This window comes from Acinetobacter sp. PW68 (assembly GCF_020982655.1).
GTDB classification, from domain to species: Bacteria; Pseudomonadota; Gammaproteobacteria; order Pseudomonadales; family Moraxellaceae; genus Acinetobacter; species Acinetobacter towneri_A.
The window spans coordinates 1556026-1613696 of the sequence record NZ_JAHZSX010000001.1 but is presented as its reverse complement, the minus strand read 5'-3'; the positions used below and the strand labels follow the sequence as shown (position 1 = coordinate 1613696).

The 57671-nt window shown below is 40.0% G+C and carries 46 protein-coding genes and 1 pseudogene (2 of these 47 only partly in view); 29 read left to right on the top strand and 18 right to left on the bottom strand.

What is annotated here, in order from left to right; translation table 11 throughout:
* The 4 genes from K1T76_RS07770 to K1T76_RS07755 all read right to left on the bottom strand — a co-directional run.
* On the bottom strand, positions 1–435 hold the 5' end (the start) of the coding sequence (locus K1T76_RS07770; protein ID WP_019838264.1) for a bestrophin family protein. Its footprint begins 477 nt before the window's first position; 435 of the gene's 912 nt are visible here — the first part of the coding sequence; it begins with the start codon at positions 433–435; its stop codon lies off the left edge, out of view.
* Between the two features lie 198 nt (positions 436–633).
* A complete protein-coding gene (locus tag K1T76_RS07765; protein ID WP_026438247.1) occupies positions 634–984 on the bottom strand; it encodes a hypothetical protein in 351 nt (116 codons plus the stop codon).
* Positions 985–1426: 442 nt separating this feature from the next.
* On the bottom strand, positions 1427–1861 hold the full coding sequence (locus K1T76_RS07760) for a hypothetical protein (RefSeq protein ID WP_230245078.1): 435 nt from the start codon (positions 1859–1861) through the stop codon (positions 1427–1429).
* 49 nt (positions 1862–1910) lie between these two features.
* Entirely contained in the window at positions 1911–2945 is a 1035-nt protein-coding gene (locus K1T76_RS07755) for an IS1595 family transposase (RefSeq protein WP_230245077.1), read from the bottom strand.
* Positions 2946–3028: 83 nt separating this feature from the next.
* On the opposite strand from K1T76_RS07755, the gene K1T76_RS07750 reads away from it, so the two are divergent.
* The 8 genes from K1T76_RS07750 to K1T76_RS07720 all read left to right on the top strand — a co-directional run bounded on the left by K1T76_RS07750 (position 3029) and on the right by K1T76_RS07720 (position 10816).
* Positions 3029–3406, top strand: coding sequence for a helix-turn-helix domain-containing protein (locus K1T76_RS07750; RefSeq protein WP_230245076.1), 378 nt, complete (start codon positions 3029–3031; stop codon positions 3404–3406).
* Positions 3407–3415: 9 nt separating this feature from the next.
* Positions 3416–3547 carry a hypothetical protein gene (locus tag K1T76_RS14950; protein ID WP_268259895.1) on the top strand — a complete coding sequence of 44 codons (132 nt, stop codon included), beginning with the start codon at positions 3416–3418 and terminating at the stop codon, positions 3545–3547.
* Position 3548: 1 nt separating this feature from the next.
* Positions 3549–5843, top strand: a complete 2295-nt coding sequence (locus tag K1T76_RS07745; RefSeq protein ID WP_230245075.1) for a hypothetical protein — start codon at positions 3549–3551, stop codon at positions 5841–5843.
* Positions 5844–6711: 868 nt separating this feature from the next.
* A complete protein-coding gene (locus tag K1T76_RS07740) occupies positions 6712–7482 on the top strand; it encodes a 3-hydroxyacyl-CoA dehydrogenase (protein ID WP_019838260.1) in 771 nt (256 codons plus the stop codon).
* Between the two features lie 324 nt (positions 7483–7806).
* Positions 7807–8535: a HesA/MoeB/ThiF family protein gene (locus K1T76_RS07735; protein WP_051092519.1), complete on the top strand. Its 729-nt coding sequence runs from the start codon at positions 7807–7809 to the stop codon at positions 8533–8535.
* A gap of 58 nt (positions 8536–8593) precedes the next feature.
* Positions 8594–9892, top strand: coding sequence for an ABC1 kinase family protein (locus K1T76_RS07730; protein WP_026438246.1), 1299 nt, complete (start codon positions 8594–8596; stop codon positions 9890–9892).
* A 149-nt stretch (positions 9893–10041) separates the two neighbouring features.
* A complete protein-coding gene (folB, locus tag K1T76_RS07725) occupies positions 10042–10422 on the top strand; it encodes a dihydroneopterin aldolase (RefSeq protein ID WP_019838257.1) in 381 nt (126 codons plus the stop codon).
* Positions 10379–10816 (top strand): 2-amino-4-hydroxy-6-hydroxymethyldihydropteridine diphosphokinase, encoded by a 438-nt coding sequence (locus K1T76_RS07720; RefSeq protein WP_026438245.1) that lies wholly within the window; start codon positions 10379–10381, stop codon positions 10814–10816. The genes folB and K1T76_RS07720 overlap by 44 nt, the downstream gene beginning before the upstream one ends.
* Positions 10817–11131: 315 nt before the next feature.
* Here the strand turns inward: K1T76_RS07720 and coq7 are convergent, their stop codons facing one another.
* Both coq7 and K1T76_RS07710 read right to left on the bottom strand, forming a co-directional pair.
* The gene (gene coq7, locus K1T76_RS07715) at positions 11132–11767 is read right to left on the bottom strand and encodes a 2-polyprenyl-3-methyl-6-methoxy-1,4-benzoquinone monooxygenase (protein WP_004973212.1); all 636 of its coding nucleotides are present in this window, start codon (positions 11765–11767) and stop codon (positions 11132–11134) included.
* Positions 11768–11771: 4 nt separating this feature from the next.
* Complete coding sequence (locus K1T76_RS07710) at positions 11772–13091, bottom strand: MFS transporter (protein WP_019838255.1); 1320 nt, start codon at positions 13089–13091, stop codon at positions 11772–11774.
* Between the two features lie 176 nt (positions 13092–13267).
* On the opposite strand from K1T76_RS07710, the gene K1T76_RS07705 reads away from it, so the two are divergent.
* The 5 genes and pseudogenes from K1T76_RS07705 (at position 13268) to K1T76_RS07685 (ending at position 24476) form a co-directional block, all read left to right on the top strand.
* Positions 13268–16066, top strand: coding sequence for an autotransporter assembly complex protein TamA (locus K1T76_RS07705; protein WP_019838254.1), 2799 nt, complete (start codon positions 13268–13270; stop codon positions 16064–16066).
* 21 nt (positions 16067–16087) lie between these two features.
* Positions 16088–20599 (top strand): translocation/assembly module TamB domain-containing protein, encoded by a 4512-nt coding sequence (locus tag K1T76_RS07700; RefSeq protein WP_019838253.1) that lies wholly within the window; start codon positions 16088–16090, stop codon positions 20597–20599.
* Between the two features lie 114 nt (positions 20600–20713).
* Complete coding sequence (locus K1T76_RS07695; RefSeq protein ID WP_019838252.1) at positions 20714–21073, top strand: hypothetical protein; 360 nt, start codon at positions 20714–20716, stop codon at positions 21071–21073.
* Positions 21074–21271: 198 nt separating this feature from the next.
* Positions 21272–21541, top strand: a pseudogene (locus K1T76_RS07690) (hypothetical protein).
* Between the two features lie 295 nt (positions 21542–21836).
* On the top strand, positions 21837–24476 hold the full coding sequence (locus tag K1T76_RS07685) for a bifunctional aconitate hydratase 2/2-methylisocitrate dehydratase (RefSeq protein WP_019838250.1): 2640 nt from the start codon (positions 21837–21839) through the stop codon (positions 24474–24476).
* Between the two features lie 407 nt (positions 24477–24883).
* Here the strand turns inward: K1T76_RS07685 and K1T76_RS07680 are convergent, their stop codons facing one another.
* On the bottom strand, positions 24884–26041 hold the full coding sequence (locus K1T76_RS07680; protein ID WP_019838249.1) for a TFIIB-type zinc ribbon-containing protein: 1158 nt from the start codon (positions 26039–26041) through the stop codon (positions 24884–24886).
* A gap of 371 nt (positions 26042–26412) precedes the next feature.
* On the opposite strand from K1T76_RS07680, the gene pepN reads away from it, so the two are divergent.
* The 3 genes from pepN (at position 26413) to K1T76_RS07665 (ending at position 31737) form a co-directional block, all read left to right on the top strand.
* Positions 26413–29022, top strand: a complete 2610-nt coding sequence (gene pepN / locus K1T76_RS07675) for an aminopeptidase N (protein ID WP_230245074.1) — start codon at positions 26413–26415, stop codon at positions 29020–29022.
* A 657-nt stretch (positions 29023–29679) separates the two neighbouring features.
* On the top strand, positions 29680–31032 hold the full coding sequence (gorA, locus tag K1T76_RS07670; protein WP_019837225.1) for a glutathione-disulfide reductase: 1353 nt from the start codon (positions 29680–29682) through the stop codon (positions 31030–31032).
* 486 nt (positions 31033–31518) lie between these two features.
* The gene (locus K1T76_RS07665; RefSeq protein WP_004973244.1) at positions 31519–31737 is read left to right on the top strand and encodes a hypothetical protein; all 219 of its coding nucleotides are present in this window, start codon (positions 31519–31521) and stop codon (positions 31735–31737) included.
* Positions 31738–31889: 152 nt separating this feature from the next.
* Here the strand turns inward: K1T76_RS07665 and K1T76_RS07660 are convergent, their stop codons facing one another.
* Both K1T76_RS07660 and K1T76_RS07655 read right to left on the bottom strand, forming a co-directional pair.
* Complete coding sequence (locus K1T76_RS07660) at positions 31890–32336, bottom strand: universal stress protein (protein ID WP_019837227.1); 447 nt, start codon at positions 32334–32336, stop codon at positions 31890–31892.
* A gap of 50 nt (positions 32337–32386) precedes the next feature.
* Positions 32387–32836 carry a universal stress protein gene (locus tag K1T76_RS07655; RefSeq protein ID WP_019837228.1) on the bottom strand — a complete coding sequence of 150 codons (450 nt, stop codon included), beginning with the start codon at positions 32834–32836 and terminating at the stop codon, positions 32387–32389.
* Between the two features lie 307 nt (positions 32837–33143).
* On the opposite strand from K1T76_RS07655, the gene K1T76_RS07650 reads away from it, so the two are divergent.
* On the top strand, positions 33144–34097 hold the full coding sequence (locus K1T76_RS07650) for an alpha/beta hydrolase (protein WP_019837229.1): 954 nt from the start codon (positions 33144–33146) through the stop codon (positions 34095–34097).
* Between the two features lie 71 nt (positions 34098–34168).
* On the opposite strand, the gene K1T76_RS07645 is transcribed toward K1T76_RS07650, so the two are convergent.
* The 4 genes from K1T76_RS07645 to K1T76_RS07630 all read right to left on the bottom strand — a co-directional run bounded on the left by K1T76_RS07645 (position 34169) and on the right by K1T76_RS07630 (position 38145).
* Positions 34169–35338: a benzoate/H(+) symporter BenE family transporter gene (locus K1T76_RS07645; RefSeq protein ID WP_019837230.1), complete on the bottom strand. Its 1170-nt coding sequence runs from the start codon at positions 35336–35338 to the stop codon at positions 34169–34171.
* A gap of 81 nt (positions 35339–35419) precedes the next feature.
* On the bottom strand, positions 35420–36082 hold the full coding sequence (leuE, locus tag K1T76_RS07640) for a leucine efflux protein LeuE (RefSeq protein ID WP_019837231.1): 663 nt from the start codon (positions 36080–36082) through the stop codon (positions 35420–35422).
* 96 nt (positions 36083–36178) lie between these two features.
* Positions 36179–37165: a transaldolase gene (gene tal, locus K1T76_RS07635; RefSeq protein WP_019837232.1), complete on the bottom strand. Its 987-nt coding sequence runs from the start codon at positions 37163–37165 to the stop codon at positions 36179–36181.
* 89 nt (positions 37166–37254) lie between these two features.
* Positions 37255–38145, bottom strand: coding sequence for a LysR family transcriptional regulator (locus tag K1T76_RS07630; RefSeq protein WP_230245073.1), 891 nt, complete (start codon positions 38143–38145; stop codon positions 37255–37257).
* Between the two features lie 107 nt (positions 38146–38252).
* Here K1T76_RS07630 and aceI point away from each other — a divergent pair, with 107 nt between their 5' ends.
* Complete coding sequence (gene aceI / locus K1T76_RS07625) at positions 38253–38681, top strand: chlorhexidine efflux PACE transporter AceI (RefSeq protein WP_230245072.1); 429 nt, start codon at positions 38253–38255, stop codon at positions 38679–38681.
* 101 nt (positions 38682–38782) lie between these two features.
* Here aceI and K1T76_RS07620 read toward each other — a convergent pair whose 3' ends face one another.
* The gene (locus K1T76_RS07620; protein WP_104852102.1) at positions 38783–40294 is read right to left on the bottom strand and encodes an acetyl-CoA C-acetyltransferase; all 1512 of its coding nucleotides are present in this window, start codon (positions 40292–40294) and stop codon (positions 38783–38785) included.
* Between the two features lie 239 nt (positions 40295–40533).
* Here K1T76_RS07620 and K1T76_RS07615 point away from each other — a divergent pair, with 239 nt between their 5' ends.
* From K1T76_RS07615 to dnaX, 4 genes are all read left to right on the top strand, one after another.
* Positions 40534–41925, top strand: coding sequence for a 3-oxoacyl-ACP reductase (locus K1T76_RS07615; protein ID WP_230245071.1), 1392 nt, complete (start codon positions 40534–40536; stop codon positions 41923–41925).
* A 140-nt stretch (positions 41926–42065) separates the two neighbouring features.
* The gene (locus K1T76_RS07610) at positions 42066–42920 is read left to right on the top strand and encodes a MaoC family dehydratase (RefSeq protein ID WP_230245070.1); all 855 of its coding nucleotides are present in this window, start codon (positions 42066–42068) and stop codon (positions 42918–42920) included.
* Positions 42921–42998: 78 nt separating this feature from the next.
* Positions 42999–44294 (top strand): serine hydrolase domain-containing protein, encoded by a 1296-nt coding sequence (locus K1T76_RS07605; protein WP_442780674.1) that lies wholly within the window; start codon positions 42999–43001, stop codon positions 44292–44294.
* Positions 44295–44359: 65 nt separating this feature from the next.
* Positions 44360–46615, top strand: coding sequence for a DNA polymerase III subunit gamma/tau (gene dnaX / locus K1T76_RS07600; protein WP_230245068.1), 2256 nt, complete (start codon positions 44360–44362; stop codon positions 46613–46615).
* 120 nt (positions 46616–46735) lie between these two features.
* On the opposite strand, the gene K1T76_RS07595 is transcribed toward dnaX, so the two are convergent.
* The gene (locus K1T76_RS07595; RefSeq protein WP_230245067.1) at positions 46736–47896 is read right to left on the bottom strand and encodes an iron-containing alcohol dehydrogenase; all 1161 of its coding nucleotides are present in this window, start codon (positions 47894–47896) and stop codon (positions 46736–46738) included.
* Between the two features lie 119 nt (positions 47897–48015).
* Here K1T76_RS07595 and K1T76_RS07590 point away from each other — a divergent pair, with 119 nt between their 5' ends.
* From K1T76_RS07590 to K1T76_RS07565, 6 genes are all read left to right on the top strand, one after another.
* Positions 48016–48525 (top strand): low molecular weight protein-tyrosine-phosphatase, encoded by a 510-nt coding sequence (locus K1T76_RS07590; RefSeq protein ID WP_230245066.1) that lies wholly within the window; start codon positions 48016–48018, stop codon positions 48523–48525.
* Between the two features lie 3 nt (positions 48526–48528).
* Positions 48529–49569, top strand: a complete 1041-nt coding sequence (murB, locus tag K1T76_RS07585; protein WP_230245065.1) for a UDP-N-acetylmuramate dehydrogenase — start codon at positions 48529–48531, stop codon at positions 49567–49569.
* 6 nt (positions 49570–49575) lie between these two features.
* Positions 49576–50703 carry a YdcF family protein gene (locus tag K1T76_RS07580; RefSeq protein WP_230245064.1) on the top strand — a complete coding sequence of 376 codons (1128 nt, stop codon included), beginning with the start codon at positions 49576–49578 and terminating at the stop codon, positions 50701–50703.
* Positions 50703–51746: an alpha/beta hydrolase gene (locus K1T76_RS07575; RefSeq protein ID WP_230245063.1), complete on the top strand. Its 1044-nt coding sequence runs from the start codon at positions 50703–50705 to the stop codon at positions 51744–51746. The genes K1T76_RS07580 and K1T76_RS07575 overlap by 1 nt, the downstream gene beginning before the upstream one ends.
* A 283-nt stretch (positions 51747–52029) precedes the next feature.
* Complete coding sequence (locus K1T76_RS07570) at positions 52030–52734, top strand: LuxR C-terminal-related transcriptional regulator (protein ID WP_230245062.1); 705 nt, start codon at positions 52030–52032, stop codon at positions 52732–52734.
* Positions 52731–54647, top strand: a complete 1917-nt coding sequence (locus K1T76_RS07565; protein ID WP_230245061.1) for a sensor histidine kinase — start codon at positions 52731–52733, stop codon at positions 54645–54647. Before K1T76_RS07570 ends, K1T76_RS07565 begins: the two co-directional genes overlap by 4 nt.
* 28 nt (positions 54648–54675) lie before the next feature.
* Here the strand turns inward: K1T76_RS07565 and K1T76_RS07560 are convergent, their stop codons facing one another.
* The 3 genes from K1T76_RS07560 to K1T76_RS07550 form a co-directional block, all read right to left on the bottom strand.
* Complete coding sequence (locus K1T76_RS07560) at positions 54676–55842, bottom strand: ribosomal protein uL16 3-hydroxylase (protein WP_230245060.1); 1167 nt, start codon at positions 55840–55842, stop codon at positions 54676–54678.
* Positions 55843–55963: 121 nt separating this feature from the next.
* The gene (locus K1T76_RS07555; RefSeq protein WP_230245637.1) at positions 55964–56557 is read right to left on the bottom strand and encodes a Maf family protein; all 594 of its coding nucleotides are present in this window, start codon (positions 56555–56557) and stop codon (positions 55964–55966) included.
* Between the two features lie 7 nt (positions 56558–56564).
* Complete coding sequence (locus K1T76_RS07550; RefSeq protein ID WP_230245059.1) at positions 56565–56948, bottom strand: DUF2237 family protein; 384 nt, start codon at positions 56946–56948, stop codon at positions 56565–56567.
* Positions 56949–57087: 139 nt separating this feature from the next.
* On the opposite strand from K1T76_RS07550, the gene K1T76_RS07545 reads away from it, so the two are divergent.
* Positions 57088–57671: the 5' portion of a phosphoglycerate kinase gene (locus K1T76_RS07545; RefSeq protein ID WP_230245058.1), read on the top strand. It continues 604 nt past the right edge of the window; 584 of the gene's 1188 nt are visible here — the first part of the coding sequence; the start codon lies at positions 57088–57090; the stop codon falls past the right edge of the window.

Here is a 57671-nt window from a genome sequence, read left to right as displayed (position 1 = left end):
TGCAGGTGTCAGATTGACTTTGTTTTGGTAAAAATCAATGGGTTGGTTTTGATTGCGTAAACGGTTGCGCAATAAATTACTAAACAGCATCACCCGATACATCAAGACTCGACGCTGCTGATCTGGCAATACGTATGAGTCACGTGAAATATGCCGTGATGTTGCGATTAACGTCCCCCATAATTTTCGACCTTCCCACCAACGCTCATAACTGGCGTTATTTCTAAAACTGAGGAATATAGACAAAATAATCCCGAAAATAGTAAAGCCAATAGCAGGTACGCTAGGCACTTGAAAAAAGTGGTGGGAAGATAAATACACCAAAATAGTAGAAAGGATGACCACAATTGCAAGTGCCGGTAATACCGTGGGCAAAATTGTCCCATACCATGCAAACAGGAGAGTAAGGCTGTTGTTTTTATTGCGAATAATCATCTTGATCCATCCTTAAAGCTTCCTTAGTGTTTCATAGACAAACAACACTTATCAAGTTGGTAACCAGCTTTTGATTTAAAAAGTAGCAAGCAACTTAAATTCTTTTTTTATTCGATAATATAATAGGCAATAAAAAAGTGATGCCATCAAGACATCACTTTTCAATACTTTCAGCAATAAGTGCTTAAAAATATAAGTTTACATCGGGTAATCTTGCAAACAGTCAGGAATTTCAACGTGTGCCAAACTGTCTGTTTCTAAAGCTAAACATAGCGCAACAATTTTAGCGGTATCGCCCAGGTGTTCATCTTTAAGTGCTAAACCCGCTTGCAAAGATTGTAAATCTTCTTGACAAATATCTAGGGCTTGCGCTGTTTCAAGTGCATCTTCTCGTTTGAAAAATGCGGACATGACTTTACGCAACTGCTCTTCTGAGGTATCTAGAATACTTTGATTGAGTAATTCGTCTAATTGCTCAGAAGCTTGGTTGAGAGAGTGAGAGAAATTTTGAACCAGAGTGTGTTCAAGTACATCCATCATCTTAAGCATGGGTAAACCTCCAAAGATGCTCGTACATTAAATATTACAGGGGGAGTATGACAGCCGAAATGCATAAAATTTATGCTTTAAACAGGTTGAAAAGTAAACTATATTTCATTCTTTGGCAATGCTGCGCCGATGAACGTTCAGTTCACTGCCAAGATTGAAAGCCCAGACAGGAGTTTTCTTTTAACATTAAGTTGTTTGCAAAACACCTAAAAGAGTGCGTTGATAGTGGGTGATAAGTCACGCAATTATGAGTTTTTAGTTATGAGCTTTCGATATTGTCGATATGTACCATGATTGGCCTGATCTATTTTTTTAATGTACGATGAAAAGCACGAGGATCATGGAAATTTATTTGATCGCTAATTTCGTCATTATGTAGCACCTGCACAAAACAAAAGTTAAAAATAGGCAGAATTAACCGCCTTTTCTTATGTTTGCTAGGCTAATTCGCCCACCGCCACACAATTTGGCTATTGTTATCCTTAGATTTTACCACAATCCCATCTTTTTGTAGCTTGTATAACACCGATTTAACCGCTTTAATGTGTTTATCTTGGGGCAACCCGTCCATGTTATCCAGTTTCATTACTTTTTCGGTCAATTCAAGCGTGGTAAATACTTTAGTTGGCTCATTTTTAAAAATGGTGAGCAAGTACGACTTCGGTTTACCTACGAACACCCTTAATTTAGGGCGGTAGCTAAAGTTTTCGGTGTCAAAGGCAGTCATATCATCTTGGTTTGACTGTAGAATATCAAGCGATTTAGACAAGGTTTCGATATTATCATCAAGCAAGTGCAGGTGAGCCATCACTTGTTTTCTTTCGCTCTCTAACCGCTTTATTTTAGCGATAATGGCACTTTGGGCGTGAGTCGGCATAAATATCCCTACCTATGAATTAAAATCGCTGTAATCGCATTATAGGCACTTATGCGACAAGCCATTCAGCGTTGCGGTGATTACCTTGCCAGTAACCTTTAAAATCATTTGACGGTGGCGTTTTAAGGCACTTACCTAGCACATCATGAAATATCAACCCATTGCTCATTCTGCGAGTGTCCTCACGGTAAGCTATCTCATTGGCATAGTCGCCCAAATAGATATTGTCGATTTTATGCACTTGACCGTGATACATTCGCTTAAAACGGCTAAAGTAGCTTTCGGCTAGATTATTAGTGATGCCGTCATCGCTACGGTATTCTTGACTATGATTGACACGCTTTAAATCAAATTCTACCAGTAGATTGTCATACGATGGGTGTTCGTCTGTATGGATAACGCTGTTTGGCTCAATATACAGCTTGGCAAGGTTGGAAACAGTTTTGTTGTTTTCGCTCAATGCCACAAAGGTATAGGTTGATTTAGCCCCTGCCAGTTGTGGATTGGCTTTAATTTCATCTGCGGTATAGCGGTTACGCATGACAATGACACAGCGTTTATCGGGATTTTCATTCACCTTTAAACGTCTATCAACTCTATCGGCTTTTTTATTTTCCTCACGCACACTAGAATGAACGTAACTACCGTCCATGTGAATTTCGCCATTAAGCGGAAACAACTCACGTTGGGCTTGGATAGATTCACGGATTTTATGGGCTAGGACAAAGGCGGTTTTGTATTGAACGTCCAAATCACGAGATAACTGTAATGCTGATATACCTTTAACGGCATTGACGTAAATGGCACAGGCAAACAGTATGGTACGGATTGGTAGTTTATGATGAGCAAAGATAGTGCTTGATGTCACACTAAAGCGGTGACGGCAAGACTTACATTGCCATTGTTTGCGTGTGGCGATGTAATAGGCTTTATGCTGTTTGCTACATTTAGGGCATACCACATTTTCCATACTACCCCAACGCAATTCGCACAGCATCGCATGAGCCTTGTCATCACTTAACCGTGCTATGGCAAGTGGTGACAGACTGCGAGCATCTGCGGTGAGTAAAAAGTGTTGGGGCATGGTGTAAATTACCTTGTAAGCTAATAAGTATTAGACTACAATATACACGAATGAGAATATATATTCAATAGGAAATTACACAAATGCGTATATTTGAACGATTACGCCTTATATGCGAAGAAAAAGGCTTAAATATCAAAGCGTTTGCCGAAACCACAGGTATGCCCTATCGTACCGCCCAAAGTTATTTAAGTGGGGATAGAGAGCCAAACGCTGACGGTATGAAAACAATATGTACACATTTGCGTGTAAATATTAATTGGCTTTTAACTGGTGAGGGTGAGCATTTTATCCACGATTACAACCACATAGATGATGACGAGCAAGCCCTATTATCAGTTTATCGTGCCAGTAACGAGGTAGGCAAACGTATTATTTTACGGTCAGTCGATTCATTTAAAGACGTTCCCGAACTTAATGATGAAAATTTAAGCCCTAATAACCTCTTGACACAAATCTAAGGAATTTTCATGCTACACAGCACAGCACAGCACAGCACAGCACAGCACAGCACAGCACAGCACAGCACAGCACAGCACAGCACAGCACAGCACAGCCTAACGCTATCTCTATCAACCCTGCAAGCATTTTTCGGGGGTTGATATGAAATATACGAATGAATTACAAGGACAAGAACAATTTTATAAAGACTACTTACCACGAGTTGATAAGTCTTTAACATCGGAACAAGTATTTAGTGATAATACAGATGGTGTGTTATTTGGTAATCTTTTAGAATTTAAATTGACTGTAAATGACACGAATGCCACTTTATTTCAAGCGATTAAGTATCTTTCTGCTATGCGTGTCAAAGGTAAATCAATACCTGCAAATATCGTTCTTGTTTCCTTGAATACGGATAAAGTTTTTATATATCAATCTAAAGATTATTTAGAAGAAATTGAAAAAATTTATCAATTAGGGGCATCTAAAGAAAATACTGGCTTTAAATTAAAATCTACCGCCATAGAATTAGATTTATCTCAAGAAATCGACCAAGAAAAACTTGTTAAAACGTTAAAGTCTAAAAATTTCACCAAAATAAATATTGATGAGAATTGCATTGTTGGTTGGGGTCAGCGATTTTACAAAGAGAATCCAACAGCTAGAAAAGCTGATTTCATAGGCGACCAAAGTGGTAAAGTCAATATTCTTGGTGAAATCCGCAAGCCAAATAAATTAAAGGACTATATTGAGCCTTATAAGGGTGAAGATAATGTTAAATTTCGCTACTTAATGGATAAACTCAATGATGATTTACAAAAGAAAAATTTAGGGGCTTTTTACACGCCTGAACTTTATGCTAAAAAATCACTCGAATTAGTCCGAAAAGCCATAGATAGAGTGCCTGCGGGTAACGACTACGTTATCATTGATAGATGTGCAGGAACAGGTAATTTAGAGCAATACTTAACTGATGAAGAATTAAGCCATGTCATAGTTTCAACACTCGAATATTATGAATACAAGGTTTTAATGGAAATATTGGGTGATAAGGTACGTCATGTTATTCCACCTACTGAAAAAGAAGATACATTTAATATGGGTCTTGTGCGTGGGGCTGATGCCCTATCTAAAGAATATGTCGAAAATCCCCTAATTAAACAATATGTCGATAATCCAAACTGTACGATTATTTTATTTGAAAATCCGCCTTACGCTGAAACAACCAGTATTGAGCATCAAAAAAAGAAACAGGGTGCAAAATCTAGCGAATGGAAAAAAAGCTACGTTGTTCAAGAAATGAAAAAAGACACTCAAATCAAAGGAACAGCGAGTAATGATTTAGGAAATGCTTTTATTTGGTCTGCTTTTCAGTATTATTTACGCCAGCCAACAGACAGCTACATAGTTTATTCACCTGTCAAATACTGGAAAGCCCAACACATAATAAACAAGCAATTTATAGATGGCTTTGCTTTTAATCGCCGACATTTTCACACCACTATTGATGCCTGTATTATGGTGGCATTATGGGGAAACTCTGATTGTGAAAAGGATTATTTTGAAGTCAAGGCTTTTGATATTGATGTTAAAAAAGGGATAATGGCTGCTGATGGGATATTACCCATTAGAAGAATTTACACTACTTACAGCAATCATTTTTTCGATAAACGAAAATTTGAAGATGATGAAGTTGATGGTATATATATTTCATTAGACGGAAGTGAACGAGAACCACCAAAGCAACCAAGAATAACACCACTTTTTAATGAAAATATTATTGGATATATGGCTGTCTATAGTTCGGGTTTCGATAATCCTGACCTACACGCATCCTTATTAATAGCAGGACGGTATGATGGAAATGGATTTTTTCTAAGAAGTGATAATTTTTTAGAAAAACTACCTATGTTTGCAGCAAGCCGTTATATTACATATAACCGAAAGTGGACTGAAAGAGCAAGAGTAATGAAATCTGCTGATGGGGCTGATAGCTATACTAAAGACCTTAAAGATGGCAAGCTATCAAGCTATCTTTTAAAGGTGCTTTTATTTACCACTTTAGAAATGCAAAATCACTTACGGTCTTTTACTGGTAGTGATGGTAGAATGTATAGGAATCAATTATGCCTTGATAATACTAATGGGGAAACATTAGCAACTTTAGCTTTAAAAAAGCTAAAGTTGAATGCTACCGAAAAAGAATTATTAGAGGTCTGGAAAACCATTCTTAATGAAGCTAAAAAAACTAAAAACTATCAAAATACAATCAATTATGGTGTATATCAAATATCGACAGAACTAAATACATTTCAAAAAGACCAAATAACTGATAAAAATATTTACGACTACCCATTATTAAATGGTAGTTTGAAAACTTTAAAAGAATTGGTTAAACGGTATTATAACAACGAAATAGTGCCTAAATTGTTTGAATATGAATTTTTAAAGTAATTAACTTTCACCAAAAATACGGCTATATAGCCGTATTTTTTGAACAAATGTTTTGTGCGGGTGCTACATAATGACGGCTAATTTCTTGAAGTGATTGTTGAGTTTGCTCAATAATTCAATTGCCATAGCTCTACGGAATTCATTTTTTATTGCTGATAGCTAGTGCCTTCCTGCTTTAAATGTGCGTTGGTACTTCGCTTCAGATATATTAAATTATTGGGTTAATTCGTTCAGTTCTCACCATTCAACTGGCGCTAAGCAAATTTATGGTTTACTGATTTCATGGCTCAGCGCATGGGGATTTTTTTAATGCATTAAAATTAAAAGACGTTTGTCTAAATGATTAAGACTTCATATTCATCAACCACGTTTAATTCACCTAGAAAATACCCAGTACCAAATTAAAAATTTTTAAAATATCCTCCAATTTAGTTTTTAAATGCTCAGCTGGGTGCATCCATTTTGACAAGAGTTGATAACTGTCAGGACGAATTTCGTGGCTGTCCATGCAAAAAATTCATCATTCATGGCATTCGCTAGTGCAATCCACAATTGCCGTATTGAAGATTAGACACTAGAGATTTATTGGCGTTTAACAGCTCTATAGGAGTTCCGCCGTCATTAAAAATCGTATGTATAGCCCTTGTTGCTGTACAGCGTGAAAGCCTTATGGACTAAAGCAATTACAATTGTAGCTTTGCTGTACGCGAGCTGAGTTGCATTGTTGGGATGGTGCGGTATTCCATTTACAAGTTGAGTGTTCAGATCCATCATAGTAGATGCAGAGTTTGGAAATTGTATTCTAGCTTGTGCGTGATTAATTTAATTCTTAAGTTGTATTAAACTGAAAATTTATAAGGAAAATATAATGAAAATTCAAGGAAAAGTCTGTGTCGTCACAGGTGGTGCATCGGGTTTAGGTGCTGCGACCGCACGATATTTGGTTACGCAAGGTGCAAAAGTCATTTTGGTTGATATGAATCAGGAGCTTGGGCAGCAACTTCAACAGAAATTGGGCGAAAATGCAGATTTTGTGGCTGTAGATGTAACTGATGAAAACCAAGTACAGCAGCTCTTTAACCATATCGAGCATAAATACGGACAGTTAAATGGTTTGGTGAATTGTGCAGGCATTGCACCATCTGCCAAAGTCTTGGGACGTGATGGTTTGCATGATTTGGCGATGTTCCAAAAAGTGCTGAATATTAATGTCACGGGCAGTTTTAATATGATCCGTTTTGCAGCACAACTTATGGCGAAATATGACTTAGTCGACGATGAAGAAGAACGTGGCGTGATTGTAAATACTGCTTCTGTTGCTGCGTTTGATGGGCAAATTGGACAAAGCGCGTATTGTGCATCAAAAGGTGCAATTGTGGGAATGACATTGCCTTTAGCACGTGAACTGGCACGTGAAGCTATTCGGGTCATGACGATTGCACCTGGTATTATGGAAACCCCGATGCTGAAAGCATTGCCACAGCAAGTACAAGATGCTTTAGGGCAAATGGTGCCATTTCCACCACGTTTGGCAAAACCCGAAGAATTTGCACATTTGGTAGGCCATATTTTTGAAAATAGTTATTTAAATGGTGAGGTGATTCGTTTAGATGGCGCAATTCGTATGCACCCGAAGTAAGCAGTGACAATGCTGAACGGCTTTGTTGCTCAAAGATTTCATAACTATGTGATTTTAAAAGTTTTGATTGTTTTTCGACCCAAAATAAACTTATTTAAATCAGATGCTTACATATTTATGCAACATACCCTTTATCACGTAGGTTTGCGATGCACTTTTGAGCAAGTCGCTGCACATTGCGTATCTGTTTAAATACACAACAATTCAACCACCAGCATGACGGTTTGCTTTGAATAACCGTTATACTTAACGTTTTGGTTAGCAGCATAGGGCATTTTCTTGGAAAGCATATTCGATACTCAGTTAGAATTGAGTGATGCAGAAATGCATTTGTATAGCCGACAAATTTTATTGGATGGCTGGGATATTGAAGCACAAGAAAAATTAAAACTTGCCAACGTACTCATTGTGGGTTGTGGCGGGATTGGCTGTTTAAGTGCAGAATTACTAGCACGTGCAGGCGTGGGTAAAATCACACTAATTGATGCCGATGTGATTGAAACCAGTAATTTACAACGACAAATTGCTTATACCTCGGCAGATTTAGGCTTTTATAAAGCTGAAATTCTTGCAAAAAGACTAATGCAAATTAACCCTTATATCGAAATTGTTAGTTTAACCACGCTGTTAGATGCGAAAAATGCGGGTACTTTAATTGCCCAACAAGATCTGGTTTTAGATGGTTGCGATAATTTCAGCACCCGCTTTCTAGTTAATCAATATTGCCGACAATTGAATGTGCCTTTACTCAGTGCTTCTGCCATTGGTTTTCATGGGCAAATGTTTATGGTTGAAGGAGGCTCAGCGTGTTATGAGTGTCTGTTCCCGAAAGAACAGCATGCCAATGAAAGTTTGCGCTGCGCAGACAGTGGCGTATTGGCAACCACTCCCAACGTCATGGCTAGTTTACAAGCCCATCATGCTTTGTTGTACTTGGGTTTAGGCAACACCGCGCTGAAACAAAAGTTATTGCTATGGGATGGTTTAAGCATGAAACAACGCTTATTGTCTTTTGATCAAGATCACAACTGTCCAGTTTGTCAGGCAAGATAGCCTTTTTACTTGGCAATTTTTTGTTAAACTCACACTACTTTAATATGACTCAGACATGATGAAAAATAATATCTGGTTAGATGGTTTACGTTCAGTTGCTCGCATGGGTGAAACAGCCGTAGTGGCAGCCAAAGCAGGCATTAAATATGCCACTGAAAAGCCAAGTAATGCCAAACTCATGCGCGAAACATTTGAATCTTTAGGTTCAACTTACATTAAACTTGGGCAGTTTATTGCCAGCACGCCGTCATTGTTCCCACGTGAATATGTCGAAGAATTTCAAGGTTGTTTAGATCAAACCCCAACTTTGCCGTTTAGTTATGTGCAGCAGGTATTGGCATCTGAATTTGCAGGGCGTAATTTAGATGAAATATTTGCATCAATAGATGAAAAGCCTTTAGCATCAGCATCGATTGCACAGGTACATGCTGCAAAATTGGTGAGTGGCGAAGATGTGGTGATTAAAGTGCAAAAACCAGGTGTAGAAACCATTCTCTATACCGATTTAAATGTTTTGCACTGGGCGACCAAACTGCTCGAAAAAGCTGTGCCTAAAGTCAAATTTGCGTCATTGGCCGATATTGTCGAAGAAATCAAAACCCGTATGGTGCGTGAAGTCGACTTTATTGAAGAAGCACGTAACTTAGATGATTTTATTAATTATCTGAATGTGACCCAAAACAAAAAAGCCACTGCACCTAAGGTCTATCATCAATATTCCACCCGTCGCGTATTGACCATGCAGCGTTTGTATGGCGTACCTTTGACCGATTTTGATGTGGTGAAACAAGTATCTAACGACCCATCGCAAGTATTGATTACTGCCATGAATACATGGTTCGGTAGTTTGATGATGTGTAACAGTTTCCATGCCGATTTACACGCAGGCAACCTGATGTTGCTTGAAGATGGACGTGTCGGCTTTATTGATTTTGGTATTGTCGGACAGCTAAATCCTGAAGTGTGGACTGCTTGTATGGCCTTTATGGATGCCTTGCAAAATACCAACTACACGCTTATGGCGGAAAATATGCTCAAAATGGGCATGACTGACACACAAATTGATACTCAGGTTTTGGCAGCAGATTTAGAGCGTTTATTTAGTGGCGTATTGCTGGCTGATCCTCAAGAATTGCTGACTTCTAACCCTGCAGATTTAAATGACATCATGCTTGATATGCTTGCTGTGGGTGAGCGTCATGGGATTCGTTTCCCGCGTGACTTTGCTTTACTGTTCAAGCAAATGCTGTACTTTGACCGTTTCATGCGCGTTTTAGCACCTTATACCGATATTTATGCCGATCAACGATTGCAGATGGTACAAAGCATTGATCCGAATTTGTTGTTAAAGCATTAATTATCCATATTGTTCGAATCAAGCTTTCTGGTTGCATATTTTAAAGCCACCAATCTTTTTTATAATTTTTACGTGGCTTTAAAATACGGCAAATATCCCTTTCAATAGAAGGAGATAGAAGGATTTTAAATGAAATATAGAGTGTGGTCATGGATGCAATTATCATTGAAGGCTTAAAGGTAGAAACAGTCGTCGGCTGTTTTGCATGGGAGCGTCAAATTCAACAACCACTCATGTTGGATTTGATCATTGCCACCAATTTAAGCCAAGCTGCAGCTTCAGATGAGTTGCAAGACACGCTCAATTATGCAGAAATTTGCAGCATTTCAGCGCAAGTGATTCAGCAGGCTGCACCCAAATTGATTGAGCATGCAGCACAATTGGTATTGGATGCACTTTTTACGACTTTTGCCGCAGTTGAATCCATTACCATCACCATTCGCAAACCTGCCATTATTCCAGAAGCCAATTCTGTAGGAATTCGTCTTGAACGCCACCGAAACGATTTTTGCTCTCGCTTTGGCGAGTAACTGCGAAGCACCACGTCAGTTTAAAAGTGCCTATCAGCAAATTGCTGCATTGGGTGAAGTGCAATTTTCGCATATTTATCTGATTCCATGCCGTGATGGGATTGGTGCAGACTATTGGAATTCTGCTTGTTTGCTAAAAAGCCGTTTAAGCTTTGAGCAGCTGAATATCATCCTCAAAGAATTGGAAGTTGCAGCAGGGCGTGTGCGTCCATCGCATGATATTCCGCTGGATATTGATATTATTGCGTGGGGTGAAAATTTAGCTCAAATGCAATTCAATCCGAAAAAACTGCCACTGGCTTTAGATGTTAAAATTCCAATGTGGGATATTTGGCAAGATGAGGCTTTTGTGCATCCAGAGCATGACTACCCAATTGTGAGTTGTGAAGAATAAATCAGCCAATAAAAGGGGTAGATTCGTACTACACATCTTTAAATTTTGGCTGTGATCTGTGATCTCGTTTCGGTTAACATCACCGTGTCATATCTTGCTGATATATTTGTATGAAAAACCATCAAAAACAATATTTTTCTGTATTTATAGGGCTTTGCACTTAAAAAATATCCACAAAATCTGCGGATAAATCTTGGGATAAGTCAAGATCGGCTCTTTCTCTGTTATTTTTTGATCGTTTTAATCGAGATGTTTTCTATTCCAATGACATAAAAAAACGCCCACAATTGTGAGCGTTTAAGTGTTATCAATTCATTAAATATAATAACTGGTCTTGGTCATGAGCTTGGAAATCGCAGTCATGGTCAAACGTACAGGTACAGGCAAATCTACACCACCTGCTTTGAGCGCCGTATCGCGATGATGCAATTCATCTTCATTCATTTGGACTAGAATTTTACGTGAACGATCATCTTGTTCGGGTAACTGGCTGATATGATGTTCTAGATGCAGGCTCACTTGACGTTCAGTTTCTGCGACAAAGCCTAAACTGTATTTATCGCCCGCAATACCTGCTATTGCACCCATCCCAAAAGATAAACCATACCATACAGGATTAAGCAAACTGGTGTGGCTGTCTAACTCTTTTAAGCGGTCTTCGCACCATGCTAAATGGTCTTGTTCTTCAATCGCTGCCTGTTCCATTTCACGACGTACATTAGGCAATTTCGCAGTTAAAGCCTGACCGTGATATAGGGCTTGCGCACAGACTTCGCCACTATGGTTTACTCGCATTAAGCCTGCAACATGACGTGCTTCACTCACTGCCAATTTTGTTTCAACCGTATTGCCTGGGTTTTCTCGTTGAGCCGAAGTTGTGCCAGGTACTAAACTACGCAAGGCTTGGTCAAATGAATGAATAAACTTGTCGATGCCTGTGTAATGACGCATGAAATTAATCCTCCAAAGAGTCTTGTGCAGTATCTAACATTGGCTTGAGCTTTAACAAGAGCCAAAGGGTGAAAACAGCACTTAAAACAGCAGTAATACTAAATAGAACTTTTAAATCAATTTCTAAGACGCTTAAAATTAAAATCGAAAAAATGGCAGATGACACCATAAAAATGGCGTTGAGAATATTATTGGCAGCAACCACACGTGCACGGTGCGAACGAGGGGAATAAGCTTGCATCATGGCATATAAGGGTACAATGTAAAAACCGCCACTAATGCCCAGCAAAGTGACTGCGCACATGACATGATAATAGCTCCACCCTTGCTGAAAGACTTCGCTTAATCCCAAAAGTGCCCCCGTTTTTTCCGGTACAAAAGCCAATGCGCCCGCCAAATAAAAAGCAAAAATGGTTAAACCGACTGCGCCAATAGGCACCATTTTAATATTGACCTCTGTACCGCCTATTTTACGGCACAGCAAAGAACCTACACCAATACCTACAGAAAATAGCGTCAGTAGTAAACTCACCACGTTTTCAGAGGCATGCAGATTTTGTTGAGTGAGTTGGGGAATTTGGGTTAAATAAGTTGCCCCATAAAACCAGTACCAAGAATTGCCCAATAAAATGAGAAAAATCATGGGTAGGCTTTTGGCATATTTTAATGTCTGAAAACTGGTACGGAAAAAATTCCAGTCAATTTGGATGTCGGGTGCTGTAACGCGTTGCGTCAGTACAAAACGGCTTGAGACATAACCAATCAGTGCAATAATCACCACAGTTAAGCTAATCCAGACTAAATTTCCTGCAGATACTGAAATCACTGCACCGCCTAGAATCATCCCTAATAAAATTGCAATAGATGTACCTGACTGGAAAATTGCATTCCCCGACATCAGTTCATGCGGTTTTAGCACTTCAGGCAAAATGGCGTATTTAATTGGACCAAAAAAGGTCGATTGTGCGCCCATTAGAAAAAGGGCAGTCAGCAACAACCACAAACTTCCTAACAAGAAACCTGCAGTCGCAATCAGCATGATGATAATTTCCAGCAATTTGATGGCACGTACCAATTGGGCGCGTTCATACTTGTCTGCCAGCTGTCCTGCGGTGGCAGAAAAAATGAAATAGGGCAAAATAAACAGCAAGGCAGCCAAATTGTTGAGGGTGCTGACATTTGCAGATTGCTGGCTAATCAATCCATAGGTAAAGACCAAAAGCAGCGCTTGTTTATATACGTTATCATTGAGTGCGCCAAAGAATTGGGTGAGAAACATCGGCAAAAAGCGACGACTCTTTAACAAATGTTCATTTTTTTTCATGCGTGATTAACTTCGTTTAGTTTTATTAAGAAATGTGACCGCTTGATATAATTGTACAGAAAATCATGTATGATGTTTCAAGTCTTGTCACTGATGAAAAAATCAAATAAATTGGTGTTTATACGCGGGTTGATTGGGGTTTTTCCATAAAAATTAAATCAGTTTAGAGTTTTTTTATGCTTGTAAATACAAACTTTAAAAAATCAGTACTGTGTTCCAGTATGCATGCCATTTTATGCTGGAATATGCCGAAAAAGCTCGGATTAAGTCTGTTTTTAGGTTTAGTTGCATCTTCAAGTTTTGCAGAAAGTCTTAAGGTACCTAACTCCAACACCCAACTCGCTGAAAATCGTACATTACTGCAGACTCCAACTGCTGAAGAAGCACAAAATTTAGCGGAAGAAATTAAACAATTGGCTGCAGCACAAGGAAAAGACAGTGCCGAAGATCTGCAAAAAATTGAAGAAGCTTTAGAGCAAACACAAACGCCTGAATTTAATAGTCTAGAAATGCTGAAACAGCAACAACAGGCAGGGGCATCTTTTGCTGAATTTCAGCCTATCGAGTTTGAAGACTTAGAAGATTTACCCATTGCACCTGTAGATCAGCAACTTGCCAATGAAATTTTTCAAGTAGCCCAACAAGCTAAACAAGAAGCGATGCTAGACCGCAATGGTCAAGAGCCTGAAACATTGGTGCAAGATGCGACACAGCAGGAGGTGCTACAAATTGATCAAGCGCCTGTAAATATTGATCAACTCATGACAAGCATTCAGGCAGACAGAAATTTTGTAGTGGAAGCCAATCCCTCAGACACCTTGACTGAATTGGGTTGGATGACGCAGGTCGAAAATGCCGATAAACCCGGTTTTTTCAGACGTTTATTGTATAAAGTCCGTCCACCGCGTGAGCTAAACACAGCCAAAGTGCCGCGTATTAGTGCTGATGTAGTCATTACCGCAAATAGCGCTAATGGTACACAAGACTCAATTGGAGAAGTGTCGCCCAATGCTTATCGTACAGCGGTAGATCAGTTAAGTGCCAATATTAAGGCTAAATTGTCCAGTTTTACCCAGGAATCTTTTGCAGATTTTCCATCTGCATTGCCACAATTGCGTACGCTGTCAAATCAGGCTGCGCAAGCGGTGGGTTTTTATAATGCCGAGTTTAAGTTTGAAAAACTCAGCGAAAGCCGCGTGCGAGTGCATGTTGTGCCAAATCCACCTGTGACGATTAAACAGCAAAATATTGAATTTACAGGCGAAGGACAATACGAGGCACAATTTCAGGTTATTGGTGTCTTGCCTGATCAAGAAGTAGATGATGTGTTTAATCATGGTTTGTATGAACAAACCAAAAAACGTATTACCGATGCGGCTTCAGATAACGGTTATTTTGATAGTTACTGGCGTCTGCATGACGTGAAAGTCGCTCAACCTCAAAATACAGCCGATATCAATTTACGTTACGAAACAGGTGAACGTTATAAACTCGGTAACGTCGAATTTCGTATGAGCGATCCAAACAAAGAATTCCCTTTGGATATGGATATTCTGCAAAGTTTGGTCACTTGGCAGGACAATGCCGATTATACTTTTTGGCGTGTGAATGGTTTGGCCAATAATCTCACTAACTCGCGTTATTTTAACTACACCTTGGTGGATACAATTCGTCCTGATCCTGTAGAGCATCCTTTGGAATTACCGCCTGATATTCAGGCTTTGGTTGATCAACAAAAACTCTCAGTTTACGAGGCCACAGCAGCCGATCAAAAACGGGTGGTATCATCTCAGGAAGTGACACAATCTGTGGTGAATGAGGCTGAGTTTGCAGGCACAGAAGAAGGTACTAGCAACGATAAATTGCGCATACTACAAGCACAGCAAGAAGATAAACAATCGGAAGAAGAACGCTTAAAACAACAGGCACGTATCGACAAAAAAATTCCTGTGATTGTGACTTTAAATGCAGACCGCTTAAATAGTGCCGAAGTCGGTGCAGGTTTTGGAACTGACACAGGCGTGCGTTTGCGTGGGCAATATCGCCGTGCCATTGTCAATAAACGTGGTCACTCTTTTGATGCTAACTTGGAGCTTTCGCAAATTCGTCAAGCTATTGATGGACGCTATAACATTCCTTATAACCATCCACTGAATGATTATGTTGCGTTGGTTGGCGGTTATGAGCGTGAAGAACGTGACGATGTTGCACAAGGTGGCGGCTTGATGATTGAATCTGCGGTTGCAGGTGTTGACCGTGTGATTAAAAAACCAATGGGCAGTTGGCAACATACTTTTGGTTTACGTTATCGACTAGATCGCTTGACCGAAGATGGCACTGTGTTTTTAACTAAACCTGATGCGTTTATTGCCAATGGGGATGTCGAGCAACAATCGTTATTGCTTGGCTATGAAGTTTCACGTACCGACAGCAACCGTCGTGTTAATCCAAGCAAAGGTTTCCGTCAAATTTATAAAGTAGAACTAGGAAGTGAATCACTGCTCAGTGATGCAGATTTAGCCATTCTGAATGCAGGTTGGCGTTTTATATATTCATTTGGTGAAAATGACGACCATCAGTTTGTCGGGCGCAGTGACTTAGGTTATATCTACACCGAAGATTTTAATAAAGTGCCGTATAACTTGCGTTATTTTACCGGTGGCGACCAGTCTTTACGTGGCTTTGACTATAAGTCTTTATCACCACAAATCGAAGGCTTTAAAATTGGTGGTCAGGCTTTGGCAGTGGGTTCATTAGAATATAACTATCAATTTAAAGAGGGTTGGCGCGCAGCCGTATTTAGTGATTTTGGTAATGCTTACGATAAAGACTTTAGCAACGACACCGAATATAGCGTAGGTTTAGGGGTACGTTGGGCATCACCGATTGGTCCAATTCGGATAGATGTGGCTTCTGGCATTTCAGATGACAATCATCCAATCCGTTTACATTTCTTTATTGGCTCTCAACTATAAATTTAAGACTTAGAGAACATTATGGCTGAAGTTGAACAGCAACCAGAAATCCCAGTAACGCCACCTAAAAAGCGTCGAATACTCAGGAGTGTTTTACTGTCACTGCTGTTGATGCTGGTGTTATTGGTGTCCGCTTTGGTGTTGATGTTCTCAACAGACCGTGGCTCAAAGTTCTTATTGGATAGTGTATTGCAGCGCCAAGAAATTATTCAATATGAATATGAAGGCGGTAATTTATGGCGCGGGATTATTTTGCGCAATATCATCGTCAGCTTAAAACCTGTTGATGTCAAAATTGACCGTGCCGATGTCATTCTTGGTTGGCGTGCCATACTAGATAAAGAAATCCATCTTAACCGTGCCGATGTGCGTAATCTGCGGATTTATCCAAAAGGCCCACCGAGTGATGATTCATTCAAATTCAATGAAATCCGTTTACCCTTTGTTTTGCGTTTAGATACTGCCGATGTCGATCATTTATTGATTCAAACCGCTTCTGGAACTCAGGTCGATTTTTACGATATTCATTTAAACAATGCATTATGGTCGGGCACAGAGCTTAAATTTGAAGACTCCAAGATGGATATGGAGTATTTGAATGTACGTAATGCCACAGGCAATATGAAGTTTGAGGGTAAATATCCGCTTAATGTGGTGGGGGTTTTAAATATTCCATCTTTACATAACAGCTTAAATATTCACGATATTAAAGTGGTTGGCAAAGGCACGCTCGATACAGTTCAGGCAGGTGTTGCAACAAATACGCCTGACTTGCTCACAGGATGGGTAGTGTTGCACCCTATGCGCAAACAAGTGCCCATGTTTGGTGAGTTACAATTTAAAGACTACCGTTGGCCGATTTTGACCGAGCAGGAACTTTTTACTCAAGCGGGCGCAGCCAAATTTAAAGGCGACATTAACCGTTTAGATATTGATGTCAATACGGATTTGAGTGGTAAAAACATTCCTAAAGGTCAATATACAGGTTTGATGTATACCGATTTAGTTCATCAACTGAATATCAGTAATTTAAATGCACAACTCATGCAAGGTGCAGCTAATTTGGCTGGTATCGTCAGTTGGGATCAAAAAGTGAGTTGGGATTTAACAGGGCGTTTGGATAAAATTAATCCTAGAGATCCAATAATTCCTCAAGTGGTCAAAGACTTTTTACCGTCAAGTTTAGATGCCAATTTGACTTCTAAAGGTCATTTGGAAAAAGGTACACATTTAACTGCACAAGTTGATTTTGACCGATTTGAAACATGGAACTTAAAACTAGACCAAAATCCTACACAAGGTAAAGCGGCGAGTCCAATGGTATTGGATGTGCGTTGGAATAATATTGACCGTGCAGTGCCGTATGTGGGTTGGTTAAAAAGTGAATCGGGTGATGTGCAATTGGCCTTAGTAGAAGGTCAGCAAGATATTTTTGTGGCGACTAAAGTCAGCACGCATGAAAAAACCATGTTACCTGCAGGTATGTACCAAGCCAAACTGAATTTAAAAAATAATCGCTTAAATATTCCCAATTTTAAATTTGATACCGCAGATAGTCATTTGGCAGGCAGCGCCGTAATAGATTTGCCAACCGCTAAACGTCAGTTGAAATGGAATGCAGTATTGGCTGCAAAAAACTTTAATCCACAAAGCATTAGCACCACAGCACCTGTTAATGTGTTGAATGGGCAGTTTAAAGCCAATGGTTTTGCATTGCCGAATCAGCAAATTATTCATTTGAAAGATATTAATTTGACAGGGCGTTTGGTCAACCAAAATGAAAACGTACACTTAACTGGGCAAAGCACCATCGCTTTATTATTCCATGATATCAAAGCTGGCGGTGGCTTTAAAAGTTTTGCTGTAAATTACGATGGTGGCTTAAATGCCAGTGCCATTCAAGGCAGTAAAGGACATTTAAAACTAAAATTATCAGGTACACCTGAACTAATTAAAATTACCGACTTGCGACACAATGGGGTTGCAGGACAAATTGTCGCGGATGGTTTGCTGCATTTGAATCAGGGTGTGAGTTGGAATTTAAACGCCTCTTTAATTCGCTTTAAGCCGCACTATTTTGCGTCGAGTGTACGTGGTGAATTATCGGGCAACATTCGCACCAAAGGTATTTGGTCAGACACACAAAAACGGATCAACATTGAACGTCTGAATTTGGCAGGTATGCTCAATAATAAACCTGTACGAGGTACGGGTAATTTAGCCATGTTGATTGATGCCAATCAAAAAGGCTTTTTACCGCAACAGTTTGAAGCCAATAATCTATTTTTGTCGTATGCCAAAAATCAGTTACAAGCAACGGGGAATGCACAAAATCTGCGTATTAAAGTCAATGCGCCTGCTTTATATGAAATCTATTCGGGTTTGCGTGGGCGAGCTTATGGCTATATCAATGTACAGTCGCAGCCACGCTTACAAGCCACTGCCAATCTTGCAGTTGATCAATTTAGTTTAAATAATGTTTTTAGTGTGCGTAAATTGCGCCTACAAGGTGAGTTGCCAACTTCAGAAAATACACCAACACTGATGAAGGCATCCATTGAAAATTTACGCAGTGGTAACCGTGGCATTGATCACGGGCAAATTTCTTTAGCAGGTACACGTCAGGCGCATATTTTAAAACTTGAAGCTGAAAATAAGCTGAGTAAGTTTTATGTGCAATTGGCAGGTGGTTTAAATGCACAAAACGATTGGCTAGGACAAATACAGAAAGGGGACTTTGACTCTTTAAGAACCCATTTGGCGCAGCGCCAAAACGCAGCCGTCATTTATCAACATAAAACTAATGAGCTGTATGTCGGTTCGCATTGCTGGATGAGTCAGCAAAGTCAATTGTGTTTTGATCAACCTATTCGCGTGAGTAAAACCAAAGCCAATGCTTCATTTGTAACTCAAAACTTAGACTTAAATGACTTTTCTGCATTTATGCCTGAAGGTTTGGCGATTACAGGTAAGGTCAATGGATATGCCAAAGCGGCATGGGCAAAAGGTCAAAAGCCAAAAATTGATGCTCATTTGGTAACGCGTGATGGCGTCATTGGACTTGCTGGGGACGATCCGCAAGATATTGGCTCTACCTTGCGCTATGAACAAGTGGCTGTGGTCGCAAAAAGCATTGCCGAAGGGTTGAAATTGCGTGTAGATGTGAAAACGCCTGAAATTGGTACGGGTTATGCAAATGTACTAATTGATCCTTACGCTAAAAATATGCCAATGCGCGGTGAAATTGCCTTTGATCAGGTACAGCTCAAAGTTTTTAAACCGTTTATTGCCGATGTGCGCACAATGGGAGGGACTTTGTCTTTTGCAGGGAAAGTCAACGGGACTTTAACATCACCATTGCTCACAGGTGAAATGCGCCTGAAAGATGGTGTGATCAGCATGATTTCTTTACCTGTAAATCTGACCCATGTGCAGCTTTATTCATCTATACGCCAAGATCAGGCAAGTATTAATGGTGCATTTAACAGTGGTGGTGGTGTTGGCCGTTTAACGGGCAATGTAGATTGGAAAAATGAGCCACGAATTCAGTTAAATCTAAACGGTAAAGATTTATTGATTCGTCAAGCACCACTGATTACTGCAACGGTTACGCCAGATGTATCGTTAGATGTTTTACCTTTCCAGAAAAAACTGAATTTAAAAGGGCGTGTGGATGTACCTCGAGCTTTGATTTCTATGCCTGAAGTTTCTTCACCTGTGATCAACGTATCTTCGGATGTGCGTGTGGTGCATGAGGGACAAGATCAGCTGGCATTGTTGCGTTCAGCTCGTCCATGGGATATTCGTGCCGACCTTGAGCTGAATTTGGGTGATCGGGTTATTTTCCAAGGGTTTAATAGTCGTATTCCACTGCTTGGACGTTTGTATTTATCCCAACGTGGTTTAGAAACTGCAATGCGTGCCAATGGTGCGATTGGGGTAAGCCAACGTGTGAAAATTGAAGCCTATGGACAAAGTCTGGATTTGAACCGTGCAATTGCGCGTTTTAATGGCCCAATTTCTAACCCAACTTTAGACATGGATGCCAATAAAAACGTGCAGGGCAGTATGGTCGGCTTTAGAGTCACAGGCACAGCCAGTAGTCCGAATATTCAGGTGTATAACGATGCAGGCTTATCTGAACAAGAAGCATTAAATGCCTTGATTACAGGTCGTATTAATGAAGGTACCAGTGGCTTGAGTCAGACCGAAAGCTTTAAGTCAGACGTCAATAATACCATTGCCGCGGCTGGTATTAGTATGGGCTTAGGGGGTACACGTGCTTTGACCAATCAAATTGGGCGTACTTTCGGTTTAAGTGGTTTGGCGCTTGATGCTCAGGGTACAGGAGATGATACCCAAGTCAGTTTGACGGGTTATATCACCCCAGACTTGTTTATCCGTTACGGTGTAGGGGTTTTCACACCTGTCAATAAATTGACTTTGCGTTATCAAATGAACAAACGATTGTATTTGGAAGCAAGCCAAGCTTTAGAACGCGCTGTGGATATTTTCTATAACTGGCGTTTCTAAAAGCAACCTTACTTTAAAATGTATTCAACTCGAGCGCATTTTTCAAACTTGTGTATGGTTGGTTGCGTATTTATGCCAACTTTTGATTATCATAAGCACAACAGGAGAGCTTCAATGAAAAAGATTTTGGTGGTGACTGCAGTGCTTGCATTAATGGGCTGTGCAGAAAAGAAACCCTTAACCCCAGAAGAACAATGGCAAGGCTATTGTCGAAGTGTTGGCAACGCAGCGCGTACCATTATGCTAGATCGTCAAAATGCGATTGAAAAAGAAAGTGCCATAGAGCATGCCAATAAAATTGAAGATGACATTACCCGTAATTTTATCTTAGAGATTATTGCGCAAGTCTATGCATTACCAATTGAAGAAATTAATGCTGATGTTGATGCGGCACGTGAAAAAGTCCGTGCTAAATTTACCGAAAAATGTATTGCGACACCGCATGATAAAATGCCTAATTACAAACCGTTCTAAAGGAACGGTTTTTTTTGTGAAATAAAATTGAAAATGTTTTGAAGTTTTTACTATTTTTTACTGATAAATAGCCTAAGTTAATCAAATGTCTAAAACACAATAAATAACAAATAAATTGTGACAAGATCTAAATCTTAAAACTAGTAAAGCTTATCTTTTTCATGAATAATTAAATAACAACAACAGTAGGAGCGCATAATGGAAGTAGTTGCTTACCTGCATAATGCAGATTTGCTCTTAGAAGATGAATAAGGTGTCGCGGTGATTGGCGGCAGTTATTATGTGTTGAGTTTAGGTGATCGGGTATACTTACGTCAGCAAATTGATGCACTTGCAAAGATATATCAAGTTCAAATTACATTTACCAGCGCAGAACATTGCATGCTGCATGAAGATGAAATTCAAGTCAAGTTTGAAGGTAGTCGTGAACAATTACAGCACTATCTTCAAGCCACAACAGTACACTAAGGTGGAATATCATTCATTAATTAGAACAGGCAACATGAGTGTTGCCTTTTTTACGCGTTAAACTTTAGGTGAAAAGTTAGTGTAAATACCGAAAAAGTTAAAATTAAGACATGTTTTACCTGTAAATTGAAAATATGCGCATCATTTAGTTATAAAATAATGGGCATCACAAAGAAACACTCTAGTTGCATTAACTTTTAACCGGAAGTTTAGTAAAATTTTGCAGTCCATATTGTTTGTGATGCTTTAAAAGCAGGAATTCACAAATAATTTTTTAAAAAAGAGGAATAACACCGTGCTAGAAGCTTACCGCCAACACGTTGAAGAACGTGCCGCACTCGGAGTCCCACCGAAGCCACTTGATGATGCTCAAACTGCTGCATTAGTTGAATTATTAAAAAATCCACCAGCAGGCGAAGAAGCTTACTTGGTTGATTTGCTTGAAAACCGTGTGCCTGCAGGTGTTGACCAAGCGGCATACGTTAAAGCTGCTTTCTTAGCTGCTGTAGCAAAAGGTGAAGCAACCTCTCCACTCGTTTCTAAAGAGCGTGCTGTTTACTTACTAGGCACAATGCTTGGTGGTTATAACGTAGCACCTTTAGTAGACCTTTTAGACAATGCTGAATTAGGTGGCTTAGCAGCTGAAGCATTGAAAAAAACTTTGCTTGTATTTGACGCGTTCCATGACGTAGCAGACAAAGCAAAAGCAGGTAACGAAAACGCGAAAGCAGTTTTACAATCTTGGGCTGATGCTGAGTGGTTCACATCGCGTCCAGATGTTCCTGAAGAAATCAAACTTACAGTCTTCAAAGTTACTGGCGAAACCAACACTGACGACTTGTCACCTGCACAAGACGCATGGAGCCGTCCAGACATTCCATTGCACGCAAATGCAATGTTGAAAAACGTACGTGATGGCATCAACCCAGAAGTTCCTGGTGAAGTTGGTCCATTAAGCCAAATCAAAGAATTGATCGCCAAAGGCAACCAAGTTGCTTACGTCGGTGACGTTGTAGGTACAGGTTCAAGCCGTAAATCTGCAACAAACTCTGTACTTTGGTTCTTCGGTGACGAAATTCCACACATTCCAAACAAAAAAGAAGGCGGTTACTGCTTAGGCGGTAAAATTGCGCCAATCTTCTTTAACACAATGGAAGATGCGGGTGCGTTACCTGTTGAGATCGATGTTTCTAACATGAACATGGGTGATGAAATCACGCTTAAAATCGACCATGCTGCTGCTAAAGTAACAGCGTTCAAAGACGGCGCACAAATCGCTGAATCTGAACTTAAAACTCCAGTGCTTCTAGACGAAGTACGTGCGGGTGGTCGTATTAACTTGATCGTTGGTCGTGGTTTGACAACTAAAGCGCGTGAAGCTTTAGGTCTTGCACCATCTACTTTGTTCCGTACTCCAGTACAACCTGCTGACTCTGGTAAAGGCTTCACTCAAGCTCAAAAAATGGTAGGTCGCGCTTGTGGTCTTCCAGAAGGTCAAGGTGTTCGTCCAGGTACTTACTGCGAACCTAAGATGACTACTGTTGGTTCTCAAGATACAACAGGTCCAATGACTCGTGACGAATTAAAAGACTTAGCATGCTTAGGTTTCTCTGCAGACCTCGTTATGCAATCTTTCTGTCACACAGCTGCGTATCCAAAACCAGTTGACGTACAAATGCAACACTCGCTTCCTGACTTCATCATGAACCGTGGTGGTGTTTCTTTACGTCCAGGTGACGGTATTATCCACTCTTGGTTAAACCGTATGCTTCTTCCAGATACAGTAGGTACTGGTGGTGACTCGCATACTCGTTTCCCAATTGGTATTTCATTCCCAGCAGGTTCTGGTCTTGTAGCGTTTGCTGCAGCAACTGGTGTTATGCCACTAGACATGCCAGAGTCTGTACTTGTGAAGTTCAAAGGTAAAATGCAGCCTGGTATCACGCTTCGTGACCTTGTACATGCGATTCCTTACTACGCAATTAAAGAAGGTGACTTAACTGTAGAGAAGAAAGGTAAGAAAAACATCTTCTCTGGTCGTATCTTAGAAATCGACTTAACAGAAATGGAAACTGACTTGACTGTTGAGCAAGCATTTGAATTATCTGATGCTTCTGCTGAACGTTCAGCTGCTGGTTGTTCTATCACACTTTCTGAAGAGAAAGTTGCTGAATACCTTCGTTCAAACATCACTATGCTTAAGTGGATGATTTCTGAAGGTTATGGCGATGCGCGTACTATGGCTCGTCGTGTTGAGAACATGGAAAAATGGTTAGCGAACCCATCACTTCTTAAAGCTGATGCAGACGCTGAATACACGAAAGTGTATGAAATTGACCTTGCTGACATCAAAGAACCAATCCTTTGCTGCCCGAACGACCCAGATGATGCAAAACTTCTTTCTGACGTTCAAGGCGACAAAATTGACGAAGTGTTCATCGGTTCTTGTATGACAAACATCGGTCACTTCCGTGCTGCTGGTAAGTTATTAGACAAAGTTCCTGGTGGTTCTTTATCTACTCGTCTATGGTTAGCGCCGCCAACTCGTATGGACGAGCGTCAACTTATGGAAGAAGGCTTCTACAACACTTATGGTAAAGCGGGTGCGCGTACAGAAATGCCAGGTTGTTCATTATGTATGGGTAACCAAGCGCGTGTAGCACCGAACACAACTGTAGTATCTACTTCTACACGTAACTTCCCGAACCGTTTAGGTCAAGGTGCGAACGTTTACTTAGCTTCTGCTGAGCTTGCATCTGTTGCTGCTGTACTTGGTAAGCTACCAACACCAGAAGAATACCAACAGTACGCTTCTCAAATCGATAGCATGTCTGCTGACATCTACAAGTACTTGAACTTTGACCAGATGGAAAGCTATACAGACGCTGCTGCGAAAGTAGACACTAAGAAAATTGCTGCTGCTCAGTTGACCTAAGTTGGGAAAAGCAAACACAAGAGCTAATCTATGATTTGTTTGAGTGTTGAGTAGTAAGCAAGCTAAAATAAGGGCTGATCATTCAGCCCTTATTTTTTATTAAAATATTATCTAATGTTGAGTAATATTCAAAACAGCATAGATAGTGATACTTTAGTTTGCCTTGCGGATTTAAAAATAAGGATGCAAGCGCGGAAATAAATATGGTGGGGACATAGTGTGTATTTGTGAATTAGAAGATAAAATTCTATCCGAAACAGTACTTAATTTAGCCCTGAACCGTAAAATGGATGAGCTACTTTTCACATCGAAAAATTGTGATCCGCTGTGAGTCTTATGTTGAACTTAAGCCACAGTTGAGTGGTTTGGGCAGTGATACGGTGTAACCATCATCTCCACCAAAAAAATTATTGAGTGAAATAATGATCTTGATGTTTACAATTGCGACAAAATAAGGACACATAATTTTCTGCGTCATAATCGACAGTCAGTTCATCCGATCCGCAGTTCATACAGCGTTTGAGTGAATAAAATTTAAGCCGTGCTTCAATTTTTCGCCAAGAACGCCACACAGGTTGAAAGAAAATTCGTTCGTCATAACCCAAAAAGCGAAAGAATAAAATTTCGCTCATATAGCTTAAAGGTAAATTAGGCGGGCGTGGCAGGGTAGTAGTTTCCCATTTTTCAGCCACTGACCGTTCTCGATATTGCTGCACAGTCTTTTTGAGTAAATTGGTATTAATAAAGTTTTCATTGCGTGGTTTGAGTGCTTTTTGTTGGTATAAATATTCCAAAGCTGTTTGCACTAAGTAATAAATTTGCCCAACCGCCAAGACATCTAAAAGTCGGTAGCAAAAGTTCTGAAAACTATGGTTGCCCGCAATTTGTAGGCCCCAAGTTCGACAATAAAATTGCATAAACTGCACAATTTCTTGATATAGCAATAAATACAGCGCATCTTTGACTTCATCTGCCGTTTTGAACGGTGTACCCATGCTTAGATTTTCATAAAACCAATAGCGTAATTGTTGTGCTATGCTGAATAAACTTGGTTCAGAATAACCATCTAAACGGACGTTGATGTAATATTGCTGGGCATTTTCGGCAAAATCTTTGGCAATTAATATTTGCTCTTTTAGCAAATGTTTGATCATACCGTGCTGAAAAAAATAGTTGGGCGTAATATTCAAATACTTGATTTTTTCCCAATCTATAAATTCTTCATGTGGGATATGTTCCTGTGCATGCTGATCTAAAATACTCAATAAAAATAATTTATCTATAAAACGCAGTTGATTTAATTCGCGTTCAGGTGCATCCTGTTTTTTTAATTTTTGTTGTTCTTGTAAGCGGGTTTCCGCCATGATTTTTTTGCGTTGCTGGGTGCAACTTGCGCAATGACAGTTTTGTTGTTGGCTATTTTGAAAGATGCGATGTTCACAATGGCTACAATGGTGAAAATTTAATTCCTGCTCATATTGTTCTGCTTCTACCCAATACATAGATGCCTGACACAAAGGGCATAATGTGCTTTCATCTAATTGTTTTTGCAGAATTTGTAGCATTGTGAAATAGAAGCTCAAGTAAATGGTGATATGGCATTATACATGGCTTGTGTACTGAAAAGTGGAAGCTTCTGTGCTTTTGATCATCATCAAAATTCGTATGTGTTGGCAGTATTTGAAGAGAAATCGCATTTCAAAATAATAAATTTACAGGCAATAGAAATATAGGTAGTGATTTAAACAGTCTGCTTTTATGTTACTTGTACACGATTAATCCAGATAGGATTGAAAAGCTTGGGTTGAGCGCCCATATCAATCAGCAGTGTTAATGAAGATTGAAATAGATTGTGCGCAGACAGATGCTGAAAGTTGTCGTATGATCATTACAACTTCACCAAAACAAGCGCATCGCCACAAAGAATGAGGACAAGATGAATATTGCAGCAAATCCTATGGTTGAAGCCAACCAAACTATCTATTTAAAAGACTATCAAAAACCTTCATTCTTGGTGGATGCTATAGAGCTAGATATTCAAGTCTATGCAGATTATACCCAAGTGGGTGCAACATTGAAAATGCAGCGTCAGACTGCAGGCGATTTGGTGTTATTGGGGCGTGATTTAGAACTAAAATCCATTATTTTGAATGGAACTGAATTATCAGAAAGCGACTATCAATTAGATAGTGAGCAACTCCGCATTGCAAATGCACCCGATCAAGTCACGTTAGAAACCATCGTGATTATTCATCCTGAAAGTAATACTCAACTTGAAGGCTTGTATCAGGCAAGTTCTGATTTATTCGTTACCCAAAATGAGCCTGAGGGTTTCCGTAAAATTACCTTCTATCCTGACCGTCCTGACGTATTATCGGTATTTACCACACGTGTCGAAGCCGATAAAAAATATCCTGTGCTGTTGGCAAATGGTAATTTGTTAGAAACAGGCGAAGCAGGTGAAGGTCGCCATTATGCGATTTGGCAAGACCCGACCAAAAAGCCAAGCTATTTATTTGCTTGTGTGATTGGTGATTTGGCAGTCATGAAAGACCATTACGTGACATCTGAAGGACGTAATGTAGCACTGGAAATCTATGCTGAAGAAAAAGACATTCCAAAATGCAAAATTGCCATGCAAGCGTTAAAACATTCTATGCGTTGGGACGAAGAACACTACGGTCTGGCGTATGACTTAGACAATTATATGATTGTGGCGACCAGTGCCTTCAATATGGGCGCAATGGAAAATAAAGGTCTGAATATTTTCAATACGTCATGTGTATTGGCCGATGAAGAATACACCACCGATGCCGCAATTATGCGCGTACAATCCGTGATTGCGCATGAATATTTTCATAATTGGACAGGTAATCGTATTACTTGCCGCGATTGGTTCCAGTTATGTTTAAAAGAAGGTTTAACGGTATTCCGTGACCAATCTTTCTCTGAAGATTTACAGTCTGCCGCAGTACAGCGTATTGATGATGTGGCGGTACTCAAAGCACATCAATTCCCTGAAGATTCTGGCCCGTTATCGCACCCACCACGTCCAGATCATTTTGTAGAAATTAATAACTTTTATACCGCAACAGTATATGAAAAAGGTGCGGAAATTAACCGCATGATGTCAACTTTACTTGGTAAAGAAAAATTCCGTAAAGGCAGTGATGAGTATTTCCGTCGTCATGATGGACAAGCAGTGACGGTTGAAGATTGGGTCAATGCTTTAAGCGCAGGTTCAGGTGTCGATTTATCTAATTTCCTGACTTGGTACAATCAACCTGGCACACCAAAACTTGAAGTGCAGGGCGAATACGATGCGACTACACAGGTTTATCGCTTAAATTTAAAACAAAGCCTGAAAAGTAATGCCAAATATCCAAATTTAAAAGCACTGCCTATTCCTGTTGCACTGGCACTGTTCAATGCTGAAACAGGCGAACAATTTATTTTGCAGTCTGACGCTTTGGTTGAAAATTCAGTGAAAGATGGCGTGTATTTGTTTGATCAGGGGCAAGCAAGTATTGAATTTAGTGGTGTAACATCACATCCCGTTGTTTCTTTATTGCGTAATTTTTCTGCACCTGTGAATTTAGAATTTAACTATTCTAATGATGAATTGGCATTTTTAATGCAGCACGAAACCAATGGCTTTAACCAGTGGCAGGCGACTCAGACGCTATTGGAACGTATTTTATTGGAAGAACATGCGGCAGATACTTATTTGCAAGCCATGAAAAATACAATACCTGCTTTAATTGAAAAAGATCCTTTGTTGGCATCGCGTATTTTTGATGTGCCTTCCGAAAGCTATTTGGGCAGCCGCATAGATCAAAATTATCAACCTGAAAAAAATCAGCAACAACGCAATGCATTGTTAGATACATTAGCTCGGGAACTTGGTGCACTCTGCAAAGAAACCTATTTAAGTCTTGATCCAGACATGCAGTTAGATTTCTCTCAAGCGATGGGTGTACGTGCGTTAAAAAATATCATGTTGGCATTAATGGCACGTCAGGGCGATGCCGAAGCGTTTGAGCTGGCACAGCAGCAATACCATACCACTCGAAATATGTCTGAGCGTTTAGGGGCATTGCGTGTCTTGGTATGGAATGATGCACCGCAGGCCAAAGCTACTTTGGAAGATTTTTATTCACGTTTTAAAAATGAAGCTTTGGCACTTGATCAGTGGTTTATGGTTCAAGCTTCACATCCTAAAGCGACTGCTGAAACCATTCAGGCATTAACTGCGCATCCTGATTATGATTTGGGCACACCAAACCGTATTCGTTCAGTCAGTGGAGGTTTAAATAGCAACCCTGTGAATACATGGAGTTTCGGTGTTCAGCATTTTATTGACTTAACCAAATATTTGGACGACAAAAACCCAATTGTAGGTTCGCGTTTATTGCAAGTATTGTCACGTTGGTACACCTTGGCAGAGCCACAGCGTAGTCAAGTACAAGCTGCATTGCTAAGTTTGCAGTCTGTAGTGAAATCTAAAAACGTGGTTGAGACCTTAAATAGTATGTTAGGGGTTTAAACTATAAAATTAAAAGCCATTTCATCCATTCGTTGAAATGGCTTTTTTGTGGCTGGAATATATTAAAAACAAATTTAGCTTAGTCACAGCGAAGTTGATAAACCTTACTATAGTAGGTATTAATTTTGTTTAATTGAGCAAGTAATTTTTCATTAAATGTCGATTTTAGAGTTTACAATTTTTTAGTCCAATCAGCGTTTATCTAAGTTTGTAAATTTGCTCCATATTCTTCACAAATAATATGTTTGCCTTCATTTGCAGAATAGTTCTCTAAATCTTGAAGCAAGAATTTCTGCTTTAGTATTGATGGGTGCGAGTTCATACAACATGCTTGGGGCTTGATGTATCGGTTGATGTGGGGAACAGCCGAAAGTGATTTAGCTACAGATCAGAACGTAAAAAAGCAGCTTTACATTGACCCAAAGATTAAAAAATTAAAGTTTTGTTTTAACGCTTACAAGCATAAAATTTAAGAGTATAGTCATTTTTATAACCAGTGAAATGAGTTGAATGACAGTGTCTCGATTTTGTGGAGTTAGTCAGCTCGGCTGACTTGGGAAATGCAGTTTTATGTGTTAGTTTTGATGAAAATCACTTTTTTTCTGCGCTTAATTTATGCAGATGTTTATCAAAAATCACGAAAATTTGAGGCATGAAATGGTTAAACATTATGACTATTTGGTAATTGGAGCGGGAAGTGGTGGTATTGCATCGGTCAATCGAGCGGTGCAATATGGAAAAAAATGTGCATTAATTGAAGCTGCAAATTTAGGTGGGACCTGTGTCAATGTGGGGTGTGTGCCTAAAAAAGTGATGTGGTATTCAGCACAAATCGCTGATGCCATTCAAAAATATGGTCCAGATTATGGTTTTAACACTGAATTAAAACTACATGATTGGAATACCTTAATTCAAAATCGTCAAGCTTATATTCAGCGTATCCACTCATCGTATCAATCTGGTTTAGCTAAAAACAAAGTTGATGTGATTCAGGGCTTTGCTCATTTTGTAGATCAAAAAACAGTTGAAGTAAATCAGCAGCAATATACTGCAGATCACATTTTAATAGCGACAGGCACCGAGCCAACACTTCCAGACATTGAAGGGGCGGAACTAGGTATTGATTCAAACGGTTTTTTTGAATTGCAACAATTACCAAAACGCACGGCAATTGTTGGTTCTGGTTATATTGCTGTAGAGCTGGCTGGAGTTTTAAATGCGTTAGGCTCACAAGTCGGATTGTTTATTCGTAAGCAATTCCCGCTGCGTAGTTTAGATCAATTTTTAGGTGAAACATTACTTGAATGTATGCGAGATGAACATATCCAAGTGCATACTCAAGCCATTCCAAAGAAAGTTACGCGCCAAGCAGATCAGTCTTTGTTATTACACCTTGAAGATGGTTCACAGCACGAGATCGATTGCTTAATTTGGGCGGTTGGACGTAAACCAAATACACAAGCATTGAACTTGGCTGCTGCGAATGTACAGATTGATGAAAAGGGATATATTGTTGTAGATCAATTCCAAAATACCAGCCAAACGGGTATTTATGCGGTGGGCGATATTATTGGAAAAATTGAGCTGACACCAGTTGCTGTTGCCGCAGGACGCAAATTGTCGGAACGCTTATTCAATCACAAACCAAATGAATATTTAGATTATCAAAACGTTGCCACGGTGGTCTTTAGTCATCCGCCTATTGGTACGGTGGGTTTAAGTGAAGCGCAAGCCATTGAACAGTTTGGGCAAGATCAGGTCAAAGTCTATCAATCTTCTTTTACCTCAATGTACACGGCTGTAACTCAGCATCGTCAAGTGTCTAAAATGAAATTGGTCTGCGTTGGTGATGAACAGAAAGTCGTGGGCGTGCATGGTATTGGCTATGGCATGGATGAAATTTTGCAAGGTTTCGCAGTCGCAGTCAAAATGGGCGCGACTAAGCAAGACTTTGATAATACTGTTGCAATTCATCCAACTGCTGCAGAAGAATTTGTGACCATGCGCTAATAGATAGCGTGGTCGCTCACAAAGAGTACGGTTAAAAAACCATACTCTTTTTATTTTTGAATTTTTGTAGATAAAAAAATCAGAAGATAAACGTCAGACAGATAGTAGTTGCTCTCGTGATTTATTTAGCCTAATAAGAAAACCCACCGAAGAGGGCTTGTGCGATCAAACACCATCCATTGTGTTTGGGGAGATTATCTGACGAAAATGATTAAGGTTAGATTAAGAAATTTTTGTTTATTAAGTTTATCTTTACAAATTTGTAGCTGATGCTGCAAAGACTTTAAATCTATGTTACAATGTAACCTGTACAATAAAAATATCTCTATTCTCTCGTAGTTATTCATCATCATGCTTTACTGCATTTATTTTCTATGCACTGCAAATTAAGTGTGATGAATGTTGTTGTATTAAAAAACTATGCTCAAAATTTAAATTGAGCTTAATTTGTAAGTTATAAATGAATTGGTGTAAATATTGAAAAAAATGCAAACAATGCTTGCGAAAGCAGTGAATGGTCGTGAAATTATGGTGTCTTTGGTGGCATCAAAGAAAAAGCAAAATACCCGTGATGGTTTTAAATGGGTCGAAGTCGGAAAACATGTGTTGTTGGAATGTGGTCAGGAAATTGAACTGAATTTAGATGGTCGCAGTTTTTATACTGATACGCATGAAATGTTCCGTTTACCACATCGTGTCAATTAAGTTTTACTCTGAAATGAATATTCAATTCAGCCAACTGTATGAATATGCAGTTTAGTAAAATTTAAAAGTTTATCCAGAAAAATCCCGTTCACTGGCGAACGGGATTTTTTTAATTTTGTCTTTTACGGGGGCAAAACACAGTTAGTACTGAATTAAACCTTAACAACCAAAACAGGAACAGGGGACTGAGTCAGTACGTTTTGGGCAACGCTACCGAGCATCATCTTTTTCACTCCAGTACGACCATGCGAACCCATAATAATCAGGTCAGCACCAATTTCATTGGCAATTTGTACAATCCCTTCTGAAGCTGCAACACCACGGATAATTTTGGTATCTACCGAAATACCTTCACGGCTAAAAGATTGCTGAATTTCAGCCAAACGATTTTGTGCATTTTGTTCAGCCTGCATGAAATAATCGGTAATTGCAGGGGCAACTTTGTAGAAGTCCACACCTACAAAAGGATCAACTGCAATTACACTCATAATGGTGACAGGGCAATTTAGATCTTTTGCCAATGAAAGTGCTTGTTCGGCTGCAGCATAAGACATAGGCGACTCATCTACTGGAACAAGTAAGTGTTTATAAGTTGTCATGGCAAATCCTTATTTAAAATTTATGATAAAATTACGGTTTAAATTTGTGATTAAGCTTTAACTACAAGCACAGGTAATTCTGTATGGCGTAATACGTCTGTGGCAAAGCTACCCAACAATAATTTTTGGAAACCTTTACGACCATGTGAACCCATCACAATCACATCGGCATTTAATTCTTTCGCAGTTTTGATTACACCTTCAGCAGATACTAAACCCTCAACCACGTGAGTTTCTGCATTTACACCTACCGCTTGCGCAATTTCATCTGCTTCTTTTAATGCCTTTTGTGCATTAGCTGTCGCTTGCACAAAGTATTCTTTCATAATGGCAGATGAATAATTATAGTAAAAGTCTGAATCGGTAAATGGGTCTTCCGCAACAAGGCTAATTAGGGTGAGTTTGCTGTTAAATACTTTGGCAATTTCAGCTGCATGTTTGACCGCTGAAAAAGAAATTTGTGAACCATCTACAGGGACTAGAATATTTTGGTACGACATGCGGGTAACTCCAGAAATTATGATTATGCGCCTTACACTTTATTGATAGCATATAGTCTATACAGGTTCAATTTAAAATCTAAAAAAAGATTGATAATTCATTTAATTACCCGCCCAATTTGCTGAAAAAATGATAGGCTGAAGATGATAAAATTGCTCAACTCAACGGCAAAGCTATACGATAAAATAAGTTGCTATATTTCATAAATAAACAGACCCAAATGTTTTGAATAACTTGGGTTTGAATTGGGCGTATGAATCTTGAAGGAATTGTGGTTTGAAATTATTTTGGATGTTGCTGTGTTTTATGTTGTTAAGTGCTTGCCAAACCACGCAGCAGAACAGTCGAATCATTGCGAGTGCATTTAATCTCACCACAGGCTTGCAGCAAAAAATCATGGATCGGTATGCACCTAAAAACATACAAGTGCAGCATGATATTGTGTATGCAACGCAGCCCAATTTGAGTTTTGACTTGTATCAAGACAGTCAATTGCAAGATTTAGCCGCACGCCCGACAATTGTTTGGATTCATGGTGGTGGCTGGATTGCAGGTTCAAAAGCACATGCGCGTGGCTATTTTAAATTGTTGGCTTCACAGGGCTTTAATGTGATTGCAGTACAATATCAATTTGCCCCGCATGCAACTTATCCTACTCAGTTGCAACAAATTGATCAGGCTTTAAATTACATCACGCAACATGCAGAAAAGTATCAGCTTAATCCGCAACAATTATATTTAGCAGGCGATTCAGCAGGGGCGAATTTAGCTAGCCATTATGCTGCATTACTGAGTAATCCAACGTTTGCACAGCAGTCTAATTTACAGCCGACTATTCATCGCAAACAACTAAAAGGACTGATTTTGCACTGCGGGATTTATGATCTAAAAGCGTTTGTAGAAACCGCACCAGATGAAATGAATATCGTAGAGTGGGGTATTTATAATTTGGTGCAGGCTTACACGGGAGATCGGAAACAGGACAGTGAATTTCTGAAAAATATTTCGCCTATTCAGCATTTAACGGCAAACTATCCTGCGGTATTTATCAGTGGTGGTAACAAAGACTTTTTAACAGAAACTCAATCTATTCCGATGCTGCATGCTTTACAGCAACAGCAGATTCCTGTGACGACAGCATTTTATCCAGATACAAAAGCATGGTTGATTCACGAATATCAATTTTTTATGCACCAAAAAGAAAGCCAGCAAACTTTTGCTAAAACAGTGGAATTTATCCGGAGCATGGCAGCTGAGTAATTTATCGTGTATACAATAAATCAATACGATGCTTCTGGAAAAGCGTTTTTAACTACTTAAGTTATTTAGCTTTAGCTTTGTTTAAACTTGAAAACAGCCAAAACCACACAACCAAAAATCAGTCCCCAAAATGCAGAGCCAATACCTAAAAACTGCACCCCAGAAGCACTAAATAAAAAGGTCAATAAAGCGGCTTCACGTTCTGCAACGTGCTGAAAGGCGAGGGCGATGTTGTGTCCAATTGTACCGAGCAGTGCAATTCCTGCCAAAGCTGTAATAAAAACAGCAGGGAATGACATCAGCAAACTGGTGAGTGTTGCTGCAAATATCCCCATCAAAATATAAAATAAACCGCAGCTAATTCCCGCAATATAGCGTTTACTGGCATCGGGATGTGATTGATCATCTAAACTAATAGCAGCACTGATAGATGCGATATTGACACTAAAACAACCAAATGGCGCGAAAATAGCTTGTGCTGTGCCTGTCCAGCCAATTAGGTGACGTACATTCGGGTTAAAGCCATAGCTTTTGATCATGGCAAGACCGGGTAAATATTGCGATGCCATATTAATGACAAACAAAGGCAGTGCTAAACCTAAAATGGCAGACCAACTCAAATCAGGTTGCATCCAAACAGGTTGTGCAATACTCCATTGCACACTCGGCATTTGAAATTGTAAGAAGATTGGGCATAATGCGACCCCAATCAATACAGTTAAAACAATGCTATAACGTGGGCTAAATCGTTTTGCCAATACATAGGCTGCCAATAAAGACAAAATAAATGCCCATGCTTCTTGCAGACTGGTAAATAGGGCAATCCCAAATTTAAGTAGCACGCCTGCCAACATGGCGCTGGTTAAACTTTGTGGAATATAAGTCAACACCTTTTCAAAAACACCCAAAAAGCCAAGCACTGCTGTGAGTACACCACAAAATAAAAACGCGCCAATTGCTTCGTGTAAGCTATAACCGCTGCCCGTGGCGATAATCAGTGCCAAACCTGCGGTAGACCATGAGGTCGCCACAGGATATTTAAATTTCCAAGATAAAATCAGCCCGCTTAGACCAATACCTAAACCCAGCGCCCAAAACCAAGAGCTGATTTGTTCAGCATTTGCACCTAAAATTTGTGCAGCCTGAATCACTAAAACTGCAGAAACACTAATACCGACCAAGAAGGTAATAAAGCCTGCAAATACTGCGGGCACAGAGAAGTCATTTAAAAGTTTTTGCATGCTTTCTTAGACGTATTTTCTATAATTGATGAACAGATCATACACATTTGAACAAATAGTCAAAAGTGTTTTTATACTTTTTTATAGCGTTGAGCTTGCCAGTCTAAAGCCAAAACCGCAGAACAAAATACCAATGCTTGCAACGCAAATGGCTGCAATTTTATAACGCTGATTGAAATAACTGGCTAATTTGACTCCTGAAAAAATCAACACAGACAAATAACCCATGCTAATGATTTGTAAGACGATGGCTAAAATAGCAAAGCTCAGCATTGGATAGAGGTAATCAGGATTGACGAATTGCACAAAAAAAGACAAATAAAACAAAATTGCTTTTGGGTTAATAACGCTAATCATTAAAGCAGTTCGGTAGGGATGAACCCGTTCAGTTGTATTGCTCGTTGCTGTTGTAGAAAGATTGGCGTGCGAAGTTCTGTTTTGTGGAAACCATGTTTTATAGGCTGCAATCAGTAGTTTAATACCTAAATAGCCTAAGTAGAGCGCACCAACTACTTTTAATAAGGTGAATAGCCATGGAAAAGCATGCAGTAATGAGGCTGCCCCTAAAATGGTGCACACAATTAAAATCAGATCACCCGTAAATACACCGAAAGCAGCTGCATAGCCTGTGCGTATCCCAAAGCGTGAAGCCACTGACATGACATAGAGTGAGTTTGGGCCAGGTAAGAGCACAATTAAGGTGGTACCAATTATAAAAGTGCTGAGGTCACTAATACCAAACACGCAAATTCACCCCAATAAAAACCGATGTTGCAGTATAACAACATCGGTTTTGTGGCTTAGTACAAATTTTGGACTTTTACAAAGCTAGGCAAATGTTTAGACTTTTATCTGCGCATCTAAGCCGAAAGATTGGCGTAATAGGGTAGCAAGTTGCTCACGTGCTTTAATAAAGCCATCAATACCACCTTGTAACAATTGGAATGCCATCAAATCTGCTTCTAGTTGCGCTTTGAATTGTTCCTTTTCAATTGCTGCCAATGGTTTATCCTGAACTTGAATGGCATTGCTTGATAACGCTGCAGTGACTTCTCGTTCATCAGTTTCGAGTTCTGCCAATAAATTTGGTGCAACAGTCAGCAAATCACAACCTGCTAACGCCAAAACCTGATCAATACTGCGGAAACTCGCGCCCATAATTTCAGTTTGTACTTGGTGCTGTTTATAGAATTGATAAATCTTCTTTACTGAAAGTACACCCGGATCTTTTTCAATAGGGTAGTACATGACATTTTCAGCTTTTTTATACCAATCTAAAATACGACCCACAAATGGTGAAATCAACGTCACTTTGGCATCTGCACAAGCATGTGCCTGATGTAAACCAAACAATAAGGTTAAATTGGTGTGAATGCCTTCGGCTTCCAACACTTTCGCCGCTTGAATGCCTTCCCATGTCGATGCAATCTTAATCAAAATGCGGTCTGAATGAACACCATAAGCTTGGTACAGTGCTAAAAGTTCTTTGGCTTTGGCAATGGTCGCATCAGTGTCATAAGACAAAGAAGCATCCACCTCAGTCGAAACACGACCTTCAATCAGCTTTAAAATTTCTACACCAAATTTGACCGTTAAAATATCAATGCTGCGCTCAACCAATAGATCATTTGTATAACCTTCAGCTTTGGCTTGCTCAAATGCAGCTTCAATCAACGCTTTATTTTCAGGTTGATTTGCAGCCGCCGTAATGAGTGATGGGTTGGTGGTCGCATCCAAAGGACGAAACTTTTCAATCGCAGCCAAGTCACTACTATCTGCAACAATGGTGGTTAAGTTTTTGAGTTGATTTAAGGCTGTCTGTGTCATTCGAGATCTAGTTCTTAGGTTATTGCTTATACATTCAGTTATATCACAAACAGCTTTTAACCCAAGTACCAAGTAAGAGGGTTTGTGGATTATTTACCAGTTTTTCTCAGATTTCGGACGTGATTAATCAAAAAATGAGCAGCAGCGCCCAATTGATGTTCTCGGCTCCAGACCAAATCGACAAAATATTCAAATTTTGGGGTGAAATCTAGCAGCTGTAAAATTTTTAATTCGTGTTGTAGTTCAGGGTGTTCATTCAGCATTTCCAAGGGCAAGACACCCCAGCCTAAACCCTGCTTAATCATACTGCAGGCAGAATGATGATTATCGGTACGCCAATAGTGCTTAGAAAATAACAACTCAGGTTTAATCTGCCGATCACGGCTCGCCACTACAATTTGCCGATTTTGTAAAATCTGTTCAAAACTGACTTGATCAGATTCAGCCAGCGGTGAATGTCGGGCAGCGACAGGCACTAAAATTTCACGTTTTAATTCCACAAATTGTTCACTGCTTTGTAATTGTTCACGTTCAAACATAAATGCTAAATCGGCTGCTTGGGTCATGAGCAGCTGTAGTGCATCTTCTTGCGGGGCAGAGAAAATATTGATCTGTAATTCTGGAAATTGCTGTTCTAACAGCACAATATAATCTGTCCAGCGTGTGTGTAGTAATTCAGACACCACCACAATATTTAAATGTGATTCGAGTCCTGAGCTGAGGGCAAAAGCATGCTGCTTCCATTGTTTCATTTCGATAAGCAGTTGTTTGCTTTTTTCATACAAGATCTGGGCTTGTGGAGTGGGAATAGGTTCACGCCCAACTCGCTCAAACAGATTTAAGTCTAAATCAATTTCTAAATTGGCTATCGACATACTGACTGCAGACGGTACTTTATTTAATTTACGTGCAGCTGCGGAAAAAGAGCCCATTTCCATGACAGTTATAAAAATAATCAGCTGATCTTGGTTGATATTCATTATTAGTACTTGATTCATCTTTCAATATTATTGATAGATTCTAACTCGAACGTTCAAAACTATGAACATAAAATACTCCTCAGTATTTAACGTCATTGAGTGGGATCATGTTAATTTCCAAAAGAAGATTGCTACATGCGCTGAGCTATGAAGTAGTTTTATTAATTATTATTGCTTTGGCACTTAGTTTTGTATTTGAAATGCCCATGCAAGTTACTGGTGGTTTAGGTATTGCAATGGCAGTGACTTCGGTGCTTTGGAATATGCTGTTTAATCATTATTTTGAAAAGTTTGAAGCCAAACACAAACTCAATAGAACCTTGAAAATACGGGTATTACATGCCGTAGGTTTTGAAGGCGGACTGATGCTCGCGACCATTCCAATGGTGGCCTATGCCTTACAAATGTCGATCAGGCAGGCGATTTTAGTTGATTTGGTGATGACGCTCAGGATTTTGGTCTATACCTTTATTTTCCAATATTGCTATGACCATATTGAGGCTAAATTAGGTTATGCACCTCAATACCGCACATAAACTAGAAGCGACTACTTGTGTCGTTGCAGTAGGTGCCACACAATAGAAAAAGCCACTTGCAAAGTGGCTTTTATTTGAATCTAAATCAGGTTAAGACAGAATTATTTTTCAATAATTGCTGTTACACCTTGACCGCCTGCGGCACAAATTGAAACCAATACACGACCAGAACCTTTTTGATTCAGAAGTTTGGCTGCAGTTGCAATAATACGACCACCTGTTGCTGCAAATGGGTGACCTGCTGCCAAAGATGAACCTTTGACGTTCAGCTTGCTACGATCAATTGATCCTAAAGGTGCATCTAAACCTAAACGCTCTTTACAGAAGTTCGGATCTTCCCATGCTTTTAAGGTCGACAAGACTTGTGAAGCAAATGCTTCGTGAATTTCGTAATAGTCGAAGTCTTGTAATGTTAAACCAGCACGTTCAAGCATACGTGGGACAGCGTATGCAGGCGCCATCAACAAACCTTCTTTTTTACCTACAAAATCAACTGCGGCAGTTTCTTGGAAAGTCAAATATGCCAAGACTTCATGACCATTGGCTTTTGCCCATTCTTCAGAGGCAAGTAATACGCAAGATGCACCATCGGTTAGTGGAGTCGAGTTACCCGCCGTCATAGTGCGCGCGTCGCCTTTACCAAAAGCAGGTTTTAACTTCGCTAGTTTTTCTACAGTAGAATCTGCACGTAAGTTATTGTCACGTTCTAAACCTAAAAATGGCGTGATGAGATCATCAAAGAAACCTTCGTCATAGGCAGCTGCCATTTTTTGGTGAGATGAAGCTGCTAACTCATCCTGCGCTTCACGAGAGATGCCCCATTCCAACGTAGTAATGGCTTGGTGGTCGCCCATTGATAAACCTGTGCGTGGTTCACCGTTACGTGGCGCATCCATTAAATCTTTAATGTTGATTTTGGTTAATGCTTTTAAGCGGTCTTTACCTGTTTTTGCAATGTTCAATTCAAGCAATGCTTTACGCAAACCATCGCCAAATGCGATTGGCGCGTCAGAAGTCGTATCTACACCGCCTGCAACACCAACCTCGATTTGACCCAGTGCAATTTTATTCGCAACTAAAAAAGCAGCCTGCAAGCCAGTACCACATGCTTGTTGTATATCGTAAGCAGGTGTTTCAGGAGCAAGGGCAGTATTGAGTACGCACTCACGAGTCATGTTAAAGTCACGGCTGTGTTTGAGCACTGCACCTGCAACAACTTCACCCAAACGCTGACCTTGTAAGTTGAATCGTTCAACAAGACCATTTAATGCTGCTGTAAACATATCTGTATTAGATGCAGTAAAGTAAGCGCCATTAGAACGTGCGAATGGAATACGGTTACCACCGATAATAGCAACGCGGCGAACAGTGTTTTGGCTCATAATTTTATCCTGTTGAACAGAGGTATTGGTATTAGATGGTGCTTTTGTTTGCGTTGAAGCAGTTGTTTTAGCACGGCTAGTCGTGCGGGTACGTGTAGTTTTTGTCGTACTCGTGTTGGAACGGGTTGCAGTGTTGCTACTTTTGCTTGTACGTTTAGCAGTTGATGTATTTGACACAGAATCCGTTGCAGAATTTTCCACTGCTGGATTTTCTTGAGTTGTTTTGCTCATAAGGCTTTTCCAAGCATGTTAAGGGTCTACTTGATGCGTACATTAGCACAATAGTATGACAGCTGAATTGACTACAATGACATTGCAGAATGCATTCAGGTCAAGACATCTGATAATTAACTCAAGTATGATTTAGCACAAACGGGTAACGCTATTGAAATGTGGGCATTTGGCATCATATTGATGTTAAAAGATATCGTGTAATCCATCAAAAAATGAATTTATGAGAGATAATAATCATGACTGATCAATACCAAACATTTGCAAAATCTCCTATTGGTAAATTTGTCATTAAAAATTTGGGTTTACCATCCCCAACTTTTTTAGATCGTTTTGAGTCTGCAACACCAGTGGTAAAAGGTGCAGTACTTTTAGGTGCAGCCCCAGCAAGTGATTTGTCTGCATCAATTGCACAAGTTTTAGCTAATGTACATGCCAACAGTTATGCAGGTAACAATGCAGAATTGCAACAAGCTGCGGCAAAAGTGGGCTTAAATTTAGGTGCATTTAATCCAGGCGATAAAGAATCTAAATTTAAAGTGGTGGTGTTTGATGCTTCAGGTATTGAAAACTCTGAACAATTAAAAGCGCTTTATGAGTTCTTTAACCCAATCGCACGTCAAATTCAGGCTTCTGGTCGCGTGGTGGTGATTGGTACTACACCAGAAACTGCAGGCAGTGTGAAAAAAGCCATTGCACAACGCGCTTTGGAAGGTTTTGTAAAATCGGTAGGCAAAGAATTTAAAAAAGGCATTGCGGCTAACTTAATTTATGTCGATCAAGGTGCTGCAGCAAACTTAGAATCTACGTTACGTTTTGCAATTTCACCACGTTCTGCTTATGTGTCAGGTCAGGTGATTCGTGTGTCGAGTGCTGCAACAGTTGATGTAGACTGGGCAAAACCATTGGCAGGTAAAACTGCTGTGGTAACGGGTGCAAGTCGTGGTATTGGTGAAGCGATTGCCCATGTATTGGCTCGTGATGGTGCACATGTGATTTGCCTGGACGTTCCACAACAGCAAGCTGACCTAGACCGTGTTGCTGCTGAAATTGGTGGTTCAACTTTAGCAATTGACATTACTGCTGCAGATGCAGGTGAGCAAATTAAATCAGCTGCTGCTGCGCAGGGTGGTTTGGATATTATTGTGCATAATGCCGGCATTACCCGTGACAAAACTTTGGCGAATATGAAACCAGAGCTTTGGGATTTGGTAATTAACATTAACTTGTCTGCAATTGAGCGTGTTAATGATTACTTGTTAGAAAATGAAGGTTTGAATGCCAATGGTCGAATTGTTTGCGTATCTTCAATTTCAGGTATTGCGGGTAACTTAGGTCAGACTAACTATGCAGCGTCAAAAGCAGGTGTGGTAGGTGTCGTGAAGTTTACAGCACCAGTTCTAAACAACGGTATTACGATTAACGCAGTTGCTCCTGGCTTTATTGAAACGCAAATGACTGCTGCAATTCCATTTGCTATTCGTGAAGCAGGCCGCCGTATGAACTCAATGAGTCAAGGTGGTTTACCTGTAGATGTTGCAGAAACCATTGCTTACTTTGCTTCAACTGCATCGACAGGTATCAACGGCAACGTGGTTCGTGTCTGTGGTCAAAGTTTGTTAGGGGCTTAACACATTAAAGTCCTCTCCTTTGCGGAGAGGATTTAGGAGAGGGAGATAAGGGGATATATTATTCACCCTCTCTCTAGCTCTCTCCCAGAGGGAGAGAGAACTCCATTAAAGAAATTAGAAAAACTTCTCAAAGGTTCAGTATGAATACTCGCCATTTTAGTCAACTTCCAAAACCGTATTTAGCCTATCCTAAAGTGATTCAGGGCTTAATTTTTAAAAAGCCCAAAGGCGAAAAAGTGCTGCCGCAAGTTGAATATGTGGTGGATTCATTTAAGGTCGATCAAAAGCATTTAAAAGCCTATAACGCAGTAACAGGTTTTAAAAACAACGGCTATATTCCAGCAATTTACTTGGCTGTTTTGTCGCAAAGTCTGCAAATGCACATGATGACGCAAGAAGCTTTTCCTTTTGCAATTTTGGGTTTAGTGCACATTCGCAATCAAGTCAAGCAAAGCCGTAAAGTTGGGGTGAATGAACAGCTGACTTTGTCATGTAAATTTGGTGAACTTCAACCGCATGACAAAGGTGTGCAGTTTGATTTTATAACGACAGTCAAAGTAGGAAATGACGTGGTTATTGAAGGCATTACTACGTATTTAGCTCGTCAAAAAACCACCACTAAAGCAGCAAGCAAAGCAGCAGAAAGTAAAGCCCCTAATTATGCTGTTCAGGCTGAATGGGAAGTTTCTGAAAATACGGGACGCCGTTATGCTTTGACTTCTGGTGATTTTAACCTGATTCATATTCATGCCATAACCGCAAAAGCATTTGGATTTAAACAAGCCATTGCTCACGGTATGTGGAGTAAAGCTAAAGCTTTATCAAGCTTAACTTTGCCAGATGCCTATGAAGCCGATGTTTGGTTCAAACTCCCAATGTATTTGCCTTCAAAAGTTGAGTTTTTAACTGCAACAGAAGCTAAAAATACCGACTTTTTGATTCGTAACAGTAAAAATCAAAAACCGCATGTAACAGGAACAGTTACTGCGCTATAAATAGATCAAAGCCTAAATTGTAAATTTAGGCTTTCTCTTTTTGCGGCAATAAATTTAGGTCGCAGTGTCTAACCTTCCATGGATGGGAACATGCAACACATTAAAGATTACCTATTTGCACAAACTAGAAACTATGCGGGATGGGTTACACCTGAATTTGAAGATTTAGCCAAGCAATTTAGCCGCCTGCAAGATGCACGTACCCAACAAGGCGGTGCGGCACTTGCAGTATATTTTCAGGGTCAAAAAGTTGTCGATATATGGACGGGTAAGAAGTCCGCGACTGAAGACTGGCAGTCAGATACGTTATCGGTCTGTTATTCCACAGGGAAAGGGGTGTTGGCAACACTGGCGCATATTTTAGTCAGTCAGGGTTTACTCGATTACGATACGCCCATTTGTCTGTATTGGCCTGAATTTGCTCAAAATGGCAAAGCCAGTATGACGCTAAGGCATGTGCTGAGTCATCAAAGTGGTTTGTACGACATTCGCAATATCATTGCCGATGCAACTGAAATGGCAGATTGGTCACACATGCTGAATGTTTTGGCTCAAGCTAAACCACGTTTTGAAGTGGCAACTGAGGCGGCTTATCAACCTCTAACTTTTGGTTGGCTTGTTGGTGGTGTTTTAGAAAAAGCCACAGGGCAATCTTTGGCTGCATTGATGCAGCAATATTTGGTTGAACCTTTAGCTTTGGATGGTGCTTATTTTGGTGTGTCTACATCTGGGCTTTCTCGTGTTGCACGGCCATTTAAAACGTCTGTCACTCCACCAAAGTCCGTAATACCTCCAGCCAATAAGGCATCATCGCCATCCCTAAAATCTAAGTCAGTAAAACGTCCTGTGTCTATTTTAGATAAAGCCATTGCTTGGAGTGGGCAAGATCCGCAAGACTTTCAGGATGGTATGATTCCCAAGGGCATGAAAAATTTTAGCTTTTTTAGCGATGCGGGTTTACAGGCTGTGATTCCTGCAGCCAATGGCGTTTTTAGCGCACAAAGTTTGGCGCGTATTTATGCCATGTTGGCGCAGAGTGGCTCTTTAGATGGGCAGCAATTCATTCAGTCTGCGATCTTTCAACAATTAAGCCAAGTACAATACCGACAGCGTGATCGGGTTATGCCTATCCCGATGCTCTGGCGCTTGGGTTATCACCGTATTTTAAGTTTGGGTAAGGCATCAAATGGTTTTGGACACATGGGCTTCAATGGTTCAGGGGCGTGGTGTGATCCTGAACGTCAGCTCAGCTTTGCTTATACCCATAATTTTGCTGCAGGTTCTTTAATTGGTGATTATCGACTTTGGGGACTGAGTCAGGAAGCCATTCGCTGTGCAGATCGGCAATTGCAAGGGCGTAAAGGCTGGTTTTAGGCGTGATTGTACGTTCACTCTTTGCCAAAAAAACAGTATGCTTAGACCTGTAAAAAGGAGCATTCATGTATCAGGTACTTGCGCGTAAATATCGTCCTCGTAATTTTAATGAATTGGTGGGACAAAACCATGTATCACGGGCATTGACCAGTGCTTTGGAACGTGGGCGTTTGCACCATGCTTATCTTTTTACGGGAACACGTGGTGTAGGTAAAACTACCATTGCGCGTATTTTGGCCAAATGCCTGAACTGTGAAACAGGCGTGACATCTACCCCATGTGAAGTGTGTCCGACCTGTACTGCGGTCAATGAAGGTCGTTTTATTGATTTAATCGAAATTGATGCGGCGTCACGTACTAAGGTTGAAGACACACGTGAGTTGCTCGATAACGTACCTTATGCACCGACTCAGGGACGTTTTAAGGTTTATCTGATTGACGAAGTGCACATGCTGTCTACACATTCGTTCAATGCTTTGCTAAAAACTTTGGAAGAACCGCCTGAGCATGTGAAGTTTCTGTTTGCGACCACAGACCCACAAAAACTCCCTATTACTGTGATTTCGCGCTGTTTGCAATTTACTTTGCGTCCATTGCAGGTCGATGAAATTACCAGTCATTTAACGGATATTTTAGCCAAAGAACAGATTGTTGCAGAGCAAGATGCGATTTGGCAGATTGCTGAATCTGCGCAAGGTTCTTTGCGTGATGCGATGTCCTTGACAGACCAAGCCATTGCTTATGGTCAGGGTGAAATTCATCATCAAGATGTTAAAGATATGCTGGGCTTGATTGATCGCACCATTATCTATGATTTGATTTTGGCTATTCATCAAAACCAACAGCAGCGTGTGAGTCAGCTGTTATTACAATTTAGACAGCAAGCTTTAGATGTGTCTTTAGTGTTGGATCAGTTGATTTCGACACTGCATGAATTGGCGATCATGCAATATCTGCCAGATTTAAACCTAAAATACAGTGCTGAAATTAATCAAAAAATTCAGCAGCTTGCGGGTCTGATATCTGCACAAGATTTACAGTTGTATTATCAAATTGCTTGTAAAGGACGCGCCGATTTACAAATTGCCGTAACCCAAGAACAAGGCTTTGAAATGTGTGTACTGCGTTTACTGGCATTTCGACCTTTGCAAGCCAATGAAGTGTTGGTTGCTGCGCCACAAAATACTGCACAAACAGCGGCTTCCCAGCCAGTTGCTCAAATGGAGCAAACTCCACAAGCTGTGGCAACTCAAAATACAGCACAAGCGGAACAGCATGTAACTGAATTAGATGCGGTTGCAATACCTGATCTTGATGGATTTGACTATGAGGATGACGATTATTCAGATCACACCACGACACAAACCAGTGTTGCAGAACCTTCTTCAGATGATTTTTTAGATGAGGATGAGCCTGAAGCTTTAACACATCAAGATCAACAGTCGATTCAAGCGCAACAATCGACTCCGCAAGCGCTACACTCAACAGCTGCGATTTCACCAGAATCTATGTCAGAACCTGCAGTGAATGAAGAAACTGCAATACAGGCTGAGGATAAGCAATCTGAATCTATCGTGTTTGATCCAAATGCAGATGCACAATTGTTTGGTTTAGATGAAGATGCCTCATCGGTAAGCACTACATCTGATGTGCAAAGTCATGATGATTTTTTACTGGAAAGTTTTGATGCCGTTGCACCGTTAGGTGATCTTGCTGCATCAGCCGAAACATCGCTAGTTTCATCTACACTACAATCGAATAATGCTTCACCGTCAATTACACAAAATGTAAGTAATGCAGAAACCGCTTTATTTGATTTAGCAGCGACTGAAGTCGAACCGAATGTTGCCAGTGCGACAGCACAACCGCAGCAAACCATAGCATCTAATGCCGATGATCAATTAATGCCGCAGGATATTCTGCGTTTACAGCCGCAAGTTTTAGAAGGTGAGTGGACTTTAGACAAGTGGGAATATTGGTTTAGACACAGCGAGTTGTCACCTGCCGTGCAAGAATTGGCGCAGCATGGCGTAATGACGGGTAAGATTAATGCTGAATCAGTTTTTCATATTCCTGTGCAATATCAGCAGTTATTGACTCAACTGCAACATGCTTTAGAAAGTGCTTTAAAAGAACAGTGGAGTAAAACGCTGTTTAAAGTGCAATATGAAAATGTGGATGAGACAACGCCATATATTTTGCAGCAACAGCGCAAACAACGGGCTTACCAACGTGCTGAAAATTTGCTGTATCAAGAACCGATTGTGAAAGATATTTTGCAAAACTTTGATGGCGAATTACATAACATTCAGTTGAAATAAGCCTGTTTTCAGATTTTATTGGCGAAACTTTTAGGTTGAATTAAACTAGCCTTATTTTGTTAAGCACAAACTGAATCTGTGCTTTTATAAAGTTAAATACAGCAAAATAAGTACAAATAGTTAAGCATAAATGGCTTGGTAAATCTTTAAAGCATCCTGCATTTGCATTGCTCTTGGGTTATTTTGCAGTAAACGGCTTTGAAGCATCGCGTCTTCTGCCAGTTGTGGCAGCATATTTTCTGCTATGCCTAGTGCATTAAGTTTTAACACCAAGCCACTTTGATCTAAATGATTTTGTAAATGATCAATAAACAAATCACATAATCCATCTGTGCAGCCTTTACTGCGTGGGTCTAAGCAACACATCAGTTCTGCATAATACTGTTTGGCTGCAGGCGCATTAAATTTTAAAACTTCGGTCAGTACCAATGCATTGCTATGCCCATGTGAAATATGGAAATGTCCGCCTAAAGGATAGGCAAGTGCATGCACCGCAGCCACAGGAGCATTGGCAAAGGCTTGTCCTGCCAGCATTGAACCAAACAGCATGTTTTGCCGTGCTTGCATATTGCTGCCATCTTCAAGCACTAATTTTAAGTTTTGATCAAGTAAACGCAGCGCATGTTTTGCCAGTAAATCTGAATACGCATTTTTCTTGATTTTTGAGGTATAGGCTTCAATGGCATGTACCATCGCATCTATACCTGTGGCTGCAGTGATCTGTGCAGGCAGATGACGGGTAAAATTGGCATCTAAAATAACAACATCGGCATATAAAATAGGAGAAACAATGCCTGTTTTGCTGGTTGCACCTGTGGTGACAATGGAAATAGGTGTGACTTCTGAACCTGTGCCTGCCGTAGTGGGAACTAAAATGAGTGGTAAACGAGGTGCTTGAGCATTGCCGACACCATATAAGTCTGACAATTCTTGACTTTGTTCAGGATGACTCAGCACGGCAATAATTTTGGTGACATCCATTGCACTACCGCCACCAAAACCTAATACAACATCAATTTTTTTCTGTTTAGCAAAATCAACCGCTTCTAACACAATCTGTTCTGAGGGGTCGGCTTGCACATTCGAGTAAATGGCATAGTCTAGTTGTAGCTGCTCTAAAATTTCTAAAATAGGTTGATGCAATTGATGTTGTAAAATGCCAGCATCGGTGACCAATAACAAACGCTTATAATTTTTTTCGGTTAAAACCGTTTTTAGTTCAGAAATTGAACCCAATCCAGAAATAATGTTGCCAACCGTTTGAAATTGAAAATGCTGCATTGTCTTTATTCCTATTTTTTATACCTAATTCAACATTATTGTAGGGTCACGATATAGGATTCATATCATAAATAACTTAACATAAGACTCTTAAAAATAAAGTAGCTTTGAGGTTGTTTATGTCATCCAAAACGCCATATAAGGTGTTATGTGTTTGTTTGGGAAATATTTGCCGCTCTCCAACGGCAGAAATTGTACTTCAACATTTTTGTGATGAACAACAACTCAATGTGTGGGTAGATTCTGCTGGAACCAGTAATTATCACCCAGGTAAAGCCCCAGATTTACGCAGTCAAAAACATGCGCTTAAGCGCGGTTATGATTTATCTAGACTGCGTGCGCGTCAGTTACATATACAAGACTTTGTCGAGTTTGATTTGATTTTGGCGATGGATTTTGAAAACTTAAGCAATATTCAAGACTTAATGCACCGTGCTGAAGCTGAATTTGGTAGCTTGCGTGCCAAAATTGCCTTAATGAGCGAACACGATCCGCATTATACTCAGCAAGAATTACCCGATCCTTATTATGGCGAAGCCGATGGTTTCGAGAGAGTGCTCGATCAATGCGAGTCGAGTAGTCGTGCTTGGGTGAAAGTTTTACAACAACAATTTGAATTGAAGGTTTAAGTCATGCACATTCAATACAATATGCAACTCAAACCTTTCAATACACTAAATTTAGATGCAACTGCATCGCACTATGTCAAAGTTAAAAATATTCGAGATGTACAGGATGCTTTGACATTTGCGCAGAAAGAACAATTAAATGTGCTGATTTTATCGGGTGGTAGCAATATGTTATTGCCTGAACATATTCATGCCTTGGTCATGCACGTGGATATCCAAGGCATCGAAATATGTGCTGAAGATGATGCAAGTGTCACCCTAAAAGTAGGTGCAGGACAAGTCTGGCATGATTTTGTGTTATGGAGCACGGAGCAAAAATTTTATGGTCTGCAAAATCTGGCTTTAATTCCAGGTTTGGTCGGCGCTTCACCTGTACAAAATATTGGTGCCTACGGCGTTGAAGTCGGTGAGTTTATTGAATCTGTGCAGGTTTATGATCGTGAACGGCAACAGTTGAGCTCAATTGCCGCAGCAGATTGTCAGTTTGCCTATCGACACAGTATTTTTAAAGATCATCCCAACCGTTACATCATTACCCATGTGACTTTTAAACTGTTAAAACAGGCGGCGTTAAAATTAAATTATGGCGACTTAAAAGCTGCTGTAGGCGATGAGCAAACTGCTGAAAATCTGCAGCAACAAGTCATTCAAATTCGCCAAAGTAAGCTGCCTAATCCTGCAGAATATCCAAATGTAGGTAGTTTCTTTAAAAATCCTGTGATTTCGACTCAGCAATTTGACCAAATTGCAGCACAATTTCCAAATTTACCCCATTACCCACAGCCGAATGCGCAAGTTAAAATTGCAGCAGGCTGGTTGATTGATCAAGCTGGCTGGAAGGGAAAACAACTGGGTGTGGTGGGTATGTTTCATAAACAAGCTTTGGTTTTAGTCAATTATGCCGATGCCACTTTGGCAGATGTGCAACACACCTATCGTGCTGTGCAGCAAGATGTTTTGAGTCGTTTTGGTATTTCACTCGAACCTGAACCTGTGTTATTTGATGAAACAGGTTTGATTCGTGCACATCAACCGGTAGGTTAAGTGAAGATGAAACAGAATCATTGGATGCTCAGATTGGTACAAATTGCTGCCGTGCTATTTGTATTGTTTGCAGCGTTCATGATTTTTATCTATTCACCTTTTTATTCTACTTTGGTGGTCAAAACGCTGAACACTTTGGTACATATAGAAGTGAATCAAGTGGCAGCAAAAAGTCAGCAAATGGCGGCTTTTAGTGATCAAGACAGCTTGGAACCCGGTTCAGATTTATGGATTGCCCGACAAGCTTATTTGAAGCTGATGGAGCAAGAGATTCAATCTGAAAATTCGAAAAATTTAACTTTAATTCAGGCTCGTTATAAAGCCTTACAAGCGCTTATTTTAGAAGAACAAACGCAAAAAAAATTAGCATCTGAGCAAGAGTTGCCGCAAGTCCCATTGTTGGTGTCTAATGCAGCTTCTGAAGCAGTTGTAGAAGAACCATCCGAAAATGTAAAAGCCTTGCTCAATTTGGATAGTCATGAAAATCAGGTACTCATGGAACAATACTTGGAGTTTTTAAGCACTCATAAAATTGCCGAAACCGAAAGTGAGCCTGTAGATGAAGAAATCTTTAAAGATATTGCTTTAATTCAGCAACAAAATATTCCAAAAATACCTGCAAACTCTAAACCTTATGCGATTGTGGTTTTAGGTGGTGGCTTAACTTTAGATGATAATGGCAAAGATATTGTGGTCAATGACTACACACGTTTACGTTTAGAAACGACCCTAGCGGTGGTAAAACAATATCAATTGCCGATTGTACTGAGTGGTGTAGAAGCACCTTATATGCAGCGTTGGTTAAAAAAATATGATGTCGAAGCAAAATTATTAGAAGATCGCAGCATGAATACTTGTGAAAATTCACGTTTTAGTTCTTTATTATTACAAAAAAAAGGGGGGGCACCGACAGTGATTTTGATTACTGATCGTTATCACATGCCACGCACCCGCCGTTTATTTGCTTTAAATGGAATTGAAACGATTCCTGTCGAAGCTCCAATGCCGACTCAACTGACCGCATGGCGTCCAAGTGAACAAAACTATGATCATAGCCGCCGTGCCAATTATGAAATGCTTGCCGCCATTCGGGATGTCTTGATTGGTTCTAGCGCATGTCGCGAGGTGCCATAATGCCTGATATTCCATTTTTAAACCCAAGCGTGTTGAAGCAATTAGATTTGCCAGTGCCGAGTAGGGAAACCACACCACAAATTCTACAACCTTTAAATTTGAATCGTGGTTTTGAACCGAGTGTTGAGTTACAAGCCTATCGACAGCTATATGGTTTTCATTTGTTGGACTGTGAACATTGGCAAGGCTATGTGCAAATGCCGTTGTTTAAATTGCATGTGCAAATTTTTCAACCCGATTTAAGCAAAACCAAATTTGATCAGGTGAAGGGTACAGTATTTTTGCTGCATGGTTATTTGGAACATAGTGGGATTTATCAACCTATCGTCAAAGAGTTATTAGAACAGGGCTTTAGTGTTCTAACTTATGATTTGCCTGGACATGGATTGAGTGATGGTTCTCCTGCCAACATTAAAAATTTTGATCATTATCAGCAAGTATTACATGCGGTTTATCAATATTTAAAAAATGCCGATCAATTGCCAAAACCGTGGTTGGGTATTGGGCAAAGTACAGGTGGTGCAATTTGGATGCATCATTTGTTGGAGTTTGCACAGCGTCGTGAAAATCCATTTGTTGAGCGTGTGTTGCTCTTATCACCTTTGATTCGTCCAGCAAAATCGGCATGGTGGCATAACTCCGTTGGTCTGGGCATTATCCGCCGAATTAAGCGTGAAGTGCCGCGACATTTCCGACGTAATAATCATAATCCTGAATTTTTACGCTTTGTGCGTTTAAAAGACCCTCTGCAACCTAGAATGATGGGTATGGATTGGATTTTAGCCATGTCTAAATGGATGTTGGAGATGGAAGAGCGTCCAGCTTGCCGTATTCCTGTTTGGTTGGCACAAGGGGCGCAAGATCAAACTGTCGATTGGCGTTATAACATTGAGTTTATTCGGCGTAAATTTCGCCTGCAAACCTTACTTATGCTAGAAGAAGGCTCACATCAATTAATCAATGAACGTGCGGATATTCGTGCGGCTTTAACAGGTCTGATTCCTGCCTTTTTGCATGCGCATAGCTCCAAAATTTATTATTAATTTATCGACCATCTTTTAAATACGGTTCAAGATTTGCTTTGAGGTTGTTCTTGGCATCAAAGCATATCTATGCTGCGCTACTCATTAAAATACGTAGCAACTTCTAAAAATAAAATAGTAATTCTCTTCTCATTTATTTTTTATTTCATGCTCTAGTTTCATGTTTCAGTGCTATGCTCTAGTTTATAAAATAAGCTAAATTTGAAAAAACTCCTTAATTCTAGGGATAGTGTTTACATCAAAACGATTGATATATTTACAAACATAATCTAGGGGATGAATGATGGCGGAAATGGAAGCGATATTACCCGTACCGGTTTTAATTGTTGAAGATGAGCCTATTATTCAGTCACGTATTAGAAAAATTTTGCATGATATTGGCTATCAAGATGACATGCTATTTTTCGTGAGTCATCTTAAAGCCGCAATGACATGTATAGAAGATCATCCAATTGCTTTGGCTTTGGTCGATTTAGGTTTGCCCGATGGCAATGGTAAAGAGCTGATCGAACAATTACATTTTAGAGATCCGAGCGCATTAATTTTGGTGATCTCTGCATGGAGCACCCAAGACAGCTTATTTTCTGCAATTCAAGCAGGTGCAACAGGCTATGTGCTTAAAGAACGTGACGATGACGAAATTATTATCGCAATTCGCAGCATTTTAAGAGGTGGCGCACCCATAGACCCATTTATTGCCCGTGAAATTTTATCGCAAATTTCGCATCAAAAAGTGCCTGTGCTGACCGAAGATTTAATAGGTCAAGCGGATGCTCAAGCATTCAACTCAAATTATGAACAGCTCACCAATCGTGAATTAGAAATTTTAAATCTAGTGGCGCAGGGCTTAAGTAACCGTGAAATTGCTGAGCAATTATTTGTGTCGCGTTATACCGTTGAAAGTCATATCAAACATATTTATCGGAAGTTGTCTGTCACTAAACGTACTAAGGCTGTCAGTACAGCTAGAACTTTAGGTCTTTTATGATTCAAAGGCTTTCGCAGTGTGGTTTAGGCGTGTTGTTATTGCTCTATGCATGGCAAAGCTATGCGCAGCAAGTGGTGTATCCAATTAATCAATACTGTAATGTGCACGTACTTTCAATCAGCTCTGCCAAAACAGCTTCACACAATAAAAAACCTGAAACGGGTTGGGAAAATGTACAACTGCCTGACGTTTGGGATGATCGCTGGAAAAATTATAATGGTGGGGCGTGGTACAAAATAGAGTGGGAGTGGTTTTGTGAGAGTGAACATCGTTTAAATCAACCCATCGTTTTTGCGCTGGATTATCTAAATAGTGCAGGGGCAGTTTATCTGAATCAAGATTTACTTTGGGCAAGCCAACATTTAGAAGAACCATTATCAAAAAGCTGGAATATGCCACGTTACTGGATTTTACCTATTGCTGGTTTAAAACAAGGTAAAAATCAAATATTGGTCTATGTAAATGGATACGCATTTCAAAATGCGGGTATAGGAAAAATAAGTTTTAATAATGTGCATAACAATATTGAACAGCACCAGCAAAGTATATGGAATAAACGTACTTTATTTGAAATTAATGCGATTTTATCTGCCACTTTAGGCATTTTGTGTTTGATTATTTGGCTATTTTTACGCCGTGAACCTAGTTTTGGCTGGTTTGCGCTGAGTTGTGTATTGTGGTTATTATTTATTTCTCATTTTTTAACCACAGAAACCTTTCCATACCCAAGTGTATTGGTGGCATCTCAAGCCAATTTAAGCTTTTTTATCCTCTATGTTTTAGCTTTTAGTCTGTATTTAATCAGGTTTGTCAATCAACGCTTTCCAATATTGGAAGAAAGTATTTTTATTCTGAGTTTAGCGGTAATCTGTTGTGTGTTTTTAACGCCATTGGATTATGTCAAACTGGTATTTGGGATTGTCTTTTTAAGTTATGCCAGTTTACTGGTCCTGGTTTATTTTTATTTGGCGTATTTAACGTATAAATCTCGTAAAACAGAAGTATATCTGCTGCTATTTTGTTTAACCTTGATTGGCTTTTTTGCGGGTGTAGATGTATTTCGTTTAAGTAATGCGGCAACGGCAAGTTTATATCAGCCATTATCACCGTATACCTCGCCAGTAATTACTTTATTTATTGCGATTATTTTAGGCATACGTTTAAAAAGAAATATTCAAAAAATTGAAATATTTAATCGAGATTTAGAGTTAAAAGTTTTTGAAGTTGGTGATGATTTAAAACGCAGTATGTCAGAAAAGCATTATTTAGAATTGGAAAATGTGCGTTTGCAAGAACGGATTCATCTCTCGCATGATTTGCATGATAGTTTAGGTGCATCTTTGGTACGTTCCATGATTATGGTCGACCAAAGCGAACAGAATATGAGTAATCAGCAGTTTTTATCTATGCTGAAATTACTGCGCGATGATTTACGTCAAATTATTGATAGTGGTTCTTCCATTGGCTCTAAAGTACCTGAAAATCCTAAAATTTGGGTCGCGCCAGTACGTCATCGTTTTAGTCAATTGATGGATGAAATGGATATTCATTCCAAGTGGGATTTTCCAAATGAATGGGTGATTGAGCCGAATTCGTTACAGTGCTTAACTTTGATGCGGGTATTAGAAGAAAGTTTAACCAATGTGATTAAACACAGCCAAGCCAAGCATGTATCCGTCAGTATGCAATTTGTACCGCCGACGCAATTGGTACTTAAAGTGCAGGATGATGGGGTAGGGTTTGAAGCCAATAGTGTGCTTGAACATGGTATGAGTATTGGGATGCGCAGTATGAAAATGCGTTTAGAACGGGTTGGCGGGCAATTAAAATTAAATTCGACACCTGGTTATACGTTAATTCAGGCAGTTTTAACTTTAGATCCCGCTCATCCAAATTCCCCCAAGCTGAATTGATCATCTTGAGGGGTCTTAAACGAATATTTTAAGCGTCTTCAGCAGGTAACAACATTAAAATGGATTCATTGAGCAGTTTTACCAAATCTTCTAGAATATCTGCATCGTAAAGGTTTTCATCGAGCAGCACACGTTCACCATTGGCGATTTTTTGCAGCACAGGAATGGATGCTTCTGCGACACAAATCGCTTCACCATTCGCCCAAAATAAAACTTCATCTTGCTGATTTACATAAAGCAGGCGAGAGGCGGGTTCTAACATGATTTGATAACCCTGATCTAGCGCATCTTCTAAATCGCCTACACCCATTTCATCTACTTCAGGAATATTTTCAGGATATTTCGGTTCAGACATTAAGCTTAAAATCGCATCATCCAACACCGGTGAGTTTTGCAAACGTGCCCACAATTCTGCTTTTAGATAATCCAGTTCTGTCGCAGTCATTTCGCCAATTTGCGTACTTTTTTCACGAACAATGTCTTGTAGTGGCGTGCGTAACATTTCATCGGCAGAGAATTTATCGCTCACGCGATCCATCATTTCACTAATATTCGGCATACGGAAACCGAACGAGAACGTCAGACAGTCATCTTCTGCCACGCCATAATGTGCCAATCCCGGTGGCACATAAAGTAAATCACCAGGGGCAAGAACTTCATCAAAATTGACCTCCATTTCAAGCAATAATTTTAAAGGTTGCCCTGGGACAAATTCGGTTTCGGCATCACACATTTGTCCAAGTTGCCAACGGCGATGTCCATAGCCTTGTAGTAAAAACACATCATAAAAATCAAAATGCTGACCTACAGAGCCGCCTTTAGGCGCATAAGACACCATAATGTCATCACGTCGCCATTGTGGAATAAAAGGAAATTTTTTCCAAAGTTCGGCGAGATCAAAAGAGTAATGATCTACGGCTTGTACCAATAGCGTCCATAACTTTGGCATTTTTTGAAAATCTGCCTTAATCAGTGGTGATGATTTCACAGTCCATTGATTTGGATCACGATCTTTTTGTTTAATTAAACGAGCAGTCACATCTTCTTCAAGAGCGAGTTCCATCACATCACTAGGTTCGAGTAGGTGGACAATTTCTGGGAGTGCATTGCGTACCAAAAGTGGTTTTTTTTGCCAATATTCACTTAGGAATTGTTCTGCGGTAATTCCGCCCAAAACATCTAAAGGTTGCGACATAAAATAGCCTAAGCAAGTTTTATCAATAATCTCAATATTGTCTAATTTGTCGCTGTAAAGGGCAAGGTGATTTAGAGGATTTGATAAATATTCACGACTGTTTAATGACGCAGCTTAAAACTTAGGGAACTTGAATATTTAGCATTCTTAATATGCGGCATAACTGAATCATCGGCAGTCCCATCAAAGTAGTTTGGTCATTGCCTTGCATGGCTTCAAACAGACTAATGCCCAAACCTTCGCACATAAAACTACCTGCACAATTTAGCGGTTGTTCCTTTGCAACATAGCGTGCAATTTCATTGTCGGTTAAGCTGCGGAATTTAACTGTGTAGTGTTCTACAACCGTTTGTTCAAAGCCTGTAGATTGCTGCTGCACACTCAGCGCAGTATTGAAATAAACCGTTTGACCTGAATTGGCTTGTAATTGTTGTATGGCTTTTTCTGAAGTGAGCGGTTTACCTATAAAAATATCTGGCTGCTGTTCACGCCATGCCACTTGATCTGAACCAATTACAATCGCATCAGGATATTGCTGCGCGATACAGCGTGCTTTTTCAAAAGCCAAGCGTCGTGCCAAATCATCCGCATGCAATTCACCCTGTGCAGACTCATCAATATCAGGTGAAATTGACTTATACGCCAAATGTAGGCGATTCATCAATTGCTGACGGGTTTGGCTGCTTGACGCTAAAATAATTTCTGGAAGTTGCATCAGATCATCACACTGCATAATCCATCAATATATCTAAAGGCACATAAGACAATACGGATTGATGACAGGCTTGAATTTTAATCGGTGGCGCATGACCTGCTTGATAGGCCTCAACCCAACGGGTGACGCAAATACACCAGAAATCACCTGGTTGTAAGCCGTGAAATCCAACTTCAGGTACTGGCGTGATTAAATCATTGCCAATTTTTTGCGAAAAATTTAAAAAGTCAGAGGTCATTTGTGCACAAACGGTATGCTGACCTAAATCGCTTGGGGCGGTATGACAAAAACCGTTACGAAAATATCCAGTAATAGGATCAAAGCAACAACTGGCGAGAGGTTCGCCCAAAACATTTAAACGATTGATATTTGGATCGGGATGAATAGACATAAGTACGAGAAAGATGGTGGTTTTTCTCTATCATAATCAAAACTTTTGCTTTAAACAGCAATTCTACAAAAGTTGCTAACCTTTTTCTGCATAATCATTTAAAATCGTGGCGTTTTGATATCAATAAAGTGAGCTATACATGAACTTTCAGCGTATGACTGACCTCGATTTAGCAGGTAAGCGTGTTCTTATTCGTGAAGATTTAAACGTACCTGTTAAAAATGGTGTGATCACCAGCGATGCACGTTTACGTGCTGCATTGCCAACGATTCAAGCTGCTGTTGCCAAAGGTGCGGCAGTGATGGTGTATTCTCACTTAGGTCGTCCTGTTGAAGGTGAGCCAAAAGCTGAACAATCTTTAGCACCTGTAGCTGCATATTTAACCCAAGCGCTAGGTCAAGATGTTCAACTAATCACTGATTATTTAGATGGTGTAGACGTTGCTCCTGGTCAAGTGGTTTTATTGGAAAACTGCCGTTTTAACCATGGCGAAAAGAAAAACAACCCAGAACTTGCCGCTAAATATGCAGCATTGTGTGATGTATTTGTTATGGATGCGTTTGGTACCGCGCACCGTGCAGAAGCATCTACCGAAGGCGTTGCGCGTTTAGCACCAGTTGCAGCAGCAGGCCCATTATTGGCTGCGGAATTAGATGCCTTGGGTCGTGCTTTAAAAACACCTGAAAAACCAATGGTAGCAATTGTTGCAGGTTCTAAAGTGTC

Coding starts and splice junctions, on each gene's coding strand:
- K1T76_RS07650 (WP_019837229.1), top strand. CDS start 33,144: ATGTTGTTAAGTGCTTGCCAAACCACGCAGCAGAACAGTCGAATCATT.
- gorA (WP_019837225.1), top strand. CDS start 29,680: ATGGTTAAACATTATGACTATTTGGTAATTGGAGCGGGAAGTGGTGGT.
- K1T76_RS14950 (WP_268259895.1), top strand. CDS start 3,416: ATGCTACACAGCACAGCACAGCACAGCACAGCACAGCACAGCACAGCA.
- K1T76_RS07550 (WP_230245059.1), bottom strand. CDS start 56,948: ATGTCTATTCATCCCGATCCAAATATCAATCGTTTAAATGTTTTGGGC.
- K1T76_RS07755 (WP_230245077.1), bottom strand. CDS start 2,945: ATGCCCCAACACTTTTTACTCACCGCAGATGCTCGCAGTCTGTCACCA.
- K1T76_RS07710 (WP_019838255.1), bottom strand. CDS start 13,091: ATGAAAAAAAATGAACATTTGTTAAAGAGTCGTCGCTTTTTGCCGATG.
- K1T76_RS07765 (WP_026438247.1), bottom strand. CDS start 984: ATGCTTAAGATGATGGATGTACTTGAACACACTCTGGTTCAAAATTTC.
- folB (WP_019838257.1), top strand. CDS start 10,042: ATGGATGCAATTATCATTGAAGGCTTAAAGGTAGAAACAGTCGTCGGC.
- K1T76_RS07680 (WP_019838249.1), bottom strand. CDS start 26,041: ATGCTACAAATTCTGCAAAAACAATTAGATGAAAGCACATTATGCCCT.
- dnaX (WP_230245068.1), top strand. CDS start 44,360: ATGTATCAGGTACTTGCGCGTAAATATCGTCCTCGTAATTTTAATGAA.
- K1T76_RS07730 (WP_026438246.1), top strand. CDS start 8,594: ATGAAAAATAATATCTGGTTAGATGGTTTACGTTCAGTTGCTCGCATG.
- K1T76_RS07695 (WP_019838252.1), top strand. CDS start 20,714: ATGAAAAAGATTTTGGTGGTGACTGCAGTGCTTGCATTAATGGGCTGT.
- K1T76_RS07655 (WP_019837228.1), bottom strand. CDS start 32,836: ATGTCGTACCAAAATATTCTAGTCCCTGTAGATGGTTCACAAATTTCT.
- murB (WP_230245065.1), top strand. CDS start 48,529: ATGCACATTCAATACAATATGCAACTCAAACCTTTCAATACACTAAAT.
- K1T76_RS07590 (WP_230245066.1), top strand. CDS start 48,016: ATGTCATCCAAAACGCCATATAAGGTGTTATGTGTTTGTTTGGGAAAT.
- K1T76_RS07580 (WP_230245064.1), top strand. CDS start 49,576: ATGAAACAGAATCATTGGATGCTCAGATTGGTACAAATTGCTGCCGTG.
- K1T76_RS07595 (WP_230245067.1), bottom strand. CDS start 47,896: ATGCAGCATTTTCAATTTCAAACGGTTGGCAACATTATTTCTGGATTG.
- K1T76_RS07745 (WP_230245075.1), top strand. CDS start 3,549: ATGAAATATACGAATGAATTACAAGGACAAGAACAATTTTATAAAGAC.
- K1T76_RS07560 (WP_230245060.1), bottom strand. CDS start 55,842: ATGTCGCAACCTTTAGATGTTTTGGGCGGAATTACCGCAGAACAATTC.
- K1T76_RS07615 (WP_230245071.1), top strand. CDS start 40,534: ATGACTGATCAATACCAAACATTTGCAAAATCTCCTATTGGTAAATTT.
- K1T76_RS07620 (WP_104852102.1), bottom strand. CDS start 40,294: ATGAGCAAAACAACTCAAGAAAATCCAGCAGTGGAAAATTCTGCAACG.
- K1T76_RS07660 (WP_019837227.1), bottom strand. CDS start 32,336: ATGACAACTTATAAACACTTACTTGTTCCAGTAGATGAGTCGCCTATG.
- K1T76_RS07750 (WP_230245076.1), top strand. CDS start 3,029: ATGCGTATATTTGAACGATTACGCCTTATATGCGAAGAAAAAGGCTTA.
- pepN (WP_230245074.1), top strand. CDS start 26,413: ATGAATATTGCAGCAAATCCTATGGTTGAAGCCAACCAAACTATCTAT.
- K1T76_RS07645 (WP_019837230.1), bottom strand. CDS start 35,338: ATGCAAAAACTTTTAAATGACTTCTCTGTGCCCGCAGTATTTGCAGGC.
- aceI (WP_230245072.1), top strand. CDS start 38,253: ATGTTAATTTCCAAAAGAAGATTGCTACATGCGCTGAGCTATGAAGTA.
- K1T76_RS07610 (WP_230245070.1), top strand. CDS start 42,066: ATGAATACTCGCCATTTTAGTCAACTTCCAAAACCGTATTTAGCCTAT.
- K1T76_RS07735 (WP_051092519.1), top strand. CDS start 7,807: ATGCATTTGTATAGCCGACAAATTTTATTGGATGGCTGGGATATTGAA.
- K1T76_RS07630 (WP_230245073.1), bottom strand. CDS start 38,145: ATGAATATCAACCAAGATCAGCTGATTATTTTTATAACTGTCATGGAA.
- K1T76_RS07570 (WP_230245062.1), top strand. CDS start 52,030: ATGGCGGAAATGGAAGCGATATTACCCGTACCGGTTTTAATTGTTGAA.
- K1T76_RS07605 (WP_442780674.1), top strand. CDS start 42,999: ATGGATGGGAACATGCAACACATTAAAGATTACCTATTTGCACAAACT.
- K1T76_RS07555 (WP_230245637.1), bottom strand. CDS start 56,557: ATGCAACTTCCAGAAATTATTTTAGCGTCAAGCAGCCAAACCCGTCAG.
- K1T76_RS07575 (WP_230245063.1), top strand. CDS start 50,703: ATGCCTGATATTCCATTTTTAAACCCAAGCGTGTTGAAGCAATTAGAT.
- K1T76_RS07760 (WP_230245078.1), bottom strand. CDS start 1,861: ATGCCGACTCACGCCCAAAGTGCCATTATCGCTAAAATAAAGCGGTTA.
- K1T76_RS07700 (WP_019838253.1), top strand. CDS start 16,088: ATGGCTGAAGTTGAACAGCAACCAGAAATCCCAGTAACGCCACCTAAA.
- tal (WP_019837232.1), bottom strand. CDS start 37,165: ATGACACAGACAGCCTTAAATCAACTCAAAAACTTAACCACCATTGTT.
- K1T76_RS07565 (WP_230245061.1), top strand. CDS start 52,731: ATGATTCAAAGGCTTTCGCAGTGTGGTTTAGGCGTGTTGTTATTGCTC.
- coq7 (WP_004973212.1), bottom strand. CDS start 11,767: ATGCGTCATTACACAGGCATCGACAAGTTTATTCATTCATTTGACCAA.
- K1T76_RS07665 (WP_004973244.1), top strand. CDS start 31,519: ATGCAAACAATGCTTGCGAAAGCAGTGAATGGTCGTGAAATTATGGTG.
- K1T76_RS07705 (WP_019838254.1), top strand. CDS start 13,268: ATGCTTGTAAATACAAACTTTAAAAAATCAGTACTGTGTTCCAGTATG.
- K1T76_RS07740 (WP_019838260.1), top strand. CDS start 6,712: ATGAAAATTCAAGGAAAAGTCTGTGTCGTCACAGGTGGTGCATCGGGT.